Source organism: Caballeronia pedi (assembly GCF_001544915.2).
GTDB lineage: Bacteria > Pseudomonadota > Gammaproteobacteria > Burkholderiales > Burkholderiaceae > Caballeronia > Caballeronia pedi.
On record NZ_FCOE02000007.1, the window covers coordinates 112,626 to 168,352 of the forward strand.

The 55,727-nt window shown below is 63.5% G+C and carries 54 protein-coding genes (1 of these 54 only partly in view); 28 read left to right on the plus strand and 26 right to left on the minus strand.

The features are described 5' to 3' along the window. The 3 genes from hpnK to AWB80_RS13055 all read left to right on the plus strand — a co-directional run. Positions 1-465: the 3' portion of a hopanoid biosynthesis-associated protein HpnK gene (gene hpnK, locus AWB80_RS13045; RefSeq protein ID WP_061175085.1), read on the plus strand. 369 nt of this gene lie to the left of the window's left edge; 465 of the gene's 834 nt are visible here — the last part of the coding sequence; its start codon lies off the left edge, out of view; it ends in the stop codon at positions 463-465. Beyond that, positions 462-1,460, plus strand: coding sequence for a lysylphosphatidylglycerol synthase domain-containing protein (locus tag AWB80_RS13050; protein ID WP_087131236.1), 999 nt, complete (start codon positions 462-464; stop codon positions 1,458-1,460). Before hpnK ends, AWB80_RS13050 begins: the two co-directional genes overlap by 4 nt. Before the next feature lie 98 nt (positions 1,461-1,558). Next, positions 1,559-2,533, plus strand: a complete 975-nt coding sequence (locus AWB80_RS13055) for a bifunctional helix-turn-helix transcriptional regulator/GNAT family N-acetyltransferase (RefSeq protein WP_061175086.1) — start codon at positions 1,559-1,561, stop codon at positions 2,531-2,533. 1 nt (position 2,534) lies between these two features. Here the strand turns inward: AWB80_RS13055 and AWB80_RS13060 are convergent, their stop codons facing one another. The 4 genes from AWB80_RS13060 to AWB80_RS13075 form a co-directional block, all read right to left on the minus strand. Further along, positions 2,535-3,455 carry a dihydrodipicolinate synthase family protein gene (locus AWB80_RS13060; protein ID WP_208635644.1) on the minus strand — a complete coding sequence of 307 codons (921 nt, stop codon included), beginning with the start codon at positions 3,453-3,455 and terminating at the stop codon, positions 2,535-2,537. 13 nt (positions 3,456-3,468) lie between these two features. After that, positions 3,469-5,181, minus strand: coding sequence for an IlvD/Edd family dehydratase (locus tag AWB80_RS13065; RefSeq protein ID WP_061175087.1), 1,713 nt, complete (start codon positions 5,179-5,181; stop codon positions 3,469-3,471). Between the two features lie 144 nt (positions 5,182-5,325). Then, a complete protein-coding gene (locus AWB80_RS13070; RefSeq protein ID WP_061175252.1) occupies positions 5,326-6,642 on the minus strand; it encodes an MFS transporter in 1,317 nt (438 codons plus the stop codon). A gap of 25 nt (positions 6,643-6,667) precedes the next feature. Next, positions 6,668-7,849, minus strand: a complete 1,182-nt coding sequence (locus AWB80_RS13075) for a M20 aminoacylase family protein (protein WP_061175088.1) — start codon at positions 7,847-7,849, stop codon at positions 6,668-6,670. A 134-nt stretch (positions 7,850-7,983) separates the two neighbouring features. Here AWB80_RS13075 and AWB80_RS13080 point away from each other — a divergent pair, with 134 nt between their 5' ends. Beyond that, positions 7,984-8,877 (plus strand): LysR substrate-binding domain-containing protein, encoded by an 894-nt coding sequence (locus AWB80_RS13080; protein WP_061175253.1) that lies wholly within the window; start codon positions 7,984-7,986, stop codon positions 8,875-8,877. 22 nt (positions 8,878-8,899) lie between these two features. On the opposite strand, the gene AWB80_RS13085 is transcribed toward AWB80_RS13080, so the two are convergent. From AWB80_RS13085 to AWB80_RS13100, 4 genes are read right to left on the minus strand one after another with little or no spacing between them, the layout of a single operon-like run. Next, positions 8,900-10,285, minus strand: coding sequence for a tripartite tricarboxylate transporter permease (locus AWB80_RS13085; RefSeq protein ID WP_061175089.1), 1,386 nt, complete (start codon positions 10,283-10,285; stop codon positions 8,900-8,902). Then, complete coding sequence (locus AWB80_RS13090; RefSeq protein WP_061175090.1) at positions 10,285-10,767, minus strand: hypothetical protein; 483 nt, start codon at positions 10,765-10,767, stop codon at positions 10,285-10,287. Before AWB80_RS13090 ends, AWB80_RS13085 begins: the two co-directional genes overlap by 1 nt. A 22-nt stretch (positions 10,768-10,789) precedes the next feature. Beyond that, positions 10,790-11,728: a hydroxymethylglutaryl-CoA lyase gene (locus AWB80_RS13095; protein ID WP_061175091.1), complete on the minus strand. Its 939-nt coding sequence runs from the start codon at positions 11,726-11,728 to the stop codon at positions 10,790-10,792. Then, a complete protein-coding gene (locus AWB80_RS13100; protein WP_061175092.1) occupies positions 11,721-13,004 on the minus strand; it encodes a hydroxymethylglutaryl-CoA reductase, degradative in 1,284 nt (427 codons plus the stop codon). The genes AWB80_RS13095 and AWB80_RS13100 overlap by 8 nt, the downstream gene beginning before the upstream one ends. Positions 13,005-13,178: 174 nt before the next feature. Between AWB80_RS13100 and AWB80_RS13105 the strand changes: the two genes are divergently transcribed. Continuing rightward, complete coding sequence (locus AWB80_RS13105) at positions 13,179-14,552, plus strand: aminotransferase-like domain-containing protein (RefSeq protein ID WP_061175093.1); 1,374 nt, start codon at positions 13,179-13,181, stop codon at positions 14,550-14,552. A gap of 15 nt (positions 14,553-14,567) precedes the next feature. Here AWB80_RS13105 and AWB80_RS13110 read toward each other — a convergent pair whose 3' ends face one another. Continuing rightward, on the minus strand, positions 14,568-15,086 hold the full coding sequence (locus AWB80_RS13110) for a hypothetical protein (RefSeq protein WP_061175094.1): 519 nt from the start codon (positions 15,084-15,086) through the stop codon (positions 14,568-14,570). 182 nt (positions 15,087-15,268) lie between these two features. Here AWB80_RS13110 and AWB80_RS13115 point away from each other — a divergent pair, with 182 nt between their 5' ends. After that, on the plus strand, positions 15,269-15,976 hold the full coding sequence (locus tag AWB80_RS13115; protein ID WP_087131238.1) for a YceI family protein: 708 nt from the start codon (positions 15,269-15,271) through the stop codon (positions 15,974-15,976). Here AWB80_RS13115 and tdh read toward each other — a convergent pair. Both tdh and AWB80_RS13125 read right to left on the minus strand, forming a co-directional pair. After that, complete coding sequence (gene tdh, locus AWB80_RS13120) at positions 15,901-16,938, minus strand: L-threonine 3-dehydrogenase (RefSeq protein ID WP_061175095.1); 1,038 nt, start codon at positions 16,936-16,938, stop codon at positions 15,901-15,903. The genes AWB80_RS13115 and tdh overlap by 76 nt on opposite strands. A 101-nt stretch (positions 16,939-17,039) precedes the next feature. Next, complete coding sequence (locus tag AWB80_RS13125) at positions 17,040-18,242, minus strand: glycine C-acetyltransferase (protein ID WP_061175096.1); 1,203 nt, start codon at positions 18,240-18,242, stop codon at positions 17,040-17,042. Between the two features lie 155 nt (positions 18,243-18,397). Here AWB80_RS13125 and AWB80_RS13130 point away from each other — a divergent pair, with 155 nt between their 5' ends. Next, positions 18,398-19,000, plus strand: coding sequence for a helix-turn-helix domain-containing protein (locus AWB80_RS13130; RefSeq protein WP_061175097.1), 603 nt, complete (start codon positions 18,398-18,400; stop codon positions 18,998-19,000). A 137-nt stretch (positions 19,001-19,137) separates the two neighbouring features. On the opposite strand, the gene AWB80_RS13135 is transcribed toward AWB80_RS13130, so the two are convergent. Continuing rightward, entirely contained in the window at positions 19,138-19,326 is a 189-nt protein-coding gene (locus AWB80_RS13135) for a CsbD family protein (protein WP_061175098.1), read from the minus strand. Between the two features lie 268 nt (positions 19,327-19,594). Here AWB80_RS13135 and AWB80_RS13140 point away from each other — a divergent pair, with 268 nt between their 5' ends. Next, positions 19,595-19,951: a DUF2471 family protein gene (locus AWB80_RS13140; RefSeq protein ID WP_061175099.1), complete on the plus strand. Its 357-nt coding sequence runs from the start codon at positions 19,595-19,597 to the stop codon at positions 19,949-19,951. Between the two features lie 69 nt (positions 19,952-20,020). Here AWB80_RS13140 and AWB80_RS13145 read toward each other — a convergent pair whose 3' ends face one another. Beyond that, entirely contained in the window at positions 20,021-21,445 is a 1,425-nt protein-coding gene (locus AWB80_RS13145; protein WP_061175100.1) for a DUF2252 domain-containing protein, read from the minus strand. A 187-nt stretch (positions 21,446-21,632) separates the two neighbouring features. On the opposite strand from AWB80_RS13145, the gene AWB80_RS13150 reads away from it, so the two are divergent. Further along, positions 21,633-22,673 carry a tyrosine-type recombinase/integrase gene (locus AWB80_RS13150; protein WP_061175101.1) on the plus strand — a complete coding sequence of 347 codons (1,041 nt, stop codon included), beginning with the start codon at positions 21,633-21,635 and terminating at the stop codon, positions 22,671-22,673. A gap of 24 nt (positions 22,674-22,697) precedes the next feature. Here AWB80_RS13150 and AWB80_RS13155 read toward each other — a convergent pair whose 3' ends face one another. After that, positions 22,698-23,897: a DNA-binding protein gene (locus AWB80_RS13155; RefSeq protein WP_087131239.1), complete on the minus strand. Its 1,200-nt coding sequence runs from the start codon at positions 23,895-23,897 to the stop codon at positions 22,698-22,700. Between the two features lie 1,720 nt (positions 23,898-25,617). Between AWB80_RS13155 and AWB80_RS13160 the strand changes: the two genes are divergently transcribed. Then, a complete protein-coding gene (locus AWB80_RS13160; protein WP_061175103.1) occupies positions 25,618-26,982 on the plus strand; it encodes a replication initiation protein in 1,365 nt (454 codons plus the stop codon). Between the two features lie 54 nt (positions 26,983-27,036). Here the strand turns inward: AWB80_RS13160 and AWB80_RS13165 are convergent, their stop codons facing one another. Next, positions 27,037-28,101 (minus strand): ParB/RepB/Spo0J family partition protein, encoded by a 1,065-nt coding sequence (locus AWB80_RS13165; protein ID WP_061175104.1) that lies wholly within the window; start codon positions 28,099-28,101, stop codon positions 27,037-27,039. 24 nt (positions 28,102-28,125) lie between these two features. Beyond that, on the minus strand, positions 28,126-28,788 hold the full coding sequence (gene parA / locus AWB80_RS13170) for a ParA family partition ATPase (RefSeq protein ID WP_061175105.1): 663 nt from the start codon (positions 28,786-28,788) through the stop codon (positions 28,126-28,128). Positions 28,789-29,148: 360 nt separating this feature from the next. Here parA and AWB80_RS13175 point away from each other — a divergent pair, with 360 nt between their 5' ends. Continuing rightward, complete coding sequence (locus AWB80_RS13175; RefSeq protein WP_061175106.1) at positions 29,149-31,551, plus strand: bifunctional acetate--CoA ligase family protein/GNAT family N-acetyltransferase; 2,403 nt, start codon at positions 29,149-29,151, stop codon at positions 31,549-31,551. On the opposite strand, the gene AWB80_RS13180 is transcribed toward AWB80_RS13175, so the two are convergent. Both AWB80_RS13180 and AWB80_RS13185 read right to left on the minus strand, forming a co-directional pair. Further along, positions 31,548-32,093 carry a hypothetical protein gene (locus AWB80_RS13180; protein WP_061175107.1) on the minus strand — a complete coding sequence of 182 codons (546 nt, stop codon included), beginning with the start codon at positions 32,091-32,093 and terminating at the stop codon, positions 31,548-31,550. The genes AWB80_RS13175 and AWB80_RS13180 overlap by 4 nt on opposite strands. A 93-nt stretch (positions 32,094-32,186) precedes the next feature. After that, the gene (locus tag AWB80_RS13185) at positions 32,187-32,963 is read right to left on the minus strand and encodes an IclR family transcriptional regulator (protein WP_061175108.1); all 777 of its coding nucleotides are present in this window, start codon (positions 32,961-32,963) and stop codon (positions 32,187-32,189) included. A gap of 225 nt (positions 32,964-33,188) precedes the next feature. On the opposite strand from AWB80_RS13185, the gene AWB80_RS13190 reads away from it, so the two are divergent. From AWB80_RS13190 to AWB80_RS13230, 9 genes are read left to right on the plus strand one after another with little or no spacing between them, the layout of a single operon-like run. Beyond that, positions 33,189-34,193: a sugar ABC transporter substrate-binding protein gene (locus AWB80_RS13190; protein WP_061175109.1), complete on the plus strand. Its 1,005-nt coding sequence runs from the start codon at positions 33,189-33,191 to the stop codon at positions 34,191-34,193. Next, positions 34,190-35,695: a sugar ABC transporter ATP-binding protein gene (locus tag AWB80_RS13195; protein ID WP_061175110.1), complete on the plus strand. Its 1,506-nt coding sequence runs from the start codon at positions 34,190-34,192 to the stop codon at positions 35,693-35,695. Before AWB80_RS13190 ends, AWB80_RS13195 begins: the two co-directional genes overlap by 4 nt. Continuing rightward, positions 35,685-36,707, plus strand: coding sequence for an ABC transporter permease (locus AWB80_RS13200; RefSeq protein WP_061175111.1), 1,023 nt, complete (start codon positions 35,685-35,687; stop codon positions 36,705-36,707). Before AWB80_RS13195 ends, AWB80_RS13200 begins: the two co-directional genes overlap by 11 nt. An 11-nt stretch (positions 36,708-36,718) precedes the next feature. Beyond that, positions 36,719-37,036 (plus strand): UxaA family hydrolase, encoded by a 318-nt coding sequence (locus AWB80_RS13205; protein ID WP_061175112.1) that lies wholly within the window; start codon positions 36,719-36,721, stop codon positions 37,034-37,036. A gap of 9 nt (positions 37,037-37,045) precedes the next feature. Beyond that, complete coding sequence (locus AWB80_RS13210) at positions 37,046-38,314, plus strand: UxaA family hydrolase (RefSeq protein ID WP_061175113.1); 1,269 nt, start codon at positions 37,046-37,048, stop codon at positions 38,312-38,314. 33 nt (positions 38,315-38,347) lie between these two features. Continuing rightward, positions 38,348-39,397, plus strand: coding sequence for an aldo/keto reductase (locus AWB80_RS13215; RefSeq protein WP_061175114.1), 1,050 nt, complete (start codon positions 38,348-38,350; stop codon positions 39,395-39,397). Next, positions 39,394-40,230: an amidohydrolase family protein gene (locus tag AWB80_RS13220; RefSeq protein ID WP_061175115.1), complete on the plus strand. Its 837-nt coding sequence runs from the start codon at positions 39,394-39,396 to the stop codon at positions 40,228-40,230. The genes AWB80_RS13215 and AWB80_RS13220 overlap by 4 nt, the downstream gene beginning before the upstream one ends. 52 nt (positions 40,231-40,282) lie before the next feature. Next, positions 40,283-41,026: an SDR family oxidoreductase gene (locus tag AWB80_RS13225; RefSeq protein WP_061175116.1), complete on the plus strand. Its 744-nt coding sequence runs from the start codon at positions 40,283-40,285 to the stop codon at positions 41,024-41,026. 42 nt (positions 41,027-41,068) lie between these two features. Continuing rightward, positions 41,069-41,917, plus strand: coding sequence for an ureidoglycolate lyase (locus tag AWB80_RS13230; protein WP_061175117.1), 849 nt, complete (start codon positions 41,069-41,071; stop codon positions 41,915-41,917). 72 nt (positions 41,918-41,989) lie between these two features. On the opposite strand, the gene AWB80_RS13235 is transcribed toward AWB80_RS13230, so the two are convergent. After that, on the minus strand, positions 41,990-42,430 hold the full coding sequence (locus tag AWB80_RS13235; RefSeq protein WP_061163114.1) for a PaaI family thioesterase: 441 nt from the start codon (positions 42,428-42,430) through the stop codon (positions 41,990-41,992). Positions 42,431-42,662: 232 nt separating this feature from the next. Between AWB80_RS13235 and AWB80_RS13240 the strand changes: the two genes are divergently transcribed. Further along, entirely contained in the window at positions 42,663-44,204 is a 1,542-nt protein-coding gene (locus AWB80_RS13240; RefSeq protein WP_061175118.1) for a methyl-accepting chemotaxis protein, read from the plus strand. A gap of 6 nt (positions 44,205-44,210) precedes the next feature. Here the strand turns inward: AWB80_RS13240 and AWB80_RS13245 are convergent, their stop codons facing one another. After that, the gene (locus tag AWB80_RS13245; protein WP_087131241.1) at positions 44,211-45,323 is read right to left on the minus strand and encodes an AGE family epimerase/isomerase; all 1,113 of its coding nucleotides are present in this window, start codon (positions 45,321-45,323) and stop codon (positions 44,211-44,213) included. 135 nt (positions 45,324-45,458) lie between these two features. On the opposite strand from AWB80_RS13245, the gene AWB80_RS13250 reads away from it, so the two are divergent. The 3 genes from AWB80_RS13250 to AWB80_RS44380 all read left to right on the plus strand — a co-directional run bounded on the left by AWB80_RS13250 (position 45,459) and on the right by AWB80_RS44380 (position 47,665). Continuing rightward, a complete protein-coding gene (locus tag AWB80_RS13250) occupies positions 45,459-46,142 on the plus strand; it encodes an MgtC/SapB family protein (protein WP_061175120.1) in 684 nt (227 codons plus the stop codon). Positions 46,143-46,264: 122 nt separating this feature from the next. Then, complete coding sequence (locus AWB80_RS13255) at positions 46,265-47,260, plus strand: hypothetical protein (RefSeq protein WP_061175121.1); 996 nt, start codon at positions 46,265-46,267, stop codon at positions 47,258-47,260. A 252-nt stretch (positions 47,261-47,512) separates the two neighbouring features. Beyond that, entirely contained in the window at positions 47,513-47,665 is a 153-nt protein-coding gene (locus tag AWB80_RS44380) for a hypothetical protein (RefSeq protein ID WP_167390454.1), read from the plus strand. A 154-nt stretch (positions 47,666-47,819) separates the two neighbouring features. Here AWB80_RS44380 and AWB80_RS13260 read toward each other — a convergent pair whose 3' ends face one another. Continuing rightward, positions 47,820-48,029 (minus strand): hypothetical protein, encoded by a 210-nt coding sequence (locus tag AWB80_RS13260; RefSeq protein WP_061175122.1) that lies wholly within the window; start codon positions 48,027-48,029, stop codon positions 47,820-47,822. Between the two features lie 94 nt (positions 48,030-48,123). Between AWB80_RS13260 and AWB80_RS13265 the strand changes: the two genes are divergently transcribed. The 4 genes from AWB80_RS13265 to AWB80_RS13280 all read left to right on the plus strand — a co-directional run bounded on the left by AWB80_RS13265 (position 48,124) and on the right by AWB80_RS13280 (position 52,252). Continuing rightward, positions 48,124-49,302: a quaternary amine ABC transporter ATP-binding protein gene (locus AWB80_RS13265; protein ID WP_061175123.1), complete on the plus strand. Its 1,179-nt coding sequence runs from the start codon at positions 48,124-48,126 to the stop codon at positions 49,300-49,302. Next, positions 49,295-50,197, plus strand: a complete 903-nt coding sequence (gene choW / locus AWB80_RS13270) for a choline ABC transporter permease subunit (protein WP_061175124.1) — start codon at positions 49,295-49,297, stop codon at positions 50,195-50,197. Before AWB80_RS13265 ends, choW begins: the two co-directional genes overlap by 8 nt. Before the next feature lie 12 nt (positions 50,198-50,209). Next, positions 50,210-51,202 carry a GlxA family transcriptional regulator gene (locus AWB80_RS13275; protein ID WP_061175125.1) on the plus strand — a complete coding sequence of 331 codons (993 nt, stop codon included), beginning with the start codon at positions 50,210-50,212 and terminating at the stop codon, positions 51,200-51,202. A gap of 102 nt (positions 51,203-51,304) precedes the next feature. Then, a complete protein-coding gene (locus tag AWB80_RS13280; RefSeq protein ID WP_061175126.1) occupies positions 51,305-52,252 on the plus strand; it encodes a choline ABC transporter substrate-binding protein in 948 nt (315 codons plus the stop codon). 45 nt (positions 52,253-52,297) lie between these two features. Here AWB80_RS13280 and AWB80_RS13285 read toward each other — a convergent pair whose 3' ends face one another. The 5 genes from AWB80_RS13285 to AWB80_RS13305 form a co-directional block, all read right to left on the minus strand. Continuing rightward, entirely contained in the window at positions 52,298-52,594 is a 297-nt protein-coding gene (locus tag AWB80_RS13285; RefSeq protein WP_061175127.1) for a hypothetical protein, read from the minus strand. Beyond that, positions 52,591-53,070, minus strand: coding sequence for a DUF2778 domain-containing protein (locus AWB80_RS13290; RefSeq protein ID WP_087131243.1), 480 nt, complete (start codon positions 53,068-53,070; stop codon positions 52,591-52,593). The genes AWB80_RS13285 and AWB80_RS13290 overlap by 4 nt, the downstream gene beginning before the upstream one ends. Before the next feature lie 206 nt (positions 53,071-53,276). Further along, entirely contained in the window at positions 53,277-54,044 is a 768-nt protein-coding gene (locus AWB80_RS13295; protein WP_061175128.1) for a class II aldolase/adducin family protein, read from the minus strand. Positions 54,045-54,098: 54 nt separating this feature from the next. After that, positions 54,099-55,187 (minus strand): GlxA family transcriptional regulator, encoded by a 1,089-nt coding sequence (locus tag AWB80_RS13300; RefSeq protein ID WP_061175129.1) that lies wholly within the window; start codon positions 55,185-55,187, stop codon positions 54,099-54,101. Positions 55,188-55,254: 67 nt separating this feature from the next. Beyond that, positions 55,255-55,569, minus strand: coding sequence for a hypothetical protein (locus AWB80_RS13305; protein WP_061175130.1), 315 nt, complete (start codon positions 55,567-55,569; stop codon positions 55,255-55,257). Positions 55,570-55,727 lie beyond the last annotated feature (158 nt).

Sequence of the window (55,727 nt, forward strand, 5' to 3'; positions counted from 1 at the left end):
CTCGATCACGTCAACGTGCACAAGCATTTTCATCTGCATCCGACGGTGCTGGCGCTGATTCTCGAAATCGGGCCGCGGTTCGGCATGCGCGCGATGCGTCTGCCACGCGAGATACGCGGCTCGCTCTTTCTCAGTCCCTGGCTCGCGCTGATGAAAAAGCGGCTCGATGACGCAGGCATCGTCCATAACGACCGGGTCGCGGGCATCGCCGCGACAGGTCGCATGGATGAGGCCGCGTTGCTCGCCGTGCTAGCGCAAGCGCCCGAAGGCGTGCTCGAAATCTACAGCCATCCCGCGACGCAAGGCGGCCCGTTGACGCCATCGATGCGTGACTATCGCCATGCCGATGAACTGGCCGCATTGTGCTCGCCGCGCGTCGCGCGCGCCATCGAATCGACCGGCGCAATGCACGGCGGCTTCGCCGATGTGTTCGGGTACGCCCGCACGCCGGAGCCGGCCGGATGACCTCCTGGCTCGAACGCATCGCGTGGCTGCGCTGGCCGGCGGCCATCGCGCTGCTGGTTGCGCTCGCATTGCATGAGGGCATCGCGGACGCGTTCGCGCTCATCGCGCGCACGGGAGCCGTGCTGTTGTGGCTCGTGCCGCTGCACGCGCTGCCGTTGCTGCTCGATGCGCGCGCGTGGCAGCTTCTGCTCGACAAGCGCATAAGCCTGAGCGCGCTCTGGTGGATCGCGGTCGTGCGCGAAGCCGTCGGACGCCTGCTGCCGGTGCTCGGCATCGGCGGCGAACTCGCGGGCATCCGGCTCGGCACGCGTTATCTGCCGGACGTGAGCCGCGTAAGCGCGTCGGTGATCGTCGAAATGCTCGTGACGATCGCGGTGCAATACGCGCTCGCGATGCTCGGCCTCGTTCTGCTGCGCGTTCACGCGAGCGGCTCGGGCAGCGGCATCGGCAACGTGATCGGCGCGGGCCTGGTCATATCCCTGCCGGTCTGCGTGGCGGCGTTCGTCGTTGCGCACAGGGGCGCGCCGTTTCATCGTCTCGAAGCGATGGCACGGCGCTGGCTCGATCCCGCTCACGCGCTCGCCGCGAAGCTCGACGGCAAGCGCCTCGATCGCGACATTCGCACGTTATTGCAGCAGATGCCGCTGCTCGCGCGCGCGTTCGCATGGCAGTTCGCGGGATACGTGCTCGGCGCGATCGAAGCCTTTGCCGCGTTCGACATGCTCGGCCATCCGGTCTCCGTCGCTGGCGCAATCGCCATCGAAACGCTCACGCAGGCCGTGCGCAACGCGGTGTTCATCGCGCCAGCGGGCCTCGGCGTGCAGGAGGCGACGATCGTCGCCATCGCGTCGGCGTTCGGCGTCGATCGACAGGCTGCGCTCTCGTTCGCGCTGCTGCGGCGCGTGCGCGAATTCGTCTGGGGCGGCATCGCGCTGGTGCTGCTGCGCGCCGCCGAACCGGAACGCGCGGAGACTTTCGCGCGCGAACGCGGCTAAAGGTGAGAATTTTCGGGAGCACGATTTCGCTTGCAAAAGTTGCGCTTCGCAACTAGATTGAGCGTACTTGGTTGCGCTTCGCAACCGACGGAGCTGCCATGGACTTCATCGACACACCCGTTCAATCCCGCGATAACACCATCCTCGAACTACGCGAGTTCTCGCGCAAGCTCGTGCGCGAACTGGGCTTCATGCGCAACACGCTCGCGGACAGCGGCCTCGCGCCGTCGGCGGTACACGCGATCATCGAGATCGGCGCGACGCCCGGCATCCAGGCGCGCGACATCGCTACGATCCTGCGGCTCGACAAGTCGAACGCGAGCCGGCAGATCGCGCGGCTCGAAGCGACTGGCCTCGTCAGGCGCGAAACATCGAGCGACGACGCGCGCTCCTCCGAGCTCTATCTGACGCCCGCCGGGCAGAAGCTGCGCAGAAGGATCGACAAGTTTGCGACCGATCAGGTATCCGACGCCCTGCGCCGCATGGTTCCGGAAGATCAGCAGGCGCTCGTGCGCTCGCTCGCGCTGTATGCCGATGCGCTCGCGCGCGATCACGCGAGCAAGACGCCGCACGCCGCGCATACGGAAAGCGCGCGCATCGTCGAGGGATATCGGCCGGGTTGCATCGGCGATGTCGCGGGGCTGCACGCGCGCTTCTATGCGCATCATGCGGGCTTCGGCGTGTTCTTCGAGCGCAGGGTCGCGACGGAACTGGCCGCGTTCGCCGAAGCGTTGCCCGCGAAAGGCAAGACGCTGTGGCTCGTGATGGAAGGCGAGCGCACGCTGGGTTCGCTCGCGATCGACGGCGATCTCGCCACGCGCGTCGCGCATCTGCGCTGGTTCATCATCGACGATGCATTGCGTGGCAGCGGCGTGGGCCGGCAACTGATGTCGCGCGCGATGGACTTCGTCGATGCGCACTACGACGAAACTTATCTCTGGACCTTCAAGAGTCTCGACGCCGCGCGCCACGTGTACGAATCCTTCGGCTTCGCATTGAGCGACGAAGCCGAAGGCACGCAATGGGGCACATCGGTGATCGAGCAGCGCTTCACGCGCCGCGCGGCCCGATGATTCATCGGCGTAAAACGCGCGATGTCGGACCGAGCCGTTGCGCGAAACGCCGCGCGCATTCGATGCCGAACTGCGTGGGACGCGCGCCGCGATCGTGCAGCACGTCGAAGCCCATGCGCCACGCGGCGATGCGCTTGCCGTAACAGGTGAGCGTTTCCAGGGACTGCATCACGAAGGCGATTTCCGGCAGCACTTGCGCATAGAGCGATTCGGCTTCGTCCTCGCGTCCTTCGGCGAAGGCGCCATGAATGGCGACCTGTCGATCGAACGCATCCGGCGCGACGATCAGGCCGTCGCAGCCGGCGCGCAGGTTATCGACGAGTTCCTGGCCGCCGCGCCCGTTGAAGACCGCGAGCGTCTGATCGAGCGCGCGCAGGCGTTCGATGGTGGCGCGGATCGTCACGGCCGGGCCTTCGCCTTTCAGCAGGCGAAAGTTGGGCCGCTCGGCGGCGAGCGCCGCGATCGATTCCGCCGACAGGCCCACGCCCAGATATTCCGGCGCGTTCTGGATGCCCGCATTCGCGCCGGTTCGTTCGAGCACCGATGCGAAGAAGTCGTAGTAGAACGACTCCGGTTCATTGCGCATCGATGGCGGCTGAAGGATCAGCCACGACGCACCGCGTTCGAGCGCGTAGCTGGCGAGCGCGACCTGACGTTCGACGGTATCGCCGCTGATCGTGACCGCAAGCGGCACGCGGCCGGCGATATGCGCGGCGCAATCGTCGATCATCGTGCGCTTTTCATCGTCGGACAGGCGGTTCACTTCGGTCGCGAGGCCGAGCGTGACGATCGCGGGCGCGCCCGCCGCGATGGTCGTGTCGATCTGCTTGCGCGTGGCCTCGCGGTCGATGCGGTTCAGCGCGTCGAAATACGCGTAGAGCACCGGCCACATGCCGGACGGCGGCGTTTGATGATTCGGCATCGATCGCCTCCGCTCAATGGGAATCGCGCGGCACGGGCGCGCCGCTCGACCCGACGAGGAAATCCAGGTCCGCACCCTGATCCGCCTGCAACACGTGCTCCACATACAGCCGGTAATAACCGCGCTTCGGCAACTCGGGCGCTTGCCATGCGGCGCGGCGCTTCGCCAGTTCGTCGTCGGAGACTTCGAGATTGAGACGCCGCGCCTCGACATCCAGCTCGATCATGTCGCCCGTCTGCACGAGCGCGAGCGGACCGCCCGCCGCCGCTTCCGGCGAGACGTGCAGCACCACCGCACCATAGGCGGTGCCGCTCATGCGGCCATCGGAGATGCGGACCATGTCGGTGATGCCCTTTTGCAGCACTTTCTTCGGCAGCGGCATGTTGCCGACTTCCGCGAAGCCCGGATAACCCTTCGGGCCCGCGCCCTTCAGCACCATGATGCAGTGCTCGTCGATATCGAGTGATTCGTCGTCCACCTTCGCGTGGAGTTCCTCGACGTTCTCGAACACGACCGCGCGCCCGCGATGCTTCAACAGGGATTGCGTCGCCGCCGATGGCTTGATGACCGCTCCGTTCGGCGCGAGATTGCCCTTCAGCACCGCGATGCCCGCGTGCGGCTTGAACGGCTGCTCGAATCGCGTGATGACCTTTTCGTCGTAGTTCGGCGCGTCGCTGACGTTATCCCACAGCGTGCGGCCATTCACCGTGAGCGCATCGCGATGCAGCAGGCCTTGCTCGCCGAGCTGACGCAACACCGCAGGCAGGCCGCCCGCGTAATAGAAGTCTTCCATCAGGTATTCGCCCGATGGCTGGAGGTTCACGAGACACGGCACGTTCGAGCCGAGCTCCCAGTCTTCGAGCGTCAGTTCCACGCCGATACGCTTCGCCAGCGCGATCAGATGCACGACCGCGTTCGTCGATCCGCCGATGGCCGCGTTGGTGCGGATCGCATTCTCGAAGGCCTCGCGCGTGAGAATCTTGTCCATCGTGAGATCCTCTTTGACCATCTCGACGATGCGCCGACCCGCCACATGCGCGAGCACCTGACGGCGCGCATCGACGGCGGGAATCGCAGCGTTGTGCGGCAGGCCGATGCCGAGCGATTCGACCATCGAGGCCATCGTGGAAGCGGTGCCCATCGTCATGCAATGGCCGCGCGAGCGGTTCATGCACGATTCGGCTTCGACGAACTCAGCCTGCGTCATCGTGCCCGCGCGCACTTCCTCCGACATCTGCCACACGCCCGTGCCCGAACCGATGGTGCCGCCGCGAAAACGGCCGTTCAGCATCGGGCCGCCCGATACGGCGAGCGCCGGCAGATTGCACGACGCCGCGCCCATCAGCAGCGCGGGCGTGGTCTTGTCGCAGCCGACGAGCAGAATCACGCCATCGATAGGATTGCCGCGAATCGACTCTTCGACGTCCATCGACGCGAGATTGCGGAACAGCATCGCCGTGGGGCGCAGATTGGATTCGCCGAGCGACATCACGGGGAATTCGAGCGGCAGGCCGCCCGCCTCGCGCACGCCGCGCTTCACGTATTCGGCGAGCTCGCGGAAATGCGCGTTGCAGGGCGTGAGTTCCGACCACGTATTGCAGATGCCGATGACCGGCCGGCCGTCGAACTGATCGTGAGGAATGCCCTGGTTTTTCATCCACGAGCGATGGATGAAGGCGTCTTTGTCGTTACCGCCGAACCAGCTTTGCGAGCGTAGCTTGCGCATTGGATATCCCCTTTTATCGCGCGTTCTTCATAGTGTGGGATCCAGTAGAAAAAGGCCGCGCGGGCGGCCTTTTGCAAAACCCGGATACGTCGAGTTATACACCTCGTCACGCATCCGGCGCGCGTCCAGCGCAAGATTTGACGATCAGTCGAGCGCCTCCTGCGAACGTTCGCGCATGCACGCCACCGCGATCACCGACAGCACGCCGCACCCGATCACGTACCAAGCGGGCGCCATCACGCTCTTCGTGATGACGATGAGCGAGGTCACGAAGAATTGCGCGAAGCCGCCGAAGATCGCGACGCCCAGGCTGTAGACGATCGCCGCGCCCGTCGCTCGTACCGAACGGGGAAACAGTTCGCCGAGCATCGCGCCGGTCGGACCGACATTGAGTGAATGCACGATCGAGAGCACCGTGACGACCGCGAGCAGCGTGCCCGTGGTCGGCGACTGGTTCAGAAGCGCGAAGGCCGGCCAGATCGCGAGCATGAGCAGGATGCGCGTCGTCTGCATGAGCCGGTTGCGGCCGATGCGATCGGACAGATAGCCGCCGATCGGCGCGACGACGAACAGGATCGCGCCCGATACGCAGCCCGAGAGCATCGCGGTCCAGCCCGGCAGGCCGAGCGTCTTCACGCCGTAGATCGACAGATAGAACACGATGATGAAATGCGCCGACGTGCCGCCGATCGTGACGCCGAGACCGTTGAGCACCGCGCGGCCGTGTTCGCGCAGCACCGTGACGAGCGGCATCTTCGGCGCTTTGGGCGCGGCCGCGACGCTCTCGCGCGGCGCTTCTTCCATCGTGCGGCGCAGCCACCAGCCGACCGGCACGATCGCGGTGCCGATGATGAACGGCACGCGCCAGCCCCAGCTTTCCAGTTGCGCCGTGCTCAGCGACGCCGTCAGCGCGACGCCCGTCAACGCGCCCGCGAGCGCCGAAAGACCCTGGCTCGCGAACTGCCACGACGCATAGAGGCCGCGCCGGTTCGACGGCGCCTGTTCGAGCAGCAGCGTGGTCGATGCGCCCACTTCGCCGCCCGCCGAGAAGCCCTGAATCAGCCGCGCGATCACGAGGATGACCGGCGCGGCGATGCCGGCCTGCGCGAAGGTCGGCGCGACCGCGATCATCGCGGTGCCGAGCGCCATCAGGCCGAGCGTGAGCAGCATCGCCTTCTTGCGGCCGGCGCGGTCGGCGTACATGCCGATCAGCAGGCCGCCCACAGGCCGCGTGAAGAACCCGACGCCGAAGCTCGCCACCGCGAGCAGCAACTGGCCGACCGGATCGTGCACCGGAAAGAACAGCTTGCCGATGACGAGCGCGAAAAACGCATAGACCGTGAAGTCGTAGAACTCGAGCGCGTTGCCGACGGCCGCCGCCATGACGAGCCGCGTGCGCGCTGCGCGGCTCCTGGGCGTCGATGCATTCGCCGGCGCGCTGGCGAGGGTGGGTGCGTTCATGATGTGCTCCGAAGGGATCATTCGATCAGTCGGCGAGCCAGGCTTCGGCCAGGCGCACCCAGTAGCTCGCGCCGATCGCGAGGATGTCGTCGTTGAAGTCGTAACCGGGGTTGTGAACCATGCAGCCGCCCTTCGAGCCGATGCCGTTGCCGATCCACGCATACGTGCCCGGACAGGCTTCCAGCATGAACGCGAAGTCCTCGCTGCCCATCAGCGGCCGCGCGGCGGGCTCGACGCGTTGCGCGCCGAGCATCTTCGTCGCGACTTCGGTGGCGAAGACCGTGGGTTCGGCGTGATTCACGAGCACCGGATAGCCGAGTTCGTAGTCGATCTCGGCCGTGCAGCCGTACGCGAGCGCCTGCGCATTTACGAGCGCGGTGATGCGCTCCTGCAGCAGCGTGCGAACGCCCGCGTCGAGGGCCCGCACGGAGAGCTTCAGCAAAGCGGTTTCCGGAATCACGTTGCACGCCTCGCCCGCCTGCACGCTGCCGACGGTGACGACCGCGGGCTTTTGCGCATCCACCTCACGTGCGACGATGCTGTTCAACCCGAGCATGATCGATGCGACCGCGGGCATCGGATCGCGCGCGACGTGCGGCATCGCGCCATGCCCGCCGACACCGCGCACGGTGATGTTCACGCGGTCCGACGAGGCCATGCCCGGACCCGGCGTGAAGAACATGTCGCCCGCGGGCAAGCCCGGCATGTTGTGCAGACCGAACACGGCATCGCACGGGAATTGCTCGAACAGGCCGTCTTCGATCATCGCGCGCGCGCCTGCCTCGCCTTCCTCGGCGGGCTGGAAGATCACGATCAGCGTGCCGGAGAACTGGCGGCTCTCGGCGAGATAGCGCGCGGCGCACAGGAGCATCGCGGTGTGGCCGTCGTGGCCGCACGCGTGCATGGTGCGCGCATGCTGGCTGGCGTACGGCAGGCCCGTCGTTTCCTCGATCGGCAATGCGTCCATGTCGGCGCGCAGGCCGATGCGCTTGCCGCCCTCGCCTTCCGTCAACACGCCGACCACGCCCGTCTTGCCGAGACCGCGATGCACTTCGTAGCCCCATTGCGCGAGCAATCCGGCGACGAGATCGCTGGTTTGCGTTTCTTCATACGCAAGTTCCGGATGCGCATGAATGCGCCGCCGCACGTCGACGAATTCCGACGCGATGGCGGCAATACCGGGGATGACGGGCTCGACTGACAGCATGGGGACGACTCCTTGTTCAATGCGGATTCAACGTGTCCCAAGCATATAAAGCCGAAAAGCAAACCAAAAGACGGTAAATTCAATGCGTGATGACTATTGGTTGTCGGTGCTAACCCTAGGATGTCGCCATGAGCATGAAATACCACCAGTTGCGCGCATTCCTGACGACCGCCGAGCAAGGCAGCATCCGCGCGGCCGCGCGCAGTCTGCATCTGTCGCAGGCGGCGCTGACGAAGGCCATCAAGGAACTGGAACAGGATCTCGGCGTGCCGCTCGTATTGCGGACCGCGCGCGGCGTGCAACTGACCGCGTTCGGGCAGCAGTTGCGCGTGCGCGCGCATCTGATCGTGAGCGAGATGCGCCGCGCCGAAGACGACATCGCGCAGATGAAAGGCGCTGGCGCGGGCAGTGTGAGCGCGGCCGTCACGCCGACCGCCGCGCTGTCCATCTTGCCGCAGGCGTATCGCGCGTTCCGGCGGCAGATGCCGAATGCGCGCGTGAGTTTCATCGAAGGCTTTCCGGGCGTCGCGATGCCGCGTTTGCGCGACGGCTCGCTCGATTTCGTCGTCGCGGTGGTCGTGCCCGAGCATCTCGCGCCGGAGTTCGATCACATCGAGTTGTATGAGAGCCGCTCGGCGATCGTCGGACGTGCTGATCATCCGTTGCGGCATTGCACGTCGCTGGCGGAATTGTCGGATGCGGAGTGGCTGTTGAATCCGTCGCCGGAAAGCTCGACTCAGGCGCTGCTCGATTCATATGCCGAGCGCGGCCTGATGGTGCCCAAGCGCGTGATCGAGTGTCCGAGCTTCATCATCGCACATGGGCTGTTGCGCGGATCGGATGCGCTGGCCGCGCTGCCCGCCGCGTTGCTCGAACATCAATGGGTCGGCGAGGGACTCGCTATTTTTCCAATCGCCGATCCGTTGCCGGCGGTGTCCGTCAGAGTCGTGACGCGGCGGGACAGTCCGTTGACGCCCGCCGCCACGTTGTTGCTGGAATGTCTGCAGCACGCGGCGCGTTCGCAGTGAAGCGCGCGCGCCGCGTCGTGCTTCATGCGCCGAATAATTTCGTCAACGCAGGCACGCTCAGCACCGCCGTGTAATACCCCATGAACTGCACGCCGGTATTGAAGCCGAAGTTGCGCGACAACAAGCCGCCGAGCAAGCCCACGCTCAGGATCACCAGCAGACCGAGCAACTGCCCTTCCCACACGCTGATCACGACGATCAAACCGACGAACGTCGCGATGATCGCTTCGTGACTCAGCTTCCTCGCGACGAACGACGCCGCCCGATGCGCGTAGTTCATCGACAGCGGATACGCCACGAGCGCCGCCAGCACGACCGCGAGCAGACCGAAGCCGAGGAACTGCCAGGTCGTCATCATCGTGTGCAGGTTGTTGATGTGGCCCGTGGCCGTATCGACGAAAAAGCGCGGCGGTGCGTTGAAAAGCGGTGCGGCAGGCCCCGCCGCGACCGGGCTCAGCGGCAGGCCGAATGCGATCAGCGGAATCAGCGCCTCGGCGATATACGTCGCTTCGGTCACGCCGTTGCGCGCGGAGATCACCGTCGTCAGCCGGTGATACGCATGCTTTACGCGCGAGCCGACGAGTTCGCCGAGCACGACCGTCATCGCGACGGGACTGAACACGAAGGTCGCGCTCGATACGGCGGCCGTCGCCGCGACCCAGCCGCGTTGCTGGCCGTCGAGCACTTTCAGCGGATTGGGAAAGTAGCCGCTCCAGCCCTTCACGTCCGGTGCGAGCGAGAAGGTGCGTACGCGTTCGCGGCGCATGCGGGCGCGATCGGCGGGCGAGAGGATCGAGAACAGATCCGCGATGAGCGGCCCGATCGCGATGCCGAGGAAGTAGCTCACGGACAGCTTCACGCCGTACTTGCCCGTCAGCGCCTGCAAGCCGACGATCACCAGCACGAACGGGACGAGCAGCAACACCGAGGCCCAGCGCCCCGACGAGAAGAACGCGATCGCGATCGACGCGGCGAGAAACACCCACGGCGCGGCCTTCGTGATGACCGGACCGAACGGCGCGAGCAGCACGGCGAACAGCACCGCGAGCGGCACGGCGACGAACGCCGCGACGATCGCGCCCGAGATCATCTTGCGCAGCGCGATGTGCGGCACGCCGAGATTGCGCAGCATCGTCGCTTGCTGGAGCAGCGGCGTGGCCAGCGTGTCGCCGGGAATGCCGAGCAAGGCGGTGGGAATCGCGTGCGTCATGTGCTTCGACACCGCGCCCGCCATGAAGAACGAAAACACGCCGACGGGCGGCACGCCGAGCAACACGACAAGCAGCGTGAGCGGCGCGAGCGTGGTGGTTTCATCGGTGCCGGAGATGAGGCCGATGCCCGAGAACACGATCGCGCCGATCAGCCCCATGCCGAGCGCGACGAGCAGTTGAGTGACGAACGGTTCCATCAGCGTGCTCCTTCGCGTTTTTCATCGCGTTTTTCATAGTCGGCGAATAGCTCGTACAGGCCGAGCTCCTTCATTTCCGCGACGACGGCCGGCGGCAGGTCCGCGACGCGCCCGAGACCGCCCGCTTCGCTCGCGAGCTGCTTCAACACTTCCTCGCGGCCCGCTGCGCCGTGCGCTTCCTCGATCACTTCGCGCTTCGGCCTGAAGAGCTTCGCGCAGACCGCGCCCGCGATCAGACATCCGCCGAGGCCGACGAGCATCGCGTAGGCGCGTGCCATCGCGACGTCGGGCACGTAGGCGGCGAGCACGCGATTGGCAATCGCGAACGCGCCGTAACTGATTGCGATGCCGAGCACGACCGACCACGCGAGATGGCGCGTGTCGACCGTATCGCCCCAGATTTCGACGAGCCGATAGTCCGCCCGCTCCGCGCTCTGCGATGGCGCATGGCCGCGCTCATGCGCGGCGATTTGCTGTTCCATGTCTCCTCCTTCGATGGAGTTTTTAGTTGCACTGCTTCTCTTGCCGTCGGCGTCGGGCTTCCAGCGCCCGCGCCGCGCGCGATGAGGTCTCGCGCTTCAATGCAGCCGAAATGAACGCGCCCGCTTGCGCCAGCCGGTTCAGATCGATGCCCGTTTCGATACCCATGCCGTCGCACAGATAGACGATGTCCTCCGTCGCGACATTGCCCGTCGCGCCCGGCGAATACGGACATCCGCCGATGCCCGACACCGAACTGTCGAATACCGCGACGCCGCGTTGCAAGGCCGCATGCACGTTTGCCGCGGCCATGCCCCACGTATCGTGAAAATGGCCGGCAAGTGCGGCAACGGGCATGTGTTCGATGCACGCATCGAGCATCGCCTGCGTCTTCGATGGCGTGCCGGCACCGATGGTATCGCCGAGACTGATCTCGTAGCAGCCCATGTCGAAGAGCGTCTTCGCGACGCGCGCGACGGCCTGCGGCGCGATCTCGCCTTCGAACGGACAGCCGAGCACGCATGATACGTAGCCGCGCACACGCACGTTCGCCTCGCGCGCGGCGGCGATCACCGGCGCGAAGCGCGCAATGCTTTCGTCGATCGAGCAGTTGATGTTCTTCTGCGAGAACGATTCGGATGCCGAAGCGAACACCGCGATTTCATCGACGCGCGATGCGAGCGCCGCTTCGAGCCCTTTCATGTTCGGCACGAGCGCGGCGAGCGTCGTGTGCGTGGCGCGCGCTTTTGCAGCGACGCGTTCGAGCACCTGCGCGCCATCGGCCATTTGCGGCACCCATTTCGGCGACACGAACGACGCCGCTTCGACATAGCGCACGCCCGCATCGATCAAGCGTTCGATGAGCTCCGCCTTCACGTCGGCGGACACATGCGACGGCTCGTTCTGCAAGCCATCGCGCGGCCCGACTTCGACGATGCGCACGCGTGTGGGTATCTCATTCATCGCGCGGTCCTTGCAGAAGCGTCATGCCGTAGTCGACGCTCACGTTGCGCGCGGCGACCATCTTCTTCACGACCCAGTCGATGTCCGCGCCGCTCGCGCCGGCCGCCAGCGCGATATTGCGCGCGTGCAGCGCCATGTGGCCGCGCTGGATGCCTTCGGTCGAGAGCGCGCGCAACGCGCCCATGTTCTGCGCGAGGCCGACCGCGACCGCGATCTCGCCGAGTTCCTGCGCCGAACTCACGTTCATGATCTTCAACGCGAGCCGCGCGAGCGGATGCGTCTTGGTCGCCCCGCCGACGAGACCCACGGGCATCGGCATTTCGATCGTGCCGACGAGGTCGCCGTTGTTCGCCACTTCCCACGTCGTCAGCGACGTATAACGTCCGCCGCGGCTCGCGTACGCATGCGCGCCCGCTTCGACCGCGCGCCAGTCGTTGCCGGTCGCGACGATTACCGGATCGATGCCGTTCATGATGCCCTTGTTGTGCGTCGCGGCGCGGTACGGATCGATCGCGGCGAAGAGGTACGCATCGACGACACCGGCGATCACGTCCTCGCCCGCGTATTCCTTCGATTGCAGCGTCGCGGCGCTGTAGCGCACTTGCGCGCGCGCGAGGCGCAGATCGGCGAGATTCGACAGGATGCGCAGCCGCACCTTGCCGCCCGTGATCTCCTCGATGCGGCCCGCGACCGTTTCGGCCATCGTGTTGACGGTGTTGGCGCCCATCGCGTCGCGCACGTCGACGATCAGATGCGCGACGATCATCGCGCCGCGCGGCGTGTCCGGAAACACATGCACTTCGATGTCGCGGCAGCCGCCGCCCAAGCCGATCAAGACTTTGTCGCGCGCGTTGGCCATCTCGATCAGCTCGTCGCGATGCTTCAGGATCGCGAGCCGCGCACCGTACGGGTCCGACACGCCGACCACCTGAACCTGCGCGCGCATCAACGGCCCCGTGCTCGACGTGCGAAAGCCGCCCGCCTCGCGCGCGAGTTTCGCCATGTACGACGCCGCCGCGACGATCGACGGCTCTTCCACCGCCATCGGCACCAGCACGTCGCGCCCGTTGATCTGGAAGTAACCGGCGACCGCCATCGGCAATTCGAACGTGCCGACCACGTTCTCGATCATGCCGTTCGCGGTGTCGAGCGGCAGCGCGCCGGGTTTGGCGAGCAGCGCGTGCTCCGCGTCGTCGAGACCGGCGGCCTGCGCGATGTGACTGAGGCGCTGCGCAGGCGATAGCGCGCGGAAATTAGGCAACTTCGAATCGATCATGTGTCTTCCTCTGACTGGATAGGTGTTTTCGACTGTCTGCTCGCGGCGCTTGCAGCGACGCATCGGCTGGGCCAATAATAGGCTGACTGTACCCATTGCAAAGGTACAATTTCGGCAAACAGTGGGCGCGCTGTACCCAATACGGCTGGATCACTTTCAGAATGGATCAACACGATGCGGCATGAGAAGCCGAGCCTGTCGGCGACACTCGCGGACAATCTCGCCAGACAGATCACCGAAGGTGTCCTGCACGCGGGAGACAAACTCCCATCGATCAGGGAATACGCTGAGGCCAACGGCTGTTCGAAAAATACCGTGATCAGCGCGTTCGACACGCTGACGGCGAACGGTCTCATCGAGCCTCGTCGCGGCGCGGGCTTTTACGTCGCGAGTGTGGTGAAGCCGCAGCCGCACGACGAAGACGCGCCCACGCTCGATCGCGCGATGGATTCCGTGTGGCTCATGCGCGAACAGTTGCAGAGCAAGCCGGAATTTCTCAATCTCGGCGAAGGCTTTCCGCCGGTCGCATGGCTCGAAGAAACGCGGCTCGATCACTTTCATCAGCGCGTGGTGCGAACGGGTGTCGCTTCGCTGTTTCGTTATGGCAGCCGCTTCGGCTATCTGCCCTTGCGTCAGCATTTGCAGCAGAAGCTCGCCGGCTATGAGATCGAAGCCGCGCCGCAGCAGATCGTCCTCACGCACGGCGCGAATCAGGCGATGGACATGGTCGTGCGTTACTTCGTGCGCGCGGGCGATACCGTGCTCGTCGACGATCCGGGTTATTACGCGCTGTTCGGCAAACTCAAGCTGTCGGGCGCGAATATCGTCGGCGTGCCGCGCGGCGTCGACGGGCCTGATATCGCCGCGCTCGAAGAATGTCTGAAGACGCATCGGCCACGGCTCTTTTTCACGCAGTCGGTCGGACACAATCCGACCGCGACGGACATCAGCGCGGCAAAGGCGCATCGCATCCTGCAGCTTGCGGAGGCGCACGATCTGATCGTCGTCGAGAACGACGCCCTCGCCGATCTCAAGCCGCGCTCGGCCACGCGCATCAGCGCGCTGGATCAGTTGCGGCGCACGATTTATATCGGCAGCTTTTCGAAGTCGGTGTCGGCTGCGCTGCGCGTGGGCTTTCTCGCCTGCGATGCCGATCTCGCCAGCGATCTCGCCGACGTGAAGATGCTCACGCATGTGAGCAGCAGTGAGTATTGCGAGCGCACGCTCGATGCGATCGTGAGTGACGGCCACTTCCTGCGCCACACGAATCGTTTGCAAGAGCGCCTCAAGCGCGCGACGGCGACGGGCGTCGAAGCACTGACGCGCCTGAACGCGACCATCTTCAAGGTCAGCGATCAGAGTCTTTATCTATGGGCGCGTTTGCCGGGGCGCGACGATTCCATCGCGTTCGCGAAGGAGATGCTGGACAAGCATGTGATTCTCGCTCCGGGGACGATTTTCTCGGCGCATGCGAACAGCGTGTCGCCGTGGTTCCGCTTCAATGTCGCTTATCTGAACGATCCGAGATTCGAGAGAGCGTTAGGGTGATTTACTTCGGATTCCCTAAAATTTCACTTTGAGCATGAAGCCGAGCGTGAACGGCAGATCGCTCGAAGGAATCGGCGGAATCAGGATGATGTTTGCGCCGACGCGCTTGTATTCGAGCATGATGAGCGGCGCGGCCACGGGTCCGACCGTATGGTTATGCCCGATGCCGTAACTGCCGTAATCGTAACCCGAGATCAGGCCGGCCATCACGGCGAGCCTGATGTAATGCCAGTGAAGGAAGTCCGGCCCCCACACGCCGCCGCCATAGAACGACGGCTTCGACAGCGAGTTGCGGAAGTAGCCGCCCGTCACCGCCCACTGCGGCGCGACCCAGCATTCCACGCCGATGCCGGGATTGAACTGCTCGAAATCCTTGTCCGGATGAAAGTGATGCGAGGCGACCATGGCGTCGAGCCAGAGGCCGTCGCCACACCAGCTCGCATGCGCGGCAGGCATCCAGGCCGACGCGGCCAGCGTACCGGCCGTCAATAAACACGCGCGGAAAGTTCGGAAACGGGACAGCCATGTGCGCATATGTTCTCCGTCAACGCGCGTGCGCGATGACGCCTTTTTTTGAGATGGTGGTCGAGGCGAACTCTACCCGATCGCGCCATTTTCGTGTGTGCCGACGAAAAGCGCGTGACGACGCGCGCACGCTTTTGCGATCTCGGCGAAACTTGTCGAAATTTCTCTTTTCGTATTTGAGGCAAAGCGCGATGAAGTTTTATATGCGTGTCGTTCCGTTTCTGGCTGCTGCCGCGCTGGCGGCTTGCACGCCGCTGCAGGTGGTCACGCATCGCGTGTCGTCGAACGAGGCGAGCGTGCCGCCCGGGCACTATCAGCTCGATCCGCATCACTGGAACGTGACGTTCGACGTCGATCATTTCCGCTATTCGCGCTTCGTCATCCGATTCGACAAGACGACGGCGCAACTCGACTGGAATGCGGACGGCATGTCCGCAAGCGCGGTGCGCGCGACCATCGATGCGTCGAGCGTGAACACCAATGTGCCGTTGCTCGATCGAATGCTGAAAGGGCCAGACATGTTCGATGTGGCGCGCTATCCAGGTATCGTCTTCGTCAGTACGGCTTTTCAGCGCACGAGTGACGACAAGGGCGTGCTGACGGGCGATCTGACGATACGCGGGACGACCAAACCGGTCACACTGAACGTGACGTTCAACGGCCACGCGGTCAACCCGCTGACGAAGCAGGAGACGCTCGGCTTTTCAGCCGACGGACATTTCAGCCGCGCGCAGTTCGGATTGACGACGTGGTATCCGGCCGTCGGCGACGATGTGCACGTCGCCATTCAGGCCGAATTTTCGAAAGCGCCGGCGGATGCCGCTCAAGCCTCGACCGCGGTCCAGTCGAGGATGACCTTGCCGCTATCGCCCGAGAGCATCGTAGCGAATGCGCGTTGATAGTCGTCGACGGGAAAGGTGTGCGTGAGAATCGGCGAGAGATCCAGGCCGCTTTGCAGCATCGCGACCATCTTGTACCAGGTCTCGAACATCTCGCGCCCGTAGATGCCTTTGATTTCGAGTCCCTTGAAAATCACCTGATTCCAGTCGATCGCGGTTTGCGCTGGCGGAATGCCGAGCAGCGCGACCTTGCCGCCGTGATTCATCGATTCGAGCATGGCCGTGAACGCGCTCGGCACGCCGGACATTTCCAGTCCGACGTCGAAGCCCTCGGTCATGCCGAGTTCGCTCATCACGTCGCGCAGGTCTTCGTTCGCCACGTTGACCGCGCGCGTCGCGCCCATCTTGCGGGCGAGTTCGAGCCGGTAATCGTTCACGTCGGTGATGACGACGTTGCGCGCGCCCACATGCCGCGCGATCGCTGCGGCCATCACGCCGATCGGCCCTGCGCCGGTGATCAACACGTCCTCGCCGACGAGGTTGAACGAGAGCGCGGTGTGCGTCGCGTTGCCGAACGGATCGAAGATCGCGGCGAGGTCATCGGAGATATCGGCGGGAATCTTGAACGCGTTGAACGCGGGAATCACGAGATACTCGGCGAAAGCGCCTTCGCGGTTCACGCCGACGCCGACCGTATTGCGGCAAAGATGACGACGGCCCGCGCGACAGTTGCGACAGAACCCGCAGGTGATATGGCCTTCGCCGGATACACGATCGCCGATGGCGAAGCCGCGCACTTCCTGACCCATCTCCACGATCTCGCCGACGTACTCATGACCGACATGCATCGGCACGGGAATCGTCTTCTGCGCCCACTCGTCCCATTTCCAGATGTGGATGTCGGTGCCGCAGATCGCAGTCTTGCGGATGCGGATGAGCACGTCGTTATGGCCGACTTCGGGCCGCTTCACGCGCGTCAACGTGAGGCCGGGTGCGCGTTCGAGTTTGGCGAGGGCTTTCATTGCGTTTGATCCTGACGTTTGGTCTTCGTGGTGCTATTTCGAAGGGCGCGGGCTTGTGGCCCGTTCCCCTTGCTTTATGCGCATAAAGTCGTCGGCGGCGCTCAGCGGATGACGCCGAGCGATCGGCCGACGCGTGCGAACGCATCGACCGCGCGATCGATCTGTTCGGGCGTGTGCGCCGCACTCATCTGCGTACGGATACGCGCGCGTCCCTTGGGCACGACGGGGTAGGAGAATCCAATCACATAGACGCCTTCGTCAAGCAACGCATCAGCCATCTTCGATGCAAGTTGCGCATCGCCGAGCATGACCGGGATGATCGGATGTTCGCCGGGAACGAGATCGAAGCCGAGCGACGACATCGCGCGGCGGAAGTGCGCGCCGTTTTCGCGCACGCGCCGGCGCAGTGTCGCGCCTTCATCGCTCTCAAGCAGTTCGAGCACTTTCAGCGATGCCGCCGCGATACTCGGCGCCAACGAGTTCGAAAAAAGATACGGCCGGCTGCGCTGACGCAATAAGTCGATGATTTCCTTGTGCGCAGCGACATAACCGCCCGACGCGCCCCCGAGCGCCTTGCCCAGCGTTCCGGTGATGATGTCCACGCGATCCAGCACGCCGCAATGCTCCGGCGTTCCGCGTCCGTTTTCACCGATGAAGCCGACAGCGTGCGAGTCATCGACCATGACGAGCGCGCCGTAGCGATCAGCGAGATCGCAAATGCCCGCGAGGTCGGCGATGATGCCGTCCATCGAAAAAACGCCGTCTGTCGCGATCAGCTTGAAGCGCGCGCCGGCGGCGTCGGCTTCCTGCAGGCGCGCTTCGAGATCCGCGAGGTCGTTGTTCTTGTAGCGCAGCCGCCGCGCTTTCGACAGGCGCACACCATCGATAATGCTGGCGTGATTGAGTTCATCGCTGATGATCGCGTCTTCTTCGCTCAGCAGTGTTTCGAAAAGACCGCCGTTCGCGTCGAAGCAGCTCGAATAAAGGATCGCGTCATCGGTCTGGAGAAACTGCGCGATCGCGTGTTCGAGTTCCTTGTGCACGGTTTGCGTGCCGCAGATGAAGCGCACCGACGCCATGCCGAAACCATCGGCATCGAGACCGGCCTTCGCAGCCTCGATGAGGCGACGATCGTCCGCCAGGCCGAGGTAATTGTTCGCGCAGAAGTTGAGCACGTCGCTGCCGTTCGCGAGCCGAATGCCCGATGACTGCGGACTCGCGATCACGCGCTCCGATTTATAGAATCCCGCAGCGCGAATCTCGTCGAGCGTCGAGCGAAGATGGGAGAGGTATCGATCTTTCATCGTAATCCTTGTTCTCGGCCTGCTGCTGCAATCCGCGCTCCGTTGCTCGCGCACGCGGCCCATAGCCCTGTTATAGTGCATCCATCGCATCGGACACGTTCGATATATCGAACTACATTCCGATATGACGAACACTCTAAGGGATTGGTCGATTCATGGCAAGCACGGGTTCGGAAGGAAAAGCAGGCGACTTCGCGGCGACCGGTGCGGCGCCGCCGCGCGTCGGCGAAACCATTCAACGATTACGCAATGAAAGAAAATTGACGCTTGACGATCTGTCACGGGCCGCGGGCGTGTCGAAGTCGATGCTGTCGGAAATCGAGCGCGACAAGGCCAATCCGACCATCGCGGTCGCCTGGCGCTTGACCAACGCGCTCGGCATCAGTCTGGATCAGTTGTTCGCGCAACAAAGACCCGTCGAGGCGATTCGCGTCGCTGGGCCGCACGAAATACCCACGCTGAACGGCGACAACGGCGGCTATCAGTTGCGCGTGTGGGGCCCGATAGAACTCGCCGGCAAATTCGAGTGGTACGAACTCACGTTGCAATCGGGCGCGGCACTTACGTCGAACGCGCATGAGCCGGGCACGCGCGAACATCTCACCGTCCTGAATGGATCGATTGAAGTGGAAGCCTCGGGGACAACGCGGCGTCTGAAGGCGGGGGAAACCGCGCGGTATGCAGCGGACGAGGCGCACGCGATCCGCAACGTGGGCCGTGCCGAAGCCCGAGCATTGCTGGTGGTCGTTCACGGCTGAGCCGACGCCCGCGAGCGCCGGTTTATGCGCATAAAGTCAAGGCTCGCGAAAGCTCACCGTCGAACGAAAAACGGGACGCACGAAACAGTGCGTCCCGCTCCAACCGGCATCGCATTCGCGGCGCCGTGATGCCCGTGTTACGGGGCCTTCTTGACACTGTCCTTCAGTTCTTCGCGCGCATCACCCACGCCCTTTTGCACCTTGCCCGCCGCCTGCTGCAAGTCGCCCTTGGCTTCCTGAGCCTTGTCGCCGGTCATTTTCCCGACGCCCTCGTTGATCTTGCCCTTGACCTGCTTGCCAACGCCTTCGACTTGATCCTTGTTCATCTCAGTTCTCCCGTGGTTTGCAACGCTCTTTGTCCGCGCAGTGCCCTCGACCGAACGCACGACGGCGTCTGCGCGTTCCGCTCAGGAGAGTTCCCAAGCATGGCTCAACGATGCGCTTCGTTCGCCAGCACGCAAAGCGGCGGATGTCTGAAATGCACGTAGGCGGAATCGCACATACACCCGGGTCGAGTAGCGCGACGCTATTTTCATTGCAACAAGTACTGTATGTTTGTACAGTACAATAAGACCAGTTGGGAAGGGGTGAATCATGGAGTCGAACGGCGAAAATCTAAGCAGGAAACAGTTCTCCCGTGCGGTGCGCGACCTCGAGCGCATCACGCGTCAAGTAGCGGGGCGTTACATCGAGCAAGGCGTGCCGCTGACCTGGCGGCTGCTGCATGCAATCGAGGCCGAGGCGGTGGCAGACCTGGGTTTTGCCGGACGGCACGAACCGGCGTTACGCGAATTGTTCGCGCGGCCCGATAACTTTCACTTTCCCGAAACGGACGATGTAGTCGACGTCGCCTGCTCCGACGCCTTGCCGGCCGTGTTCGCCTTCGCGGTCGACGCCTACGAGCGTGCCGCCCGACACGGCCGACCGCAACTCGCCATCGCCGCCCACTGATTCCCCCTGCACCCCGGCACGCGGCCAGTCCCGCGTGCCCCGGTTCATCGCACTTCCAGATCAATATCCTCAAGGCGCGAAGTCGGCCGCCATGTCCGCATCGGAACGTGCCAGAAGCTTGCCGTCCCGACACGCCGTGCGAAACAGCTCGTAGTCCTTTTCTACCTGATCCGCGTAAGCGCGCCCATATCGCACCAGCGCTTCGGCCATCCGATCGCTGTTGCCGATATAGCCTGAAATCTCCAGCGCGAGACCGCCCGATTTGGCGTGCGCGCGCGCGAGTGCCCAGCCGCACAGCGCGGCGTATTCGCGAAAGGCTTCGTCGCTGTAGGTTTCGATCTCGGGGGAAATCTTCATGTCGCGCAACTGGCGGATGTACAGCGTGCGCCCGAGCGGGCCCGTCGCCCAGCCGAGAAATGGGTCGGTGGCCGCCTGCATCAAACGTTGTCCGTGAACCACGCGCTGGCCGTCGTGTTCCGGCTCGTGCGCATCTTTCGCGTGTTTCACGTATCTCGCGACAACCGACGTCGACGCCTCCTTCATCTGCAGGAAGAGCGGTCTGTCGTGGTGATCGGTCAACAGCAAAACGAGGCAGCGCGTGCCGACACTGCCCACGCCGACGACCTTGAACGCGACATCCTGAAACGTGAACTGCGACAGCAGCCGCGCGCGCTCCGGCGTCAGCGTCCCGACATAGTCGCGTAACAACGCCGCGAAAATCTCCTCCCGGCTGCTTTTCAGCGTCATCCAGGTGTCGCTGCCGTCGATCAGTGTGTGCTTGCCGCGAATGTGAAATACCGCGGGCGGCGCATCGCGGATGCGCCACGCGTTGCCGATTCGATCCGCGAGCTTCGGCAGCATCGTCTCGTGCGTGCGGCGCGACGCGCGCTCGATGCCGCGCTTGATGCGCCGCCGTGCATCGTCGCTCAGCACCGTGTCGTACATCCGATCGAAGGTGATGCGTTCGTACCAGAGATCGAGCACGCTCATTTCGGCGTACTCGCGCAGATGTGTCTGATAACTGCGCGCGGCGAAAAACGCGAACTCGTCGGCGGCGAGATCGCCGTGACCAAGATGGCGCCCGGCGATCGTGAAGCTGGCGACGAGCCGCTTCAGATCCCACTCCCACGGTCCAGGCGCGGTTTCATCGAAGTCGTTGAGATCGAAGATGAGCGCGCGCTCGGGCGTCGCGAAACCGCCGAAGTTGGACAAGTGACAATCGCCGCAAATCTGAATGGCGATGCCACTGTCCGGCGTCGCGGCCAGATCATGTGCTTGCAGGATCGCACTGCCACGATAGAACGTGAACGGCGACACGAGCATGCGCCCGTAGCGCAACGGAATCAGCGCGTCGACGCGGCCTTTACTGCTCATTCGCAGGAGTTCGATGGGATCGCGATCGACGTCGCCGATCGCATCCTGCGCGCCACGCGGGGTGCGCTCGCGCGCGGCGCGTCCGTTCGCGCGGCGTTCCTGCCAGGTTTGCCGGGCCATCGTTCACTCCTCTTGACGCTTGGTGCTTGCGGGTGGAAGGAAGCCGTATCAACGACAGTAGGCGACGACATGCACACCCGGCAAGACAGTTATCGACACTTCGATGAACGCCTTCGCTTGACGACAGGCGCTCGAAGCCCGACCCTGTGCGCAGTGCAATACAGCGCGCAACGCGCCTTCCGACACCATGCCGACCACTTCCGATCTCTTCGACCAACAGCGCGCCGACTGGCAGGCGGACCCGCATGCCGCGTTCGATGCATGGCTCGCCCAGCAGTCGTTCCGGGCGTCATCGGCGGATGTCTATCGTGCGCAGTGGGGCAATTTTCTCGAGTGGCTCGCCGCGAAGCGCGCGACCTTGCATACCGTGCAGCGGCCCGTCATCGAGCAATTCGTCGGGCAACTGGACATTCGTCGTCCGCAGCGCATGCGCTACCTGAGACTGATCGAGCGCGTGCTGGATCATGTGCGCGAAGTGGAATCGGCGGCGACGAACCCGGCGCGCTTCATCGCGCAGGACGGCGACGCTGCGTGGCGCAAAGCGCGCGATAACGAGCCGACCGGCTTTCTCACGCACGACGAGCGTGCGCTGCTCGTTGCGCATCTGTTTTCGCCGGTCGGCGCGCTGCCGGCGGGACAGCGCTGGCGCGAGCGGCGTGACCGGGCGCTCGTTGCGGTGTTTCTGGGCGCCGGCGTGAAGACCGGCGAAGCGGCACAGTTGAAGGTCGATTGCTACGCGGCGGGCGCGCCGTACATCACCGTCGACGCGTCGAATCCGCTGCTGATCAGGCAAGCGCGCCTTGCGCCGTTCGCCGTCGATTTGCTCGACAACTGGATCAGCGAGCGCAAGACGGCGGAACTCGCAGGCGAATTGCTGTTTCCGGCCGCACCCTCAGGCCGCCCGATGCACAAGGCGACGATGCTCCGTGCCATCGACGCGGTCGTGGCCGCTTCGGGGATCGCCGCGTCGCGCGTCGCGCGGGCGAGTCCGCAGACCCTGCGCAACACGTATGCAGCGGAACTGTTTGAAGACGGAACGGACCCTGATCGTGTCGGGCAGTGGCTCGGATTCCAGCAGACGATCTCGGTTCACCGGCTGCATCGCGCGTGGCAGGAATGGATGGGTGAGCAAATACGGGAGCGGGATATCGCTCGCGCGCGCGCTGGCGCGAGTCAGGATGCGGACGCGCCGGGTCCGATCGACGATCCCGAAAACGCTCACCTTTGAGCGCAGGTCGTCCGCGTCGCCCGGTCATGACGCGCTGACGCGCGCGGATCGGACGAATCCATCGATGGCCGCAAGCTTCGACGACGCCGCACCCGAGGTCCGCTCACAGTTCGGGCAGGACAGTTCGTACTCGTCTTCGTGACGCTGCAACTCCAGTTCACCGAGTTCGCATGCTGGACAAGCACCGGGCGCGACGACGTGCGCATCGAGTTGCGTGCCCAGGACGGCGATCTCGGCGGCGCTCAGGCGTCCTTCCGCCGCAAGCGACGCAACCAGAGCGCCAACTTCCGCGCTGGCCCCGGATTGAACTCGCTGCGCGTCGCGCTCTCGAACCAGCGCGTCGATTTCGTCGGACTGGGTGCGCACCTGCGACTCGAGGCGATCGGCGCGGCTGCGGGCAGCGCTAAGCTGTTGAATAAAATCGAATTCTTTCTGACCTGCCTCGCGAGCGCCCGCCTGATACGTGGCGGCCATGCCCCGCAAGGAGTCGAGTTCGACCAGCATCGGATGAACGCGCCGCTCGGCTTCCTTGACGGCGTCCTTGATCTGCTGGGCGTAGTGCTCGGTGTTGTGGCGCAACTCGTCCTGCAATTCGTCGACATGGTCGCGAAGTCGTGCCGACGACTCTCGCTCCTGCTGCAAGCGCTCCGACAACGCCTCGTTTTCCTTTTCCCAGCGAGCGATCACTTCACGCAAGCCGGCCTGCGCGTCCGATCCTTGCGTTCGCAAGGCCTTCAGCTCGGCCTCGAGTGCCGCGATTTTCGCCGCGCCGGCTTCGGCACGTCCCTCCGCGCGCTGGTGCGCCTGCTCGATTGCTTGGCGACGGGCGTCGGCATCGCGGATTTGAGCGTGTGCGGTCTGAACGGCGGTGTCGAGGCGCGACTTTTCGTCGTCCAAGGCAGAACGCGCATGCTTTTGGGCTTCGTCATACAGTGCCGCCAGAAGCTCGCCGGCGCGTTCCTGCAAGGCTTCCGGCATCGCGCCAGCGTCGACGCGTACACGCACGGCGGAACGCAGGCTAGCCCAGAACGCTTCGATGTCGCGGGGAATGTCGCTCGCGCTGCCGGTCTGGGTTAGTTCGCGGACTGTCGTTACGGAAGGACGGACGCCCAGATCGAAGAAAAGGCGTTTGCAGGCGTGCTGAGAAAGTTCTTGTCGTCGAGCGCCGGACGCTCGCATTGTTTCGATTTCTTGACGCAGGGTATCGCGGATAGGCTGGTCCATGACAAGCTGATGAGCAGTTCAACATATTGATCATAACGTTTTACGTGACGATCGTTACGAATTTCCTTGAGCGAACAGTTCTTGCAGCGTGTTGCGTCGGTTCCTCACTCATTCCCCGCTTTTGCGTCCATGAGCGATGAGTTTTCGTGAAACACCCTCAGGATACGCCTACAAGCTTCTGATTTCATGCAGATTTTAGCGTGTCGAAGGGTTGGCAGCGATGTTTCACGGGTTATAGCGTGTTCTCCATGTCTTTCTGCAGAACACAGCGCGGCTTGAGAGTATTAGAAGTAAACACCCTTGAACCCTTGTTAAAACAGTTAACGCCTGGCGGAACCCTTATCGCACAAGGGTTTGCGGGCTATTGGGTGAGCTTGTTCGGGAAGGATGGTGAAGCTCTACGGGACACACGGGTGATGAGCTTCAGGGAACGGGGTGAGGACTCACGGGAGAGATCGTGAGCGGGTTCAGGAAGCATCAGAAATGCCAAGGTGAGCAAATTCGGGACGATTGTACCGTCTGGCCGTTGGTGGGCGGGACCGTATTCCAAGCGTATGACTGGTTAAGGGTGAGGATGTGCGGGGCGGTCTAAAACATGCGATTTGCAGATGAAGTCAGGTCGTTTTTACCGAGTGGTGAGGCTTATCGGGAGAAGTCCGTTAGCAAAGGTGAGGCTTTTCGGGCTTCGAACCGTGGTCGGGGCACGTTTTGCGTCCGTTTTACCTCAACGGTGAGGCTTTGCGGGAGCCGATGCAGTGAAACTGGCATTGCAAAAGGCATCCGGACATCGGTCGATCTCCATTTTGGCCGTTTAGTCGGTCAAAGGTGAGTGTTTTCGGGGCTGAAAGATGGATTGACCACCCCGTTCGCTGGTTGAGGCGCCGCCGGAAAACGTGAGGATTTTCGGGAGTTGAATCAGCCATATGTCCGCGCGCTGGAAGTCTGAAGGCATGTGCGCCGCAAAAATTTCAATCAAAACAGCGACATAGATTGGACCAGGTAGGGTAGATCCGAGGAAGGGTGAGCGAATTCGGGAGCAGAGCCGGCAGCAGGAACTGCGCCCATGGTGAGAATCTTCGGGATCGAACTTCCTCGGATCGTCGTGAAGAAAGCGAGATAAATGCCCGGCGCGCCGGGCTTTTCTGTGCGTCCCGATGGAGAGGTGAGTCTTTACGGGAGCTCAAGTGAGGTTTTGCGGGAGGCGATCAATGGTCCAAAAACCCGGCAAAGGTGAGACGTTCCGGGATTCAATCTCCTGAGCGAACCCACGCACGGTGGCTCGGAGCATAGCGCTGGGATTCGATTGAATGACTCGAGGTGAGACTTTTCGGGATTCGCTTCAGCTTGCCGATAACAAGTGAGCCGCCGCGTCGCCCGATCTGCACCGAAGAAGGCGCGGTGCCCGCGATTTCCGTCCGCCGTTGCGCTGTATCGCACGCGCCACATCGCGTTGAACCAGCGAAATTTTTTTGAGGTGAGACTGTTCGGGAGTCCCGTTCGAACATCACGATCGAGAAGAAAAGTCGCGCAATCCGTTTACCCGCACGGGCACTACATAAATGAGATGGACGCGAACGGTGAGTGGTGAGCGTTTACGGGAGCGCACCGCAGTGAGTGTGAACAGCGCATCCTGCATCACCCCATTACGGTGAAGCCTCCCCTATAGACGCGATTCACCCCTGTCGGTATCCTTGCTCGCAATATCGACCCTGATCACCGCATGGCCACCAAGCGCGCAAAGAAAACCGACGTAGTCAGCCCGAGTTCGGCGGAGTTGCGCAAGGCGGTCGAGGCCATTGCGATTCAGCCGAAAAGCGGCAAGATCACGTTGCTCACGAGAAAACTGTTCAACGTCTTGCTCGCGGTTGCACAACAGGCTGACGAATCCGGCGACACGTACCGCGCACTGCTTTCGGATATCGTCGCGAACTCCGCGTTCGATTCGAACGATACTGCTCTGGTCAAGGAGCACTTGCGCCGGATGGTGTCGGTGCAGGTCGAGTGGAGTACCGGCACGTCGAGTCAGAAGCCCGGTCGCAAATGGGGCATTTCGACCCTGATCGCCGACGCCGAAATTCTCGAAGATCCGACGACACGCCGCGTATGGGTCGAATTCTCCTTCGCACCGAAGATCAAGAAAAAGCTGCTGGACCCCGTGCAGTATGCACGTCTGAGCCTGCAGTTTCAAAGCCAGTTGCGCAGCAGCGCCGGCCTCGCGCTCTACGAAATCTGCGTTCGTTACCTGACCAATCCGAGCCATCTGACGATGCGCGAAACGTGGGAATGGTGGCGCCCGATCCTGTCCGGCACACCCGACACGGAAGCCGGCGACGAAGCCAAGCGCGAATACAAGTACTTCAAGCGTGACTATCTGCGCCCGGCGATCGCGGAAGTGAACGCGGTGACGAATATTTTCGTCGAACTGGTGGAGCATCGCGAGGGGCGGCGCGTGGCGGAAATCCAGTTTCGTGTGACCGAGCGCAAGCAACCGATGCTTGCGCTCGACGAACATCCGAATGTGTTCGACAGTACGCTCGTCGACCGCATGGTGAAGATCGGCATTCCGCTCAAGGACGCGCAGACGCTCTACGCCGACAGCGAAGAGAATCGCATCCGCGCCGCGCTGCAGATGACCGAGCAGCGCATGCGCAGCACTTCGTTGCCGCCGGTTCGCAGTGCCGCGGCGCTGTTCAAGGATGCGCTCAAGAAAGGTTATGCGCCGCCGGTCGAGGCGTTGCCTGCGGCCGCCGGTGGCACGGCGGCCCGCGCGCCGGCGACCGTCTCCGCCGCTGCCGACGATCTCAAAGCCCGTTTGCTCAGCGAATTTTCAGCGCACCGTCGCAAGGAAGCGCGTGTACTGTACGACGAGCAAGGTGAGGAAGAACGGGAGATCGCGCGTCAGTCGTTCGAGGAAGACGTGCTGCCGGGACTGGGCACGCATATGCGCGATGACTGGCGCAAGCGCGGATTGGGTTCGAAGCTCGCCGAGACGTCTTTCTTCGACTGGCTTGCTCGCAAGACCTGGGGAGACCCCACGGACGGCGACTTGCTGGCTTTTACGTTGAATCAGTCGCGCGTCGGTTGATGCCGAAGGGCTGGAAAGGCCACCGAAGGACGACTTCGGCGGCCACTCATCGCATTACTTCCTGGTCTCGTCAGGCTTGAGCATCAATTCGATCTGATGCAGCAACTCGTCGCGCTTTTCGCGGGACAAACCACGTAGACGCAACTCGAGACGATCCTCCCCATACGACTTCAGATCGCCAACCGCTACGCCATCGAGTTTGATCTCGAGACGCTGTGCATAGCGCTGGCGGCTGGGCGTCTTCGGCGCTTCCTGCGCGCTCGCGCGTCCCTTGACGATATCGGCGACCTGGCGCGTGCTCAGATCGTCCGACGTGATCTTGTTGATGAGCCGCAGTGTGGCATCGCTGCCGCGCGCGGTGTGATAACGCGCGATCTGATAGGCCATGTTCGAACCGAATCGGTCCGGGCGCGCCACCATCTCGTGCATGACGTTCTCTGGCAGCTTCGCGATTGACAACGCAACAGCGATTGTCGATTCGTCGAGGCCCAGATGGTCCGCCAGTTCGCGCTGGCTCTGAAAGTGCTGTTCGTCGAGGAAACGCCGCCAGACCACTGCGTTGTCGAATACGGTCTGGGAGTCGCGCTGAACGTTCAGGTCATAACCCAGTTTGTAGCTCTGAATGCCGATCGGGAGATCGACCACCACCGCCTTCACCGTTTCCTTGTTCGCCTCTTTCAGCGCGCGCACACGGCGACCGCCATCGCTGACAAAGAACGTCCCCGGATTCTCGTAGTCGGGGATGACATGGATGGCCTGCTGTTGCCCCTGCTTCGCGAGATTGACCGCCAGTTCCGCAATCGAGGTCTTGAGATAGAAATGGCGCGGATTGAACGGGCTCGGCTTGATCGACTTCAACGGCAGCTCGATCACTTGCCCCGTCGTGTAGCGATTCGCGCGTCGCCACGCCCGATATTCATCGGACTCCGGACCGGTAGCGGCATCGCCGGGTTCGTCGGCGACGAATGCGCTGGATCGGCCGTTCGCCGCGGCCTGTCCCACGTGCTGGATATCGACGATGCCGTCGATCGCATTGAGCCGGTCGAGTGCCGTGCGCTTCTCGCTGCTCGTCGAGTCGGGGCGGGCCTTGAAGCCCTTTGCAAACTGGGACGGTTTCATTCAGGGTCCTTTATGCGCATAAAGTCAGGGGAGCATGTCGAGGATCTCGTCGGCCACAGCGCGAATCTCCGTGGCAGCGAGGCGCGATCCCCGATCGCTCATTTGAAGTACGGTCTGTCCGAGCGCCATCGCCTGCTTGTAGCACTCGCGCGTGGGGATCTGGGTCTTGAGTAGAGGAAAGCCGAGCTCTTCGAGGGCGACCTTCAGTTCGCGCGTGAGCATGCGCTTCTCTTCGGTCTTGTTGAGAAGGAAGACGGCGCGCAGATCCTCGTTCATCACCTGCGCTTGTTGCACGAGCTTGACGAGACCGACGCTCGACCAATAGTCCGCCGGGGACGACGAAGTCGGAATCACAGCCACACTTGCCGCGAGCAGGACGACGCCGGAGACCTTCTCGGTGATCGACGGCGGGCAGTCGACCACGATGATGTCGTAGTCGTTGACGAACTTCTTGATCTCGCGATGGATCTGCCCACCCGCTTCCGAGAGATTCACGACGGGAAACGGAATCCCGCTCTCGCCATCCGATCCAGCGCTCGACCAATGAATGAGCGTGTTCTGACCATCTGCGTCGACTACCAGCACACGCTTCTTCTTTTCATGAAAGGCCGCACCGAGATGCATCGCAATCGTGCTTTTGCCGACGCCGCCCTTCTGCTGCGTGATCGCTATGATTTCCGCCGCCACGTTTTGCTCCGATTTTTGAAGTCCGTTGAATTCTACATTGGCGTAATCATTTTTCCAGTGTTAAACACAAACAAATAACAATCGTTGGCCATTCGGCCGAGGTTTATGCGCATAAAGTCGGCGCGTGCTCGGGAGACGACGGCGGTCGGGCGATGGGAACTGGACTTTATGCGCATAAAGTCCACGGCACGCGCTGCCTAACCCTACAGTGAGTCGTAGCGGCCGCGCACATGCGACGCGATCTTTATGCGCATAAAGTCTCCCGCGCGCCATCCGACGCAAAACGTCCCACGTCATCACCCCCAGAACAAAATCGCCTATGCTAGGCGCTGTCCCAACCGCTGCCATGCCGGAGCCTCCATGACCGTTCGCAACCTGGACATCCTGTTCGCGCCCAAGTCGATCGCAATCGTGGGCGCGTCTTCGCGCGCGGGCAGCATCGGCGAGATGGTCTGGACGCACGCGTCGTGCGGGGGATTCAAAGGTCCGCTCTGGCCGGTCAACCCGAAGTACGGATCGTTGGGCGGTGAAACCGTCTTTCGGGACGTCGACGCGCTACCCGAAGCGCCGAACGTCGCCGTGCTCTGCACAAAACCGCACACGTGGCCGGACCTCGTCGAGCGTCTGGGCCGGCGTGGGACGAAAGCGGTGGTGATCGTCGGCGAAGCGAAGCAGCGCGGCGATTCGTCATCGAGCACTGACACGGATCAATGGACCGTACGCACGCTTGCGGCAGCTCGCCCTTTCCTCGTGCGCGTCGTCGGTCCTGCAAGTCTGGGGGTGGTGACGCCCGCCATCGGCGCATGTCTTGGCGCGCCGGCGTGCAGTGTGAAGTCCGGTGGCGTCGCGTGGGTATCCGGCTCGAATGCGTTGACGAACGGCGTGCTGGGCTGGGCGCGCGCGCGCGGGCTGGGCTTTTCGCGTATCGTCGCGCTCGGCGATGAAGCCGATGTCGATTCCGGCGACATCCTCGATTTCCTTGCGAGCGATGCGTCGACGCGCGCGATCCTGCTTGCCATCGAAAGCCTCAAGTCGGCGCGCAAGTTCATGTCCGCGGCGCGCGCCGCCGCACGCAACAAACCGGTGCTCGTGCTTCGTACCGGTCGCGATGACCCGTTCGACCGTCTCTATGGCGCCGCCTTCCGTCGCGCCGGCCTGGTCCGCGTCGACTCGCTCGACGATCTGCTCGACGAAATCGAAACCCTCGGTATCGGCCGCGTTGCGGCAAGCGATGTGGCGACCGTCATCACGAGCGATCGCGGCGTCGCGGCGCTTGCCCGGGACGCGTTCAGTGCCGCCGGCGACGACCTCGCGCAATGGCCCACCGCCGCGCGCGACGCCATCGCGGCCGCGCTGCCTCGCGCTCATGCGGGCAATCCGCTGCTGCTTGGCGACGACGCCACGCCGGCCGATTTCGGCGCCGCGCTCGAAGCGCTCGCGGCCCATCGCGAAACCGGCACCGTATTCGTCGTGCATGCGCCGACACATAGCGCGCCCGTCGCGAAAGTCGCGGAAACGTTGATCGCCGAGCGGCGCCACGCGTATCGCGGATTGCTGGCGTGCTTTTTCGGCTGCGCCGATGCGGCCACGCGCGACGAACTGCACGCGAACGGCATACCCGTGCATACGACGCCGCATCGGCTCGCGCGTGGCTTCGCGCGCCTCGTCGATTTTCGGCAAGGCCGCGAACTGTTGATGCAAACGCCCGACGGCCTGCCCGTCGATATCCCGGAAGACATCGATGCCGCGCAGTCCGAGATTCGCGGCGCACTCGCAAACGGCATCGCCGAGCTGAACGGCGAACGTGCCGCGCGCGTGCTCGCCCGCTTCGGCATCACGGTGAAACCGGGACCACCCGATTCGCTGACGAGCGACGCCGTCGAGATTGAGGCGCGCCTGCTCAACCATCGCGTCTTTGGCCCGGTCTTCGAGTTCAGGGCCGAAGGCGCGCTCGGCCTGGCGGATGCGCTGCACGAGTTCGCGTTGCCGCCGCTCAATCCGATTCTGGCGCGCGATCTCGTCATGCGCTCGCCGCGCTCGCGCGAATTGCCCGCCGAGGCGCTCCTCAACGCGCTGACATCGCTGTCGCAACTCGTTTGCTATATCGAAGAGATCGTTGCGCTGCGGCTCACGCTGCGCGTGACGCGCGATGCGGTTGCCGTTCACGAGCCGCAACTCACGTTGGGCGCGCATCGCAAGCCGCTCGCGATCGTCCCGTATCCGCGCTGCCTCGAAGAGACGCTCGACTGGCGTGGCATGCGTGTCACCGTGCGACCGATTCGTCCCGAGGATGAAGACGCGCACGCCGCGTTCGTCGCCGCGAATACCGCCGAAGATTTGCGCCTGCGTTTTTTCGGCGCGGTGCGCAGCTTCGATCACTCGCAACTCGCGCGCATGACGCAGATCGATTACGACCGCGAAATGGCGCTGATCGTGACGCGAGCGAATGGCGATGGCGTGGGCGAGACGCTCGGCGTGGCGCGCGCTATCGCCGATCCCGACAACGAGACCGCCGAATTCGCCGTGGCCGCGCGCTCGGATATGAAGGGGAGAGGGTTGGGGTCGCTGCTGCTGTCGCGCATCATCGACTACGCGAGAAATCGCGGTACGCGCTGGATGGTGGGCGAAGCGTTGCGCGAGAATGCCGGCATGATCGCGCTCGCGCGCAACAAAGGCTTCGAATTGACCAAAACCGAAGACCCGGGCGTCGTCGGCTTCAGGATGCGGCTGTGCGATACGCCGTCACAGCCGCGCAAGGATTAGGCGGCAAGTTTGTCGAGCGCTTCGTCGATCTGAACGCGAGATAGCGAAAGCTCGTCGAGCAATGCTTCGGCGTACGTATTTCCCGTTTCCTTTTCGAGCCGCGCGATCGTCAACGCGCAACGCGACGTGTCCTTCAACGTCGCGATGAACCCTTTCACCGATTGCCCCGACGTGAACGCCTCGAAGAGCGGCACGCGAATTTCCTCGGGCAACGCGCGCGACGTCCACTGATACGGCTTGCCGTTATGTGTCAGTTGCGGCGGCAGCATGCGCTCCTTCTTCGCGGCGGGAATCAGGCCGAAGGTGCGCGCCGCATCGCCGATCTGCTCGGCTGAGAAAAGCTCATCGGGCGTGATGTCGAATTGCGCGATATACGTTTCGATCGTCTGCATCGCGGCTGCGCGATCGTCGCGCTTCTTCTGCGCGCGCGCGACGATTTCGCGCAACTCGTCGGCTTCTTCGGACGTGATCGTGAAGTTGGCCTGCTTGTGCTGGAGTTCGGTGAAGCGGAGGAATTCGGAATCGGAAAGGAGTTTCGCCATCGGGAATGCGCCGGGTTGAACACGACGGCACGCCATCGCGGCGCGCCGTCATTTTGAGAGGGCCGCCATTCTAACGCGCGGAGCGTGCGCCGTTCAGTCGTGCATCATCGAAAGCGAATCCGCCGCGTCCCGCAAAAGCGCGGTTACGTCGTCGATCGATGGCGCCACGTACTCGTCGATCCGCCGCATATACGGGCAGGTGAGGGCGGCGATCGCCTGGCCCGACGGCCCAAGCAGTGGAAACGTCACGTCCGTCACGCCGAAGGTCTGCTGACTGTCCTTCTTCGAATAACCGACCGCGCGAACCTGCTGATAGTCGGCGTCGAGCACCGCGCGATCGAGTTCGAGTTCGCCTTTGACCTTCGTATGCTCGGCGAGCATGTGCTCGCGCTGCTCGTCGGTCTGGAACGCGAGCATCACGCGGCCCGAGCCGGTATCGATCAGGCCGACGCGCGAGCCGAGCCGCACCGAAATACCCCACGTGCCGGGGCCGTCCACTTGCGCGATGACGAGCAGATTGCCGCGATCGTAGACCGCGAGATGCACCGATTGCTCGGCTGCGTCCGCGAAACGCTGCATCACCGGCAGCGCTTCGGCGATGAGCCGGTTCATCGGCGGATGACGATGCGCGAGCGCGTAGAGCTTCAGGCTCAGCGAATAGCGATCGCCTTCGGGAGAGCGCACGACGTATTGCCGCGCGACCAGCCGCTCCAGCATCCGATACATCTCGCTCGCGTTGCGTCCGAGCAGCTTCGTGATCTCGGCACGCGTGAGCCCCGATTTCTGCTCCGACAGCAATTCGAGGATATCGAGCCCCTTGTCGAGCGCGGGCGCGCGATAGCGGTCGGCATCGTTGTCTTCAACGTCCATGTGCAGTCTGGGTCGGTTCATTTATGAATCGCGCGAGTTTAAGCCTTTTGTCATCGAACGAAAAATCCGGCTAGGGAAACTACCGACCGGTTTCGCCATGCGTCGTCCTTGACTTCGAATTGTGCGTATATGAATAATACGTTCACTGATGAATCAACGCACCGGTAGTTTTCCGCAGCCCCACGTTGCAGTCACCAAGAACAGCACACATCAGGAGACAAGCAGATGACGTTCACCCGGAAACTCGCTGCCGTCGCGATCGCGGCGGTTGGCACCATCGGCATGGCCCATGCGGCCGAAAGCGGCAAAGTCGGCCTCGGCCTGCCGCTCTTGACCTCGCCGTTCTGGCAGTCGTACAACAACTACCTGCCGAAATACGCGAAGGAGATGGGTCTCGATATCCTCGCGCCCGTCAATTCGAACGGCGATCCTGCGCAACAGATCACCGACATGAACAACCTGCTGAATCTGGGCGCGCGCGGCATCGTCGTCGGGCCGCTGGATTCGGCGGCGATCAGCCGCGCGCTCGACGCGTCGTCGGCGAAGAGCGTGCCGGTCGTCGCGGTCGATGTCGCGCCGACGCAGGGCAAGGTCGCGATGGTCGTGCGCGCCGACAACCGCGCCTACGGCACCAAGTCGTGCGAGTACATCGGCGAGCACGTGAAGTCGGGCAAGGTCGTGCAGATCATGGGCGATCTGGCGTCGGTGAATGGCCGCGACCGCTCCGAGGCATTTCGCGCGTGCCTGAAGAAATATCCGTCGCTGAGCCTGCTGGAGATTCCGGCTGCATGGAAAGGCGACGCCGCCGCGACCGCGCTCGACAGCCTGCTGACCGCGAATCCCGACGTGAAGGCGATCTACATGCAGGCGGGCGGCGTCTATCTGTCGCCGACGCTGCAGACGCTGCGCCGCAAGCAACTGCTGGTGAAGGCGGGCGATCCGAAGCACATCGTGATCGTGAGCAATGACGGCATCCCGCAGGAATACGATGCGATCCGCCGCGGCGAGATCGACGCGACCATCTCGCAGCCCGCCGATCTGTACGCGAAATACGGCCTCTTCTATATCAAGGCCGCGCTCGCCGGACAGAGCTTCAAGCCTGGCCCGACCGATCACGGCAGCACGATCGTGCAGCGCGCGCCCGGCATTCTGGAGGATCAGTTGCCCGCGCCGCTCGTGACGAAGACCAACGTCGACGACAAGTCCCTCTGGGGCAACAACATCAAATGAGCGCACCCGTCGTTGAAGCGATCGGGCTGACCAAGCGCTACGGCTCGACCGCCGCACTCGCCGACGTCACGATGCGCGTGCTGCCCGGCGAGTCGCATGCGCTCGTCGGGCGCAACGGCGCGGGCAAATCGACCCTCGTGTCGATGATCACCGGCCTGCGCAAACCCGACGCCGGCGAGATCCGCTTCGGCGGTGAGAGCGCGCCGCCGCTCGTCGATCGCGACGCCTGGCGCGAGCGCGTCGCGTGCGTCTATCAGCATTCGACGATCATCCGCGAACTGTCCGTTGCCGAGAACCTGTTCATCAACCGGCAGCATCGGCGCGGCGGCGTGATCGATTGGCGCGCAATGCGCCGCGACGCCCGCGCCTTGCTCGATCACTGGAAGATCGACGTGCGCGAGGATGCACGCGCGGGCGATCTGACGGTCGAGGCGCGGCAGCTCGTGGAAATCGCGCGGGCGCTGTCGTACGGCGCGCGCTTCATCATCCTCGACGAGCCGACTGCACAGTTGGACGGCGAGGAGATCAAGCGTCTCTTCAGGCGTATCGAAGAGTTGCAGCGCGAAGGTGTCACTTTCCTGTTCATTTCCCATCACTTGCAGGAAGTGTACGAAATCTGTCAGGCAGTGACCGTTCTGCGCGATGCCAGGCATATCGTCAGCGCACCGGTTTCTGCGTTGCCGCGCGACAAGCTGATCGAAGCGATGACGGGCGAACAGGGCGGTCTCGCCGTCGCGGATGCGGCTGCGCGTGCGCCTCTGCCCGCCGATGCATCGATCGCGCTGTCCGTGTCCGATCTCTGCGGCGACGACTACGGCGACGTGAGCTTCGCCGTGCGACGCGGCGAAGTCATCGGCCTGACGGGCGCGACGACGAGCGGCCGCACGAGCGTCGCGGAAGCCATCGCCGGTTTGAAGGCGCAGCGCAGCGGCGCGATCGAGGTCGATGGCCGCGCGCTTCCTCCCGGCGACGTGCCTGCCGCGCTCGCGCGTGGCGTCGGCTGCGTGCCGAAAGACCGGCATCGCGAAGGACTGGTGCTGTCGCAATCCGTCGCGGAGAACGCGTCGATGACGATCGCGCGCACGCTCGGGCGCTTCGGCATCGCGTCGCCGGCGCAGAAGAACGCGTTCGGACGCCGCATGATCGCGGCGCTGGGCATCAAGACGCAGGGGCCGGAGCACATCGTGTCGGGCCTGTCGGGCGGCAATCAGCAAAAAGTGGTGATGGCGCGCGCGCTCGCCACCGATCCGAACGTGCTCGTGCTCATCGATCCGACCGCCGGCGTCGACGTGAAGTCGAAAGAAGCGCTGCTCGGCGTCGTCGAGCGCGTGCGCGAGGAAGGCAAGGCGGTGCTCGTCGTCTCCGGCGAACTCGACGACCTGCGCACCTGCGATCGCGTGCTCGTGATGTTCCGGGGCGCCATCGCCGCCGAATTTCCTGCCGGTTGGCAGGACCATGAACTGATCGCATCCGTCGAAGGAGTGAGTCTCCATGAAGCATGATGTTTCCAGTCCCGCGATGGCCGGCGTGCCGATGCAGCGGCCGCGCCCGCGCATCGAACTCGCGCGCTTTCGCGATCTCGCACTCGTACCCGCGCTCGCGTTGCTGCTCGCGATCGGCGCGTTCGTCAGCCCGAGCTTTCTGACGCAGGCGAATCTGATCAGCATTCTCGGCGCATCGGCGGCGCTCGCGCTCGTCGTGCTCGCTGAATCGCTGATCGTGCTGACCGGCAAGTTCGACTTGTCGCTCGAATCGACAGTTGGCATCGCGCCCGCCGTCGGCGCGATGCTCGTGATGCCCGCGGCGTCGGCGGGTTTCGGCCTCGAATGGCCGGCGGCGGCGGGGCTCGCGGCGATCGTCGTCGTCGGCGCGGCGGTCGGTTTCATCAACGGCTTTCTGGTCGTGCGGCTGCGCCTGAACGCGTTCATCGTCACGCTCGCGATGCTGATCGTGCTGCGCGGCATGCTCGTCGGCGCGACCAAGGGCGGCACGCTCTTCGACATGCCGCCGTCGTTCTTCACGCTCGCGACGACGCTCGTGCTCGGCCTGCCGCTCTCCGTCTGGCTCGCGGCGGCGGCCTTCGCGGTCGCCGCGTTCATGCTGCGCTACCACCGGCTCGGCCGCGCGCTCTATGCGATCGGCGGCAATCCGGAAGCGGCGCGCGCGGCGGGCATTCGCGTCGAGCGCGTCACCTGGGGCGTGTTCGTGCTGGGCAGCGTGCTCGCGTCCATCGGCGGGCTGATCGTGACGGGCTATGTCGGCGCGATCAACGCGAATCAGGGCAACGGCATGATCTTCACGGTGTTCGCCGCGGCGGTGATCGGCGGCATCTCGCTCGACGGCGGCAAGGGCACGATGCTCGGCGCGCTGTCAGGCGTTTTGCTGCTGGGCGTCGTGCAAAACCTCCTGACACTTGCGCAGGTTCCGTCGTTCTGGATTCAGGCGATCTACGGCGCGATCATCCTCGGCTCGCTGATGGTGGCGCGGCTCGCGGGTGGCGAAGCCCAAACTTGAGCTATCGAACGATGCAAACCAACACCGATCCGCGCCTCATTCTGCTGAGCCCGGAGGACAACTGCCTGATCGCTGCCGCGCGCCTGCCGCAAGGCGAAACGCTGCTGATCGAAGGCGAGGCCGTCACGCTCGCGACGACCATCGAACTCGCACACAAGGTCGCGCGGCGCGCGCTGTCGAAGGACGACAAGGTGCTGCGCTACGGCGCGATCATCGGCCACGTGAACGCCGATGTCCCGCGCGGCGCGCATCTGCACACGCACAACCTTGAAAGCGACTACATCCCGACATACACGCACGATGCCGGGCACGCTTACGTACAGCACTGAAGAACAGTCATGAACAGTCCCGCATTGCAAGGCTATCTCCGAGCGGATGGCAAGAAGGGCATCCGCAATGTCGTCGCGGTGGCGTATCTCGTCGAATGCGCGCATCACGTCGCGCGCGAGATCGTCACGCACTTCCGTCCATCGTTCGACGCGTTCGATGCCTTCGATCCGCAAGCCGAAGCGCCCGTGCATCTGATCGGCTTTCCCGGCTGCTATCCGAACAGTTACGCCGAAAAGATGCTGGAGCGCATCTGCACGCATCCGAACGTCGGCGCGGTGCTGTTCGTCTCGCTCGGCTGCGAGAGCATGAACAAGCACTATCTCGCCGATGTCGTGCGCGCGAGCGGCCGTCCCGCCGCCGTGCTGACGATTCAGGAAAAAGGCGGCACGCGCAGCACGATCCAGAACGGCCTCGACTGGGTGCGCGAGGCGCGCGCGACGCTCGCCGCGCAACCGAAAGTGCCGATGGCGCTCGACGAACTGATCGTCGGCACGATCTGCGGCGGCTCGGACGGCACGAGCGGCATCACGGCGAATCCGGCAGTGGGCCGCGCGTTCGATGCGTTCATCGACGCGGGCGCGTCGTGCATCTTCGAGGAAACGGGCGAGCTCGTCGGCTGCGAATTCCACATGAAGCGGCGGGCGGCGCGGCCCGAACTCGGCGAGGCGATCGTCGACTGCGTGCAAAAGGCCGCGCGCTATTACACGACGATGGGCCACGGCTCGTTTTCCGTCGGCAACGCGGACGGCGGGCTGACGACGCAGGAAGAGAAGTCGCTCGGCGCGTACTCGAAGAGCGGCGCGTCGCCGATCGTCGGCATCATCAAGCCGGGCGATGTGCCGCCGACCGGCGGCCTGTATCTGCTCGATGTCGTGCCGGACGGCGAGCCGCGCTTCGGCTTTCCCAACATCAGCGACAACGCGGAGATCGGCGAGCTGATCGCGTGCGGTTGTCACGTGATTCTCTTCACGACCGGACGCGGCTCGGTGGTCGGCTCGGCGATCTCGCCGGTCATCAAGGTCTGCGCGAATCCGTCGACGTATCGCAATCTGTCCGGCGACATGGACGTCGACGCGGGCCGCATCCTCGAAGGCCGCGCGACGCTCGACGAAGTGGGCCGCGAAATCGTCGATGTCACCGTCGCGGTGGCGGCGGGCGCGGCGTCGAAGTCGGAAGCGCTCGGGCATCAGGAATTCATCCTGACTTACAAAGCCTTCGAACCGGTCGGCCCCGCGTGTTTGCCCGCGAGCGTGGGACGCGTTACTGTGGCGGCTTGAGTTTCGCCATCTCAAAATCATTGGGGTTTGCAGATGACCGCAGAAGCGCAAGAAGCAGTTTCACGTCGACGCAAAATTGGCCGGACCGACCTGGACGTGACCGCGCTGTCGCTCGGCACCGCGCCGCTCGGCGGGCTGTATCACGAGCTCACGGAAGAGGAGGCGCGCGCGACCGTCGATGCCGCGTGGCAAGCCGGCATCCGCTTCTTCGATACCGCGCCGCATTACGGCCACACGAAGGCGGAGCATCGTCTCGGCGATGCGCTGCGGCGATATCCGCGCGGCGAGTATGCGTTGTCGACCAAAGTCGGCCGCCGCTTCGTCCCGCGCACGACTCCCGACGACGGCAGCGAGGGCTGGGCCGCGCCGCTGCCGTTCCAGGCAATCTACGACTACACCTACGACGGCATCCTGCGCTCGTTCGAAGACAGCCAGATGCGGCTCGGCATGATCGATATCGATATCGTGCTGATTCACGACATCGGCCGCGTCACGCACGGCGAGAAGAACGCGCACTACTGGAAGCAACTGACCGACGAAGGCGGTTTTCGCGCGCTCGAAGAACTGAAGCAATCGCGCGGCGTGAAGGCGGTCGGGCTGGGCGTGAACGAAGGCGCGGCCGTCATGGAAGCAATGGCCGAATTCGATATCGACTGCGCGTTGCTGGCGGGCCGCTACACGCTGCTCGAACAGAACACGCTCGACGATCTGTTGCCCGAATGCGAGAAGCGCGGCGTGAGCATCCTGCTCGGCGGCGCGTTCAACTCGGGCATTCTCGCGCGCGGTCTCGATGCGAACGCGCACGGAGATCTCAAGTTCAATTACGGCGATGCGCCGAAGGACATCGTCGAGCGCGTCGGCAAGCTGGAGCGCGTGTGCCGCGAACATGGCGTCGCGCTCTCGACTGCGGCCATCCAGTTTCCTTATGCGCATAAAGTCGTGGCCACGGTGCTGATGGGCGCGCGCACGCCGGATGAAGTGCGCGAGAACGCGGCCTCGTTCGCGACGCCGGTTCCGCCCGCGCTGTGGGACGCGTTGCGCACCGAAGGTCTGCTGCACGCGAATGCGCCGGTGCCGCGATGAATATCGACTCACATCAACACTATTGGGATCCGTCACGCGGCGATTATGGCTGGCTCAAGCCGGACATGAAGCCGCTGTATCGCATATTCGGTCCGGACGATCTCGCACCGCTGCGCGACGCAGTCGGCGTTCAGAAAACGGTCGTCGTTCAGGCCGCACCGACAGTCGACGAAACGCGCTATCTGCTCGATCTCGCGCGCCGCGACGATTCGATCGCGGGCGTCGTCGGCTGGGTGCCGCTCGATTCTCCGGATGCAGCGAAGATCATCGACGAACTCGCGCGCGAACCGAAGTTCAAGGCCGTTCGCCCGATGCTGCAAGACCTGCCCGACGATACGTGGATCGAACACGCGCCGCGCAAGGACGCGATCGAGCGCCTGATCGAACACGATCTCGCCTTCGACGCGCTGATCTTCGCGCGACATGTGCCTTCGCTGATCCGGTTCGTCGAGCGTTATCCGGCGTTGCGCGTGGTGGTCGATCATGGCGCGAAGCCGCCGATTCGCGACGGCGTCGACGGCGGCTGGCAGCCCTGGGCCGATGGCATCGCGCAACTCGCGGCGTTACCGCAGCGACTTTTTTGCAAACTTTCCGGCCTGGCCACGGAAGCAAAAGAAAACTGGACCGACGAAACGCTGAAACCCTACGTCGCGCATCTCATCGAACATTTCGGCGCGGCGCGCCTGATGTGGGGCAGCGACTGGCCCGTGCTCGATCTGAACGGCAGTTACACTGGCTGGCACAGCACGGCCAAAAACCTCACGTCTCATCTCGAAAAGGCTGAACAGGACGCGATTTTCGGCGCCAACGCCCGCGCGTTCTATCGTCTCTGAAACGGCTGATATACCCGGCATGTCTCAAAAAACACTTCGACTGGAGCAGTAGATGGTACAAAGACTGGCAGGCAAGACGGCGCTGATCACGGCGGCGGGACAGGGCATCGGGCTTGCGACGGCCGAGCTTTTCGCGGCGCAGGGCGCGCGCGTGATCGCGACGGACATTCGCACCGATTCGCTCGACGGCAAGCCCTTCGAAGTGCGCAGGCTCGATGTGCGCGACACGCAGGCGATCAACGCGCTGGCCGACGAAATCGGCGCGATCGACGTGCTGTTCAACTGCGCGGGCTTCGTGCACGCCGGCTCGATTCTGGAAGCGAGCGAAGAGGACTGGGATTTCGCCTTCGACCTGAACGCCAAGGCGATGTATCGTACGATTCGCGCTTTCCTGCCGAAGATGCTGGAAAAAGGCGGCGGCTCGATCATCAACATGTCGTCGGCGGCGTCGAGCGTGAAGGGCGTGCCGAACCGCTTCGTGTATGGTGCGTCGAAGGCGGCCGTGATCGGTCTCACGAAGGCCGTCGCCGCCGATTTCGTCACGCGCGGCGTCCGCTGCAACGCGATCTGCCCCGGCACGGTGGAGTCGCCGTCGCTGAAAGACCGCATCGCGGAGCAGGCGCAGGCGCAGGGCGCGAGCGTCGATCAGGTGCAGGCGGCGTTCGTCGCGCGCCAGCCGATGGGGCGCGTCGGCCGCGCCGAAGAAATAGCGGCGCTCGCGCTCTATCTCGGCTCGGACGAATCGTCGTTTACGACGGGCCAGATTCACATCATCGATGGCGGCTGGTCGAACTGACCACGCCCTCATTCTTTTTCGGAACCAGGAGGATCAAACCAGATGAAGCTGCTTCGTTACGGCCCCAAGGGTCAGGAAAAACCGGGTCTGCTGGATGCCGAGGGCCAGATTCGCGATCTGTCGAAGGTCGTCGATGACATCGCCGGCGCGACGCTGACCGATGCGGGCCTGGCGAAACTGCGCGCAACCGATTTCGCGTCGCTGCCGGTGGTCGACGGCAATCCGCGCATCGGGCCGTGTGTCGGGCGTATCGGCAAGTTCGTGTGCATCGGCCTGAACTATGCCGATCACGCCGCCGAATCGAATCTGCCGGTGCCGACCGAGCCGGTCATCTTCAACAAGTGGACGAGCGCGATCAACGGCCCGGACGACGACGTGGAAATCCCGCGCAACTCGGTCAAGACCGACTGGGAAGTCGAACTCGGCGTGGTGATCGGCAAGGAAGCCAAGTACGTCGATGAAGCGAACGCGCTGGATTACGTCGCGGGCTACTGCGTGATCAACGACGTCTCCGAGCGCGAATGGCAGCTCGAGCACGGCACGCAATGGGACAAGGGCAAGGGTTTCGACACCTTCGGCCCGATCGGTCCGTGGCTCGTCACGAAGGACGAAGTCGCCGATCCGCAGAAGCTCGATCTGTGGCTCGAGGTCGACGGCAAGCGCTATCAGAACGGCAACACGAAGACGATGGTCTTCACGGTCGCGCAACTGGTCGCGTATCTGTCGAAGGTGATGAGCCTGCAGCCGGGCGACGTCATTTCGACGGGCACGCCGCCGGGCGTCGGCATGGGCGTGAAACCGAACGCCGTGTATCTGAAGGCCGGCCAGACCATGCGCCTCGGCATTCAGGGTCTCGGCGAGCAGACGCAGAAGACCGTCGCGGCGCAGTAACGCGCACGCGCTAGCCGACAAAAAACCTCGCCGCGGCGAGGTTTTTTGCTTCATAGGACGGAGATTGAAGAGTCAGGCGTGAAAGACAGGCTCGGTGGCGACGCCCTCGCCGATGCGCGTGATCGTGCCCTGCGCGACCGCGACGAGCCGCTCGGCGCCGCCATCGGTGACGAACACGTCGCACTGGCAGGTCGCCTGCGTCATGCCCGCATGCACCACGCGCGCGCGCGCCATCAGCGTGCCGGAGACGGCCGGGCGCAGATAGTTGATCTTGTACTCCCCGGTGACGACCTTCGGCCCGAGCCGCAGCGCGCCCGCGAAGGTCAGCGCGTTGTCCACGAGATAACTCACCACCCCGCCGTGCACGAAACCGTGTTGTTGCCTCAGCTCGTCCCTGATCGTCAGACACAGCGTGAGACTCGCTGAATCGACCTGCATCAGCTTGGTTCCGAGCAAGGCGCTGAACGGTTGCGCATTCAGCGCACCGCGCGCGATATCGACGATTTCGGCCATTCGGACACTCCTTGGGTGGGTTCGGTGCCGTCCTGCAAAGACAATAGATAGCGTTCGCGCGCACTGCAAGGAAGTGACGCAAAAATTGTGCAATGGTGTGTTTCCGGCGCCGTCCTGCATTCGCGTAGACACGCTGCGCGGCAAACGATTCAAGCTTTCCGGTCCGATTGCCGTAAACCCGCACTATCCCCGCGATGGGCGGGCCTAATTTCGGAAAGTGTGGGTGCAAGTGATGTTCGGAAAGATCAAGGTTTCATCGGGTTTGCTCGCGGTTCTGGTGGTGTTCTGTCTCTTTCAGCTGGTCACGGAAGGACTCGGTTTCTGGTCGCTCTCGCGCACGCATGACGATGTCGGCAGCTTGTCCGATATCGCCTTGAAGCAGGTCAACGCGGTCAACAAGACCACGCAGCATCTGATGGACGCGCGCATCAACCTCTCGCGCGCCGGCACGCGCATGGTGCGCGGCGGCTCCGAGCCGACGGAGATCGTGCAGCACGCGCGCGAGCAGGTCGCGGCGGCGGACAAATCGTTCACGGCGTTCCTCAACGCGCCGAAGACGGGCGAGGAAAACGCGGCGCGCACGGCCGCGCTGCAGGCGAAATACGCCGACTATGCGAAGGCCTTGAGCGAACTCGTGCAATATCTCGACTCAGGCAATATCCAGGCGTTTCTCGATCAGCCGACCCAAGGCTTTCAGGACCGCTATCTCGCGGAGCAGCAGAACTTCGTCAATTTCGGCGATGAAGCGGGCCGCGCCTATCTTTCGTCGATCGACACGCGTTACGCGTGGTTCCGCGCGGTGGGCATCGTGATTCTCGTCGCGCTGATCGCGGGCATCGCGCTGGTGCATGTTGCGTTGCGCCGTGGCGTGATCGAGCCGCTGGAAGAAGCGGGCCGCCATTTCGAGCGCATCGCGAAGGGGCGTCTCGATGAGCGCATCGAGGATCGCGGCACCAACGAAATCGGCCGCCTGTTCGCGGGCCTCGCGACGATGCAGGCGAGCGTCGCGAGCACCGTGAAGACCGTGCGCGAGACGTCCGATTCGATCAACTTCGGCGCCGACGAAATCGCGAGCGGCAACGCCGATCTCTCCGCACGCACGGAGAATCAGGCGGCTTCGCTCGAAGAAACCGCATCGAGCATGGAAGAGCTGACCGCGACCGTGCGCCAGAACGCCGAGCACGCGCGCGAGGCGAACACGCTCGCCGGCGACGCGCTCAGCGCGACGTCGCGCGGCTCCAGCGTGGTCGACGATGTGGTCGAGAAGATGCGCGGCATCGCGTCGAGCTCGGACAAGATCGCGGAGATCATTTCGGTCATCGACGGCATCGCGTTCCAGACCAACATCCTCGCGTTGAACGCGGCCGTCGAGGCGGCGCGCGCGGGTGAGCAGGGCCGTGGCTTCGCGGTCGTGGCGGGCGAAGTGCGCGGTCTCGCGCAGCGTTCGGCGCAGTCGGCGAAGGAAATCAAGGAGCTGATCGGCGAATCGGTGGCGCAGGTGAGCGACGGCTCCGTGCTCGTCGAACGCGCGGGCGCGGCGATGCGCGAAGTATCGGCGTCGATTTCACGCGTCACGCAGATGATGGCGGAAATCAGCGCATCGTCGCTGGAGCAGAGCGTGGGGATCGAGCAGGTCAACCAGGCCGTCACGCAGATGGACGAGATGACGCAGCAGAACGCGGCGCTCGTCGAGCAGGCTGCGGCGGCCGCGTCGTCGCTGCATGAGCAGACGCGGCAACTGAAGGCGGCGGTTTCGGTATTCCAGCTCGCCTGATTCCGCTCAGTCCGGCAGCGCCGCGTATGACGTCGCGAGGTGATACGGCGTCGTCGACGGCATTTCCGAGCGGGCGATGTCGCCCTTGTCCGAGCGGCATTCGACCCAACCCGTTTCGTGCAGGAAACGCGCGCCAAAACGCGCGATCTGCTCGCCGACGGCGTCGCCGCGCGTAGCCAGCGCGCGCAGATATTCCGTCTGCGCCCAGATGCGCTGCGTGCCGTCGATCACGCGGCCGGTTTCGTCGAGCGCGGCGCACACGGCGCCCGTTTCCCGGTCGACGCCGTGTTGCTGCGCGAAATCGAACGCGCGCGCGAGTCCTTCATTGAGCCCCGCCGCTTCGAACGCGGCGTGCTTGCTCCCCAGCGCCAGGAAATACCATTCGAACTGATGGCCCGGTTCCAGCCGGTTGCCTGGCGTGCCCATCGGCAATTCGGCGATCGCGCCGCTCGGCTCGTGCACGAACGCATCCGCGACGGACTGCGCCAGCAGCGTGAGGCGCTTGTCATAGGCGGCCTCGCCGGTTGCATCGCGCGCGGCGAGCCAGGCTTCGGCGAGATGCATCAGCGGATTCTGCAAGGGCGTTTCGAGCGTCGCGCCGAAATCCTCGGCGAGCGCCGCGTTCAGCAGATCGCCGTGGCTCGAAAAACGCGCCTCGATGAGCCGCGAGGTTTCATCGAGCAGCGCGAAGGCTTCGGCCGAGCCGCTCTTCCTTGCGTAATGTGCGCACGCGAAAACGACGAACGCATGCGTGTACAGATCCTTCTGGCGCTCCAGCGGCGCGCCGCTTGCATCCACGCTGTAGAACCATCCGCCGTTTCGCTTGTCCTGAAAATAGTGCCGTAGCGATTCGAAGAGTGTCGCGGCGTGCGCGAGATCGCCGGCTTCCGAGAATACGAAGAGCTGGCGCGCGCAGGCCATCGCGCGATAGCGCTTCGGCGGCAGCGGCGCGTGATTGCCCGGCGCGACGGCTTCATAGGCCAGCCCGAGCGCCGCATTGAAGCCCGGCCCGCGCCAGATGGGCAGCACGATGTTCGAGAAATGCGCGCGCAAGTGCGCGGCGGAATCCGGGCTCGCCGATTGCATCGGCTGCGAAGCGTTTGATTGCTGATCCTGCATACGGAGACTCTTATGGGTCCGAGGGGCGCGTGGCCTTGCGAGGCACACGCAACAGGAAAGGATAGCAAAACCGGCCCGGCGCGCGCCGCGTCTTCGGACGGCGCGTCGGGCTTCTCGCCGAGAGGAGGCTAAAACATGTTGGGAAATATCGAAATCGTGTCGCGGCTCGTGATGGCCGCAGCGCTCGGCAGCGTGATCGGCTTCGAGCGCGAGCGGCTTTCGTGGGCGGCGGGACTGCGCACGCACATGCTCGTGTGCGTCGGCTCGGCGCTCATCATGATCGTGTCGGCGTACGGCTTCGCGGATGCACTGAAAAACGAACACGTCGTGCTCGATCCGTCACGGGTCGCGGCGCAGGTCGTGTCGGGCATCGGCTTTCTCGGCGCGGGCTCGATTCTGCTGCGTGGCGAAATCGTGCGCGGGCTGACGACGGCCGCGAGCCTCTGGTCGGTCGCGGCCATCGGGCTTGCGGTCGGCGGCGGGCTGTACACGGCGTCGATCGCGGCGACGGCGATCATCCTCGTCATTCTGGCGGGGATCAAGCCGCTCGAACGCCGCTTCATCAGCGTGAAGCAGCGCCGCCAGCTGACGATGCTCGTCGAACGCGGCTCGCTCAGCTTTCATGCGCTACACGAGGCGCTCGGGCCCGGCAGCGTGCGCGTGAAGCAGTTCGTCGTGCAGCAAAGCGACGATTCGCCCGAACTGGACGAGGTGCGCGTGGAACTGTCGCGCGCGTCGGCGATGGAATATCAGGCGATCTGCGAACGTCTGCGACAACTCGACGTCGTGCGCGAGTTTCGCGAGGACGATGCGACCTGAATTCATCGTCGATGATGCTGGTTTGCGCACGCGCCATGCGACAATGCGGCCTCTCGAAAATAATCGCCGACGCGCCGGTGTGCCTCGCATGCCGGCCATAGAGGCCGCAGTCTTTCGAACCTATGCCAGATTCCGCAGTAAAGAGAGATCCTGATTCCGCCGTACCCTCGCGCCGTCGCCGCGCAGCGCAGGCCGCGCCATCCAGCGCCGATACCGAAAAGAAGCTCGCTCGCGCCGCACGCTCGGCGCAGCGTCTCGCTCAATTGAGCGAAGGCGGGCGCGGCGGCGAAACGCTCGACCTGTTCGCCGACGACGCTGAACGCGCACATTTGCAGGCGCTCAACACCGATATCCGTCAGGGCACGTTCGAAGGTTTCGAATTGCCGGAGGTGTTTCTCGCGGTCGTGCAATCGAACTGCGGGACAGCGTCGCCGGTCGCAAGCGGCGAGGCCAAGCGCGCGGTGCGCGAAAACGTGGCGTCGGTTGCACCGGTGCAGGGGCTGTTTCCGGAAGAACCGACGCCGCCAGCCAAAACGGGCGCGCTCGCCGCGGTCGCGACGCGATCGGCGAGCATCAGCACGTCTGTCGCGCCGGATAGCGCGCCGCCTTCGGTCGCCGATATCGCCTCCGCGCTGATCGCGAGCGATCGCGGCGAGCTCACCGGCAGCGCACCGCTCGCAAAGCCGAACGCACCCGAACTCGACCGCGCCCGCGCCACCGCATTCGCCGACACCATCGACGCGCTGTATGCCGTGGTCGCGGAACAGCGCACGTCCACGGCCGCCCACGCGCGTCGCATGAAGACAATGCTGACGATCATCGTGTGCGTGATGCTCGTCACGGTGGCGACCGGCATCGCGCAGACGGCCGTGCTGCTGCGCATGAGCCACGATGGCAAGCTCCAACAGGATCGCATGGAGCAACTGATGCTCAATCAGCAGGCGACGCTCGCCTCGCTCTTCGATACCGATTCCTCGACCATCAGCCTGCGCTCCGATATGCCGCGCGACTCCGACGACGCCCCGCCCGTTCAGCCCGTCAGCGCCGCCAAGCGCGATTCCACGCCGAACAAGCACACGCGTCACGCGCGCCATCGCGCCCCTTCATCGACGCACTGATTCCCGCTGTCACATTCCTGCGACACCCCGCGCTGCGGCGGCGTGTCGCGCTTTCGCGCGCCTGGAAAGCACAAGTCCATCGTACGGGCCTTTCCCACCCGGCCCTCTTTTCTGAGATCGCCGAATCGGTAGTTCTGTAGAAAAACTACTAGCTTCTTCTCCGAAAAATGTTGCATTGCACTAGAAATAGATCAGGGCAAACCCTATAATTCGTTCTAAGGGAAAACCCTCTATCGCTAACCGGAGTCAGACATGAGCTACCTCTTCGCCCTGCTGCAAAAATTTGCTTCGCTGTTCGAATCGCCGCATCTGCCGATGGACAAAGACTACTCGTATCAAGCGCGTTTCCGCGAATCGGAACGCAAGCGCAAGGCACGCGGCACGGCCTTCGGCGTCCGCCTGTAATGCGCGGCTGATGGCGGCGCGGGACACACAACACCAGCAATACGCGACGGCACACGCCGCACGACCCGCCCGCCCATTTTTCTTGTTCGTGTAGTTTTTCTAGCATTTTTCTGCTGTTCCGAGCGTCGCTTCAGACGCATCTTCCATCCGCGCTTCACGCGTGCGACGCAGTTTCCTCCCTTTCGTTCTCCTGACGCCCTGCTTTTCCTGCGGCCTGCATCGAAAAAAAGTCCTGCGACTTGTTCTGACGCGACACGCCGAAAATCGCAAGATCGTTCTCTTCGCTGCCCGCAAACCCTTGTCCAGCAAGGCTCCGCTTCGTCTCTAAGAACGCGCTCCTTATTCTAGTGTCGTATTTCCACATGTGGTTGTCGCAAATAGTCGGCTGACGAGACTTTTTTCTGGCAACTATGTATGCAGAGCGTGGACGCGCGTCCGCGCACGCCAGGAGATATTCGATGAATTCCCCCAAGGTAGTAGTCGAAGGACTGTGCAAGGTGTTCGGCAACAGTCCCAAGCAGGCGCTCGACATGCTGGCCGGCGGCGCGACGAAGGAAGAAGTCTTCAAGCGCACCGGACAGATCGTCGGCGTCCATAACGTCTCCTTCGATGTCAAGGAAGGCGAGATTTTCGTGCTCATGGGCCTGTCCGGCTCGGGCAAATCCACGCTGATCCGGCTCATCAACCGGCTGGTCGAACCGACTGCCGGCAAGGTGCTGATCGACGGCCGCGACGTGGCCGCCGTGCCGCGCTCGGAACTCACGTCCCTGCGCCGCAAGGACATGAGCATGGTGTTTCAGTCCTTCGCGCTCATGCCGCAGCGCACCGTTCTTTCCAACGCCGCATTCGGCCTCGAGGTCGCGGGCGTCGGCAAGAAGGAGCGCGAAAAGCGTGCGATGACCGTGCTGGAACAGGTCGGCCTCGCGCCCTTCGCGCAGAAACTGCCCGCGCAGCTATCGGGCGGCATGCAGCAGCGTGTGGGCCTCGCGCGCGCACTCGCGGTGAATCCTTCGCTGATGATCATGGACGAGGCCTTCTCGGCGCTCGACCCGCTCAAGCGCAAGGAAATGCAGAACGTGCTGCTCGATCTGCAGCGCGAGCAGCGCCGCACGATTCTCTTCGTGTCGCACGATCTGGAAGAAGCGATGCGCATCGGCACGCGCATCGCGATCATGGAAGGCGGCCGCGTCGTGCAGATCGGCACGCCGCAGGAAATCATCACCAATCCCGCCGACGACTACGTGGAAGCCTTCTTCGAAGGCATCGACACGAGCCGCTATCTGACCGCCGGCGATCTGATGCAGACCGACGACGTGCCGCTCATGAAACACTCGCCGCAGATCGACGCATCGAGCGTCGCGGCGACGCTCAACGGCAGCGCGGACTACGCCTTCGTGCTCGACGGCGAGCGCCGCATCCGCGGCTTCGTCGGCCGCGACGCCAACGGCAACGCCGCGCCGCAGATCAGGCCCATCGAATGCATCCAGCGCAGCATGGCGCTCGATGACGTCGTGAACCGCGTGGTCGCGAGTCCGGCGCCGCTGCCCGTCGTCGAGGCGGACGGCTCGTATTGCGGTTCGATCAACAAGAGCAATGTCCTGAAGGTCCTTACGCACCATCGAGGTTCCCATGTCTGAAATCATTCCGCTTGGCAGTTGGGTGGACCACGGCGTCCACTATCTCCTCGATCACGACGCGAAAACCTTCGACTCGATCGGCAAGGTCATCGAGACGTTCGCCGCGGCGGTCGAGCACGGCCTGCAGGCCATCCCGATGTGGCTGCTGATGGCGATCTTCGTCGGCATCGGCTTGTGGCGCGTCGGCTGGCGATTCGCGGCGTTCGTGCTCGCTTCGCTATTGCTGATCTACGCGACGAACTTCTGGGATCAGATGGTCATCACGCTGGGCCTCACGCTGTCGTCGACGATCATCAGCCTGATGCTCGGCATACCGCTCGGCATCTGGACCTCGAAGAGCCGCTACGTCGAGATGGGGGTGCGCCCGGTGCTCGATCTGATGCAGACGATGCCCGCCTTCGTCTACCTGATTCCGGCCGCGATGCTGTTCGGCCTGGGCCGCGTGCCGGGGATTCTGGCGACCGTCATCTTCGCGATGCCGCCGGCCGTCCGACTCACCGCGCTCGGCATCAAGCAAGTGAATCGCGAGATCGTGGAAGCGGGTCAGGCCTTCGGTTGCACGCCGTTCCAGCTGCTCTACAAGGTGCAGATTCCGAACGCGTTGCCGTCGATCATGACCGGCGTGAACCAGACGATCATGATGGCGCTGTCGATGGTGATCATCGCGTCGATGGTCGGCGCGGGCGGTCTCGGTAACGACGTGCTCGCATCGATCCAGCGTCTGGATATCGGCCTCGGTTTCGAGAGCGGCTTGTCGGTGGTGTTGCTGGCGATCATTCTCGACCGCATCACCGAGAGCTTCGGACGGATGCCCGGCATGGCGCGCGCCCCGCTGTTCGCCGGTCTCAGGAGCGTGATGAAAGTGCGCCGCACGCCCGCGACGCAACAAGGCTGAGAGGCTTGAAACATGAAGCGCGACGCGATCGTCCCAGCGGTTACGGATTCACCGTTGTCCAATCTCGCGCACTTCGGCTTTCTCACGCTGCCGAACTTCTCGATGATCGCGTTCACGAGCGCGGTCGAGGTGCTGCGCATGGCCAATTACGTCGGCCGCGCGCAGCATTATCGATGGTCGATCATCACGCCGGACGGCGAGCCCGCGCGTGCGAGCAACGGCATCACCGTGAAGCCGACCGTCACGCTCGACGAGGCGGGCATGCCGGACGTGCTGATCGTGTGCGCGGGCTGGCACGTCGCCGATCATGTCGACGACAAGGTGATCGCGCTGTTGCAGCGCGCGCATGAGGCGGGCATTCCGCTCGGCGGGATCTGCACCGGGCCGTATGCGCTGCTCGCGGCGAAACTGCTCGATGGCTATCGCTGCACGCTGCACTGGGAAGACATGTCGCCGGTCAACAAGCGCTTTCCGCATGTGCGTTTCGCGGACGAGCTGTTCGTGATCGACCGCGATCGCATGACATGCACGGGCGGCACCGCGCCGCTCGACCTGATGCTCAATCTCGTCGGCATGCGGCTCGGGCAGGCGCATGCGGCGCAGGTGTCGGAGCAGTTCATCGTCGAGCGGATTCGCGGCTCGACGGATTACCAGCACATTCCTGTCGATGCGCGCGTCGGCTTCTCGCGCGCCGAGCTGGTCGAAGTCGTGCGGCTGATGGAGGCGAACATCGAAGAGCCGCTGTCGCTCGACGAACTCGCGCGTCTCGTGCATCTGTCGCAGCGGCATTTGCAGCGCATGTTCAAGATGTTCCTCAATGTCTCGCCGACGCATTACTACCTGACGCTGCGCCTGCGCCGCGCGCGTGAGCTGTTGCGCAACACGGATGCATCCATCGCACGTGTGACGAGCATCTGCGGCTTCCATTCGCCTTGTCACTTCAGCAAGGCGTATCGCGCGCAGTTCGGTCATGCGCCGAGCGTGGAGCGCCGTTTATCGGCCTGACGTCCTGCTGGTCTGTTTTCTTCGCTCCGTGCGGGCTCGGCCGAGTCGCGCGCGCGGGCCGGGTCGCGTCTTCGTGCCTTCAAAAAACTGGGAGAGAGATACATGAAATGCTTGTGGATCGCGTCGCTGGCCGCGGCGATGTTGTCGGGTGCGTATGCCGCGAATGCGGCCGAACCTGCCGCGTGCAAGAACGTGCGCTTCGCGGATGTCGGCTGGACGGATATCGCCGCGACCACCGGACTTGCATCGACGATTCTCCAGGGCCTCGGCTACAACCCGACGAAGACGATCGCCTCGGTGCCGATCACGTTCGCGGGCGTGAAGAGCAAGCAGATCGACGTGTTCCTCGGCTACTGGTCGCCGACGATGGACCCGATGATCGATTCGTTCAGGAAAGCGAATCAAGTGAAGATCCTGCCGACGCCGAATCTCACGGGCGCGAAGTACACGCTCGCGGTGCCTGACTATGCGTATCAGGCGGGCATCAAGAATTTCAGCGACATCGCGAAGAATTTCGACAAGCTCGATGGCAAGATCTACGGCATAGAGCCTGGCAACGACGGCAATGCGCTCATCAAGAAGATGATCGACAGCAACATGTACGGGCTCGGCAAGTTCAAGCTCGTGGAGTCGAGCGAGGCGGGCATGCTCGTCGAGGTGAATCGCGCGGTTCGCGAGAAGAAGCCGATCGTGTTTCTCGGCTGGGAGCCGCATCCGATGAACGTGCAGATGAAGATCGACTATCTCGCGGGCGGCGATGACGTGTTCGGGCCGAACTACGGCGAAGCGAAGGTGCTGACGGTCACGCCGACGGACTACGACACGCGCTGCCCGAATGTGGCGAAGCTCGTATCGAATTTGCAGTTCACGACGGATATCGAGAACCACGTGATGCTGCCGATCATGAACAAGACGGATGCGAACAAGGCGGCGCGTGAATGGCTGAAGGCGAATCCGGGCGTGCTCGACAAATGGCTCGCGGGGGTGAAGACGATTGATGGGAAGGAGGGATTGCCGGCGGTGAAGGCGTATGTGGCGGCGGGGAACTGATCGACGGGTGCGGCTTTGGCTATCTGGCCATTGCCGCAATGAGAGTCAGGCGCGAGGCCGACCGTTTATGAGGCGCACCGCGATCTGGAACAGCCCAAACACCAGAACCCCGACGACAAGCCAGCTAACGACGAAGATGCCGATAAGCCCTATAGTCGAGATGTCCCAAGGATCGTTGATCTCGGCGCGCACGGCCTCCAGAACGTAGCGGATCGTCATATCCATCCAGTAGGGCATCATCGGTGTGCGGCGAATGATGAAGACAGCCAAGACGATGCCTAGCTCGTATGTCACAAAAACGAGCAGTGCCGTACGAAGAAGGAGAAGGGACATGCGCTTCATCGAACTTCCACCGTGCCATAGGCCATGAATATGGACTTCGGCACTGGAAGCTGTGGCGGGCTCTTTCGAATATATCGCTGCAGATACTCGAATTCGGCTGGATTAACGAGTGTAATACAACCCTCGCTCAACCCGGCATCCCCGCTTGGGTGAAGGCGAAATTGTCCACGTCTTATGCCATGAATCATTGTATCGTCGCCCGTATCCGGATTCCAAAGCATGAACCATTTTGAACGATCGGATGACCTCGTATGCGCCGCCATCCAATCGTGGACGTCGCCGAACAGGCCACCTGATTGTCGGTCCACTAGATAATAGGTACCCGGCGGAATGGGGCCGATGTTCGGTTTGTCTGTAGCGTTCGGATTATTGATCCCTTCTTTCTGACCGGAGAACGCCTCAACTGTCCCGTATCCGGAGCAAATGAGAGTCGATGACGTTTTGTTATTCAGCGTGAATGTGCAGCGTACCGGCATCGTGTAGGCAACGATAGAAAATTGACGTGCTCACGGTAGCGGCTACTCGTTACGGCGTGTGTAACCTTGTGCAAAAACTGAGGAGTAAAATGGGCCGCCAGGCAAAGGGTATTGCAGGAATGCTAATTATGAGCAATGTTTAAACGGAAATTGCCGGAATGACACATTCATATGTGCCTTCCGGCATTCAAAATTGAGACTTCGCATCAACTCCTATAATCCGTCCCCCCACTCCCCTCGATCATCCTCAACGCCGCCTCCCACTGCAGCGCCATAATCCCATCCGCTTCATCCCGTCGATATTGCTCCGCCGTCAACTCACAAACCTTCTTCGACGGAAAATTCAATTCCCCATTCCCCGCCAACGCCCGAATCTGAATCTCGCACGCCCGCTCGAGAAAATACATTTCCTGAAACGCCTCGGGAATCGACTTTCCGCAAGTCAGCAACCCGTGATTCTTCAAGATCATCGCGTTATGCGCGCCGAGATCATTGACGAGTCGATCCCGCTCCGCGAGATCCAGCGCGATCCCTTCATAGTCGTGATACGCAATATGCCCGTAATACTTCAATGCATGCTGGCTGATCGGCAAAAGCCCCTGCTTCTGCGCCGACACCGCGGCGCCCGCCGCCGTATGCGTATGCACGACGCACAGCACATCGGGCCGCGCCATGTGAACGGCGGAATGAATCGTGAAGCCCGCCGGATTCACGCGATGCCGCTCCGGATCATCGCCCGCGCCCGCTTCTACCGGACGTCCCTCATGATCGATGCGCACCAGATCCGACGCCCGCATCTCGTCGAACAGCACGCCATACCGATTGATCAGAAAGTGATGGTCGGAGCCCGGCACGCGCGCGCTGATATGCGTGAAGATCATGTCGGTCCAGCGAAAGTGTCCGATCACGCGATAAAGCGCCGCGAGATCGCAACGCACTTTCCACTCTTCCTGGGAATATCCGTGAGTCTGCATGCCGTTCCTCCTGGGTTTGTTGAGCCGCGCAACGCGTGAACAAAAGGAAACCGTCTAGATTGCCTGCGCGCGGCCCGGAAAAACTTCGTCGTAATCCATTGGCTGATTCGCTTCCGGCGCATCCTGTACGCCGCCCTGCTCGCGATACATCATCGGCGGCACACCGAACTGTTTGCGAAACTCGCGGCCGAGATGCGAGGCATCGGAGAAACCGCAACTCGACGCGATATCGGCGACGGTCTTGTCCGAACTCGTCAGCAGCCACGCGGCCGTGCGCAGCCGCACCTGCTTCGCGTAAGCCTGCGGCGCCTTGCCGGTTTCGGCCTTGAAGAGGCGCTCCAGTTGCCGGGTCGACAAATCGAGCTTGTGCGCGAGTTCATCGAGCGTGAGCGAACGCCCGACGTGCTGTTCCATCAGCAGGATCGCACGTTTCACCTTCGGATGCGTCGCGGGCGCGAGGCCTGGCGGATGCGGCTGCGGCGCGTTGCCTTTCTGCATGTCGTCGACGAGCAGGATGCGCAGCGCCTTTTGCACCGTCGCCGTCTCGAAGTGACGCAGAAGAATCGCGGCGGCGACATCGATCGACGCGCGCCCGCCCGAACACGTGATCCGCCTTCTGTCGATGACGAAGAGCCGGTCCGCGACGAGCGCCTGTTCATCGGCATGGGGGAAACGCTCGACGAAATCCCAGTAGTGAAACCAGCTCACGCAGATGCGATGTCCTTCGAGCACGCCCGCGCGCATCAGCGAAAACACGCCGGTGCACATGCCGACGAGCGTCGCATTCGACGCGGCGGCGCGGCGGATGAACTGAAGCGTCGCCTCGCTCGTGGCGGGACCGGAATGCAGCAGGCCGCCGACCACCACCACGTAATCGAACGGCTCGGCCTGATCGTAGGTTTCCCACGGCGTGATCTGGATGCCGCAACTCGCGCGCACCGGCGCGAGCGTCTCGCCGATGACGCTCCACGAGCAGCGCACCGGGCGGCTGAAATCGCCTTCGTCGGCGGACAGGCGCAACAGATCGACGAAACCGGAGAACGCGGTCAGCGTGAAGTTCGGCAACAGAATGATGCCGAAGCGGATGCGTGATTTCGATTGACCGTCGACGGAAGACGGCGGAAGGGACTCGGCGGCGTTCATGCGGGCGACATGCGGCTGGGACGTTATCCGTCGAGCATAACACCCGGCCGCGGGCATCGGGCGTGCTTCAGCCGCCGAGCACGGCGAACGCCCAGGCGAAGACGCCGCCGATCACCGCGCCGGTCGCGCGGCCGAGCACGCTCGCGATGGTGTAATCGCCCCAACGCTGCTCGACTTCGGCCTTCAACACGCCGAAGTAGCGCAGCACGGGATCGATCGAGCAGAGCAGCGCCAGTGCGGCCCAGACGGGCGCCTGGCGCGTGAGCACGCGATCGACGGCGAGGAGATCGGCTGCCTGAAGCGCGCCGACGACAACCACGCCGACGAGGAAAGCGAGAGTCCAGGATTTGAAGAACTGATCGGGTAGTGCGTGAGTTTCCATCGATGCAAACGGGAGAAGCGGGAAAGGGCGGAAAGCGCACCGAAGCCTGCTGGCACGGCGCACTGAGAACCTAGGGAATATACCGATGCACGCTCTTCCGGCGCTTCGGACCAGTCTCAAAAATCTGAAAAGTGCAACGAAGATGCGCAGAAACGCGC

Excerpts from the sequence above, each read along its gene's own strand:
- AWB80_RS13255 (WP_061175121.1), top strand. The coding sequence starts at position 46,265 with ATGCCAGATTCCGCAGTAAAGAGAGATCCTGATTCCGCCGTACCCTCG.
- AWB80_RS13095 (WP_061175091.1), bottom strand. The coding sequence starts at position 11,728 with ATGAATGAGATACCCACACGCGTGCGCATCGTCGAAGTCGGGCCGCGC.
- AWB80_RS13220 (WP_061175115.1), top strand. The coding sequence starts at position 39,394 with ATGAATATCGACTCACATCAACACTATTGGGATCCGTCACGCGGCGAT.
- AWB80_RS13295 (WP_061175128.1), bottom strand. The coding sequence starts at position 54,044 with ATGCAGACTCACGGATATTCCCAGGAAGAGTGGAAAGTGCGTTGCGAT.
- AWB80_RS13245 (WP_087131241.1), bottom strand. The coding sequence starts at position 45,323 with ATGCAGGATCAGCAATCAAACGCTTCGCAGCCGATGCAATCGGCGAGC.
- AWB80_RS13275 (WP_061175125.1), top strand. The coding sequence starts at position 50,210 with ATGAAGCGCGACGCGATCGTCCCAGCGGTTACGGATTCACCGTTGTCC.
- AWB80_RS13215 (WP_061175114.1), top strand. The coding sequence starts at position 38,348 with ATGACCGCAGAAGCGCAAGAAGCAGTTTCACGTCGACGCAAAATTGGC.
- AWB80_RS13110 (WP_061175094.1), bottom strand. The coding sequence starts at position 15,086 with ATGCGCACATGGCTGTCCCGTTTCCGAACTTTCCGCGCGTGTTTATTG.
- AWB80_RS13210 (WP_061175113.1), top strand. The coding sequence starts at position 37,046 with ATGAACAGTCCCGCATTGCAAGGCTATCTCCGAGCGGATGGCAAGAAG.
- AWB80_RS13175 (WP_061175106.1), top strand. The coding sequence starts at position 29,149 with ATGACCGTTCGCAACCTGGACATCCTGTTCGCGCCCAAGTCGATCGCA.
- AWB80_RS13115 (WP_087131238.1), top strand. The coding sequence starts at position 15,269 with ATGAAGTTTTATATGCGTGTCGTTCCGTTTCTGGCTGCTGCCGCGCTG.
- AWB80_RS13155 (WP_087131239.1), bottom strand. The coding sequence starts at position 23,897 with ATGGACCAGCCTATCCGCGATACCCTGCGTCAAGAAATCGAAACAATG.
- AWB80_RS13305 (WP_061175130.1), bottom strand. The coding sequence starts at position 55,569 with ATGGAAACTCACGCACTACCCGATCAGTTCTTCAAATCCTGGACTCTC.
- AWB80_RS13145 (WP_061175100.1), bottom strand. The coding sequence starts at position 21,445 with ATGGCCCGGCAAACCTGGCAGGAACGCCGCGCGAACGGACGCGCCGCG.
- choW (WP_061175124.1), top strand. The coding sequence starts at position 49,295 with ATGTCTGAAATCATTCCGCTTGGCAGTTGGGTGGACCACGGCGTCCAC.
- AWB80_RS13195 (WP_061175110.1), top strand. The coding sequence starts at position 34,190 with ATGAGCGCACCCGTCGTTGAAGCGATCGGGCTGACCAAGCGCTACGGC.
- AWB80_RS13075 (WP_061175088.1), bottom strand. The coding sequence starts at position 7,849 with ATGCTGTCAGTCGAGCCCGTCATCCCCGGTATTGCCGCCATCGCGTCG.
- AWB80_RS13140 (WP_061175099.1), top strand. The coding sequence starts at position 19,595 with ATGGAGTCGAACGGCGAAAATCTAAGCAGGAAACAGTTCTCCCGTGCG.
- AWB80_RS13160 (WP_061175103.1), top strand. The coding sequence starts at position 25,618 with ATGGCCACCAAGCGCGCAAAGAAAACCGACGTAGTCAGCCCGAGTTCG.
- AWB80_RS13265 (WP_061175123.1), top strand. The coding sequence starts at position 48,124 with ATGAATTCCCCCAAGGTAGTAGTCGAAGGACTGTGCAAGGTGTTCGGC.
- AWB80_RS13130 (WP_061175097.1), top strand. The coding sequence starts at position 18,398 with ATGGCAAGCACGGGTTCGGAAGGAAAAGCAGGCGACTTCGCGGCGACC.
- AWB80_RS13050 (WP_087131236.1), top strand. The coding sequence starts at position 462 with ATGACCTCCTGGCTCGAACGCATCGCGTGGCTGCGCTGGCCGGCGGCC.
- AWB80_RS13150 (WP_061175101.1), top strand. The coding sequence starts at position 21,633 with ATGCCGACCACTTCCGATCTCTTCGACCAACAGCGCGCCGACTGGCAG.
- AWB80_RS13070 (WP_061175252.1), bottom strand. The coding sequence starts at position 6,642 with ATGAACGCACCCACCCTCGCCAGCGCGCCGGCGAATGCATCGACGCCC.
- AWB80_RS13080 (WP_061175253.1), top strand. The coding sequence starts at position 7,984 with ATGAAATACCACCAGTTGCGCGCATTCCTGACGACCGCCGAGCAAGGC.
- AWB80_RS13100 (WP_061175092.1), bottom strand. The coding sequence starts at position 13,004 with ATGATCGATTCGAAGTTGCCTAATTTCCGCGCGCTATCGCCTGCGCAG.
- AWB80_RS13230 (WP_061175117.1), top strand. The coding sequence starts at position 41,069 with ATGAAGCTGCTTCGTTACGGCCCCAAGGGTCAGGAAAAACCGGGTCTG.
- AWB80_RS13235 (WP_061163114.1), bottom strand. The coding sequence starts at position 42,430 with ATGGCCGAAATCGTCGATATCGCGCGCGGTGCGCTGAATGCGCAACCG.
- AWB80_RS13135 (WP_061175098.1), bottom strand. The coding sequence starts at position 19,326 with ATGAACAAGGATCAAGTCGAAGGCGTTGGCAAGCAGGTCAAGGGCAAG.
- AWB80_RS13280 (WP_061175126.1), top strand. The coding sequence starts at position 51,305 with ATGAAATGCTTGTGGATCGCGTCGCTGGCCGCGGCGATGTTGTCGGGT.
- tdh (WP_061175095.1), bottom strand. The coding sequence starts at position 16,938 with ATGAAAGCCCTCGCCAAACTCGAACGCGCACCCGGCCTCACGTTGACG.
- AWB80_RS13290 (WP_087131243.1), bottom strand. The coding sequence starts at position 53,070 with ATGCCGGTACGCTGCACATTCACGCTGAATAACAAAACGTCATCGACT.
- AWB80_RS13185 (WP_061175108.1), bottom strand. The coding sequence starts at position 32,963 with ATGGACGTTGAAGACAACGATGCCGACCGCTATCGCGCGCCCGCGCTC.
- AWB80_RS13105 (WP_061175093.1), top strand. The coding sequence starts at position 13,179 with ATGCGGCATGAGAAGCCGAGCCTGTCGGCGACACTCGCGGACAATCTC.
- AWB80_RS13165 (WP_061175104.1), bottom strand. The coding sequence starts at position 28,101 with ATGAAACCGTCCCAGTTTGCAAAGGGCTTCAAGGCCCGCCCCGACTCG.
- AWB80_RS13055 (WP_061175086.1), top strand. The coding sequence starts at position 1,559 with ATGGACTTCATCGACACACCCGTTCAATCCCGCGATAACACCATCCTC.
- AWB80_RS13125 (WP_061175096.1), bottom strand. The coding sequence starts at position 18,242 with ATGAAAGATCGATACCTCTCCCATCTTCGCTCGACGCTCGACGAGATT.
- AWB80_RS13060 (WP_208635644.1), bottom strand. The coding sequence starts at position 3,455 with ATGCCGAATCATCAAACGCCGCCGTCCGGCATGTGGCCGGTGCTCTAC.
- AWB80_RS13190 (WP_061175109.1), top strand. The coding sequence starts at position 33,189 with ATGACGTTCACCCGGAAACTCGCTGCCGTCGCGATCGCGGCGGTTGGC.
- AWB80_RS13240 (WP_061175118.1), top strand. The coding sequence starts at position 42,663 with ATGTTCGGAAAGATCAAGGTTTCATCGGGTTTGCTCGCGGTTCTGGTG.
- AWB80_RS13250 (WP_061175120.1), top strand. The coding sequence starts at position 45,459 with ATGTTGGGAAATATCGAAATCGTGTCGCGGCTCGTGATGGCCGCAGCG.
- AWB80_RS13090 (WP_061175090.1), bottom strand. The coding sequence starts at position 10,767 with ATGGAACAGCAAATCGCCGCGCATGAGCGCGGCCATGCGCCATCGCAG.
- AWB80_RS13225 (WP_061175116.1), top strand. The coding sequence starts at position 40,283 with ATGGTACAAAGACTGGCAGGCAAGACGGCGCTGATCACGGCGGCGGGA.
- AWB80_RS13180 (WP_061175107.1), bottom strand. The coding sequence starts at position 32,093 with ATGGCGAAACTCCTTTCCGATTCCGAATTCCTCCGCTTCACCGAACTC.
- AWB80_RS13300 (WP_061175129.1), bottom strand. The coding sequence starts at position 55,187 with ATGAACGCCGCCGAGTCCCTTCCGCCGTCTTCCGTCGACGGTCAATCG.
- AWB80_RS13205 (WP_061175112.1), top strand. The coding sequence starts at position 36,719 with ATGCAAACCAACACCGATCCGCGCCTCATTCTGCTGAGCCCGGAGGAC.
- AWB80_RS13085 (WP_061175089.1), bottom strand. The coding sequence starts at position 10,285 with ATGGAACCGTTCGTCACTCAACTGCTCGTCGCGCTCGGCATGGGGCTG.
- AWB80_RS13285 (WP_061175127.1), bottom strand. The coding sequence starts at position 52,594 with ATGAAGCGCATGTCCCTTCTCCTTCTTCGTACGGCACTGCTCGTTTTT.
- AWB80_RS13260 (WP_061175122.1), bottom strand. The coding sequence starts at position 48,029 with ATGTGGAAATACGACACTAGAATAAGGAGCGCGTTCTTAGAGACGAAG.
- AWB80_RS44380 (WP_167390454.1), top strand. The coding sequence starts at position 47,513 with ATGAGCTACCTCTTCGCCCTGCTGCAAAAATTTGCTTCGCTGTTCGAA.
- AWB80_RS13200 (WP_061175111.1), top strand. The coding sequence starts at position 35,685 with ATGAAGCATGATGTTTCCAGTCCCGCGATGGCCGGCGTGCCGATGCAG.
- AWB80_RS13065 (WP_061175087.1), bottom strand. The coding sequence starts at position 5,181 with ATGCGCAAGCTACGCTCGCAAAGCTGGTTCGGCGGTAACGACAAAGAC.